Origin of the sequence: Nocardia rhizosphaerae, assembly GCF_042650365.1 — a bacterium.
In the GTDB taxonomy this organism is placed as follows: domain Bacteria; phylum Actinomycetota; class Actinomycetes; order Mycobacteriales; family Mycobacteriaceae; genus Nocardia; species Nocardia rhizosphaerae.
On sequence record NZ_JBHSBA010000015.1, the window covers coordinates 1045335 to 1102067 of the forward strand.

Consider the following 56733-nt stretch of genomic DNA (forward strand, 5'->3'; position numbering starts at 1 on the left):
GCATGCGGAATCGCGCGGTATCGGTCACTACGGCGTCGGCGTCTGGGGCGACTTCGATGCCGGTGGTCCCGCAAACCTGTTCGGCGAAACCGGGATTCGCCGCTTCCAGCTGTTCGGCGAGGGTCATCCGGGAGATCAGTGCCTGGCAGCCGAGACAGCACACCCGAGCGTAGGTACCGTGCAGGTCGATCACCCGCCGCGCGCCCGCCTTGGTGTGCAGCAGGTCCACGTTCTGGGTGATCACGCCGGAGACCACCCCGGCGTGCTCGAGCCGGGCCAGCGCGCGGTGGCCGGGGTTGGGGCGCGCGGCGTCCATCCGCCGCCAGCCGAGGTGGTTGCGGGCCCAATACCGCTGCCGGAACACGGCGTCGCCGACGAACTGCTGGTAGGTCATCGGGGTTCGCGCGGGCGAGGCGGGGCCGCGGTAGTCGGGGATGCCGCTGTCGGTGCTCAGCCCGGCGCCGGTGATCACCGCGATCCGGCGCCCGGCCAGCAGATCGGCCGCGCGCGCCACCGGGTCGTGGCGAGCATCCACCATGGATCCACTGTACGAGGGAGCCACCGGACGGTCCGGCGCGGGGCGAACACGCCGGTCGGAGTTGCGCGGCACCACCTGCCGACGACAAGATAGCTCATCCGCTCGGAGACCGACCACCAGGGGAAAACCGTTGTCCGACACCGACGAGCACGGCCGCGCCGCCCTCAATGCCGCCGTCGACGGCACCATCATCGCCGTCCGCCGGATGTTCTACGTCCTCGGTGACGAGGTCGACCGCAGCGAGGGCCCGATCGAGTTCACCTTCCATGACGGGACGACGCTGCTGCTCGACGCCGGTGTCGACGGTGCGGAACTCCGGATCGGCGCGGCGCCGTGGCGGGATCCCTTCGAACCGCTGGTCGACCCGGTGAACATCGAGTATGTCGCCGAGTCGGGCAAATACACCGCCTTCGACGTCACCGACGAACCGCCGTACGACCGGCTCACCGGTCGCCGGGTCGACGCGGTCTCGGTGCTCCCGCTGCCCGACGGCAGGCCGCGCGCGGCGACCCTGTATCTCGGCGACGGCATGGTGAAGGCCGAGTCGATGGCCGACGAACTGATCGTCACCCTGGCCACGGCCGGATAGCCGCTGGTCGGCACGGGCCACCGGCACGGGCGCCCACGCGCGGGCACACCGGAGAAGCCCGACCGGTATTCGTCACAGGACGAGTCGGGACACGGCATGTGGTTGCCGCCGGTGGCGCCGCGCTCGAGGCAGCATGGGGCGCGTCGGAGCCGGGTGTGGTGGAAGGTGGGTGTGATGGCCGGGCAGGTCAGGTGGCGGGCGGGATGGGGTGTGGCGGCCGGCCTGTTCGTGGCCGTCTTCGTGCTGGTTCCGGCGACTTTCGCGGTCCAGAACGCCTGGTCGGTACCGGTGCCGCGGACCATCGCGTTCGCCAGGATCGAACCGATCCAGACCTCGTACTGGCTCAGCTGGGCCCTTACCCTGGCCGCCGTGCTGACCCCTACCCTGCTGCTCGCGTGGGTACCCGCCGCTCGGTCGATCGCCCTCGGCTACCTGCTGAGCACCACCGCGACCGGGGCCGTGCTGTGCGCGACCACTGTCGGGTTGGCGTTCACCGGGCTGGATCCGGCGTAACGCGACTACTCCAGCTCACCCTCGGTCTCGAGATACACCTGACGCAGCTTGTCCAGCGTCTCCGGCTCCGGCTGCGCCCACAGCTTCCGCTCGGCCGCCTCGAGCAGCCGCTCGGCGATGCCGTGCAGCGCCCACGGGTTGGACTGCTCCATGAACTTGCGGTTCACGTCGTCGAACACGTAGCTCTCGGTGAGCTTCTCGTACATCCAGTCGGCGACCACATCGGTGGTGGCGTCGTAGCCGAACAGGTAGTCGACGGTGGCGGCCATCTCGAAGGCGCCCTTGTAGCCGTGGCGGCGCATCGCCTCGAGCCAGCGCGGGTTCACCACGCGGGCGCGGAACACGCGGGCGGTCTCCTCCGACAGGGTGCGGGTGCGCACGGCGTCGGGGCGGGTGGAGTCGCCGATGTAGGCCTCGGGGTTCTTGCCGGTCAGCGCGCGGACCGTGGCGACCATGCCACCGTGGTACTGGAAGTAGTCGTCGGAGTCGGCGATGTCGTGTTCCCTGGTGTCGGTGTTCTTGGCGGCCACCGCGATACGCCGGTAGGCGGAGCGCATGTCGTCGGCCGCGGGGGCACCGTCGAGGTCGCGGCCGTAGGCGTACCCGCCCCAGGTGGTGTACACCTGGGCGAGGTCGTCGTCGGTGCGCCAGCTCTTGGAATCGATGAGCTGCAGCAGCCCGGCGCCGTAGGTGCCCGGCTTGGAGCCGAAGATGCGGGTGGTGGCGCGGCGGGCGTCGCCGTGTTCGGCCAGATCCGACTGGCTGTGCGCGCGCACGTAATTGGACTCGGCGGGCTCGTCGAGGTCGGCGACCAGGCGGACCGCGTCGTCGAGCAGGGCCAGCACGTGGGGGAAGGCGTCGCGGAAGAAGCCGGAGATGCGGACTGTCACGTCGATGCGCGGACGCCCGAGCTCATCGAGCGAGACCACCTCCAACGAGGTGACCCGACGGCTGGCCTCGTCCCACACCGGGCGCACACCCAGCAGTGCCAGCACTTCGGCGATGTCGTCACCGGAGGTCCGCATGGCGGAGGTGCCCCACACCGACAGGCCCACCGACTTCGGGTACTCGCCGTGATCGGCCAGGTATCTCGCCAGCAGCGACTCCGCCATCGCCTGACCGGTCTCCCAGGCCAGCCGCGACGGCACCGCCTTCGGGTCGACGGAGTAGAAGTTGCGACCGGTGGGCAACACATTGATCAGCCCGCGCAGGGGTGATCCACTGGGGCCGGCGGGGACGAAGCCGCCGTTGAGGGCGTGCAGGACGCGAGCGATCTCCACGCTGGTCTCGCGCAGGCGCGGCACGACCTCGGTCGCGGCGAACCGCAGCACGGTGCGCACCGTTGCCAGGCGCTCGCTCACCACGACGCCACCCGCCGCCGAAGCGCCACCGGGGTCGGTGACGATCCCGCCGTCCGCCCCCTGGGACGAATCGTCCACTCCGCCGGCGAGAATCGCGGTGGCGAAGTCGTTCACCAGCTCGTCGACCGCGGCCACCGACCAGTTCTCGGCCTGCAACGCACCGAGCAGTTCGCGCGCGCGGGCTTCCACCACATCGACGCGCGCCCGTGCCTCGTCACCGGATTCGCTGAGCCCCAGCGCTTCCCGCAGACCGGGTACGTTCTGTTCGCCGCCCCACAGCTGGCGGGCGCGCAGCATGGCCAGCACCAGGTCCAGTTCCATCTCGCCTGTCGGCGCCTGGCCGAGGATGTGCAGCCCGTCTCGGATCTGCACATCCTTGATCTCGCACAGCCAGCCGTCGACGTGCAGCAGCATGTCGTCGAAGACGTCCTCGTCGGGCCGTTCGGCCAGCCCGAGATCGTGGTCCATCTTCGCCGCGCGCATGAGCGTCCAGATCTGCTGGCGGATGGCTGGCAGCTTGGCCGGGTCGAGGGCGGAGATATTGGCGTGCTCGTCCAGGAGCTGTTCGAGGCGGGAGATGTCGCCGTAGGTCTCCGCGCGCGCCATCGGCGGGATCAGGTGGTCGACCAGGGTGGCGTGGGCGCGGCGCTTGGCCTGGGTGCCCTCGCCGGGATCGTTGACCAGGAACGGGTAGATCAGCGGCAGGTCGCCGAGCGCGGCGTCGGTGCCGCAGGAGGCCGACATGCCGAGAGTCTTGCCGGGCAGCCACTCCAGGTTGCCGTGCTTGCCGAGATGCACCATGACGTCGGCGCCGAACCCGTCGGGGGCCGACAGCCAGCGGTAGGCCGCCAGGTAGTGGTGACTCGGCGGCAGATCGGGGTCGTGGTAGATGGCGACGGGGTTCTCGCCGAACCCGCGCGGCGGCTGCACCATCAGCACGACGTTGCCGAAACGCAGTGCGGCGATGACGATCTCGCCCGCCGGATCGGATGATCGGTCGACATACAGCTCGCCCGGCGGCGGACCCCACGCGTCGACAACCGCTTCGCGCAGGTCCTCCGGCAGCGACTCGAACCAGCGGGTGTAGGTGGTGGCGCCGATCCGGATCGGATTGCCTTCGAGCTGTTCGGCGCTGAGCCAGTCGGGATCCTGGCCGCCCGCCGCGATCAGCGCGTGGATGAGCGCGTCGCCGTCGGCGTCGTCGAGGCCGGGGATCTCGCCGGGTTCGCCGAGATCGTATCCGGCCGAGCGCAGTTCGGTGAGCAGCCGGATGGCGCTGGCCGGGGTGTCGAGGCCGACGGCGTTGCCGATGCGGGCGTGCTTGGTCGGGTAGGCCGACAGCATGATCGCCAGGCGCTTGTCCGCGGCCGGAATGTGCCGCAGCCGCGCGTGCCGCACGGCGATGCCCGCCACGCGGGCCGCGCGCTCCGGATCGGGCACATAGGTGGACAGGCCGTCGGCGTCGAATTCCTTGAACGAGAACGGCACCGTGATGATGCGGCCGTCGAACTCCGGCACCGCCACCTGGGTGGCGACATCGAGCGGGGACAGCCCGTCGTCGTTGGCCTCCCACTGGGCGCGACCACTGGTCAGGCACAGACCCTGCAGGATCGGCACGTCGAGGGCGGCGAGGGCGGCCACGTCCCAGGCCTCGTCGTCGCCGCCCGCCGCGGCGGTGGCCGGCTTGCTGCCGCCCGCGGCGAGCACGGTGACCACCAGGGCATCGGCCCGGCCGAGCAGCGCGAGCAGCTCGGGTTCGGCGGTGCGCAGCGAGGCGCAGTAGACGGGCAGCGCGCGGGCGCCCTTCGCCTCGATCGCGGTGCACAGCGCGTCGATGTAGTCGGTGTTGCCGGCCAGGTGCTGGGCCCGGTAATACACGACGGCGACGGTGGGGGCGTGCGGTTCGAGAATGCGCGCCGAGCGCTCGAGCTCACCCCAGGTCGGCAGTTCGACCGGCGGGGCGAATCCGTGGCCGGTGAGAAGGACCGTGTCCGAGAGGAAATGGTGCAGCTCGCGCAGGTTGCCCGCGCCACCGGCCGCGAGGTAGTTGTGCGCGTCGGCGGCGACACCGACCGGCACGGTGGAGCATTCCATCAGTTCGGCGTCGGGCGCGATCTCGCCGCCGAGGGCCACCATCGGCACCCCGCCGGCCCGCACCGCGTCCAGGCCGTCCTCCCAGGCGCGTTTGCCGCCGAGGATGCGCACGATCACCAGGTCGGCGCCGTCGAGCAGCTCCGGCAGATCCTCGACCAGCAACCGGGCCGGATTGCCCCACCGGTAGTCGGCGCCGCTCGCACGGGCGCTGAGCAGGTCGGTGTCGGAGGTGGACAGCAGCAGGATCACAGGGTGTGGCCTTCCTCGGGTGACGCGCCCATCGGGTCGTTGGTTGCTCGCCGGAGAGGGTCTGGCTGTTCACAGTGGCGCGACCGCACCGGAATTGCACCGGTTTCCTCGACGCCCGCCGAGCATCCCGATCGTACTGTCCACCTCCGGCCCGCAACTTTCCAGCCCACACCGGGTTACCGGCCGGTCGTGCGCCGTCGCGGATCGAGCAGCTCAGTGGGTCGGGCGACGAGTGGTGTCGCCAGCGGCGACCAGCTCGGTCACCTCGGCGACCGCGGTGCGGATCAGGGCGCCGTAGTCGTCGGCGGCGAGGGTACCCAGGGATTCGCCGGCCACGTCGAGGTGGCGGCGGGCAGCGGGGAACGAGCCGAGCCGGCGGAAGTTGTCGGCGAGGTTGAGGTGCAGCGAGGGGTAGAAGCCGGCAACCCGCAGGCTCGCGTCGTGGGCGTGCAACCGGGTGTCGGTGAGGACGTCGGCGGCATCGAGCGCGCGCAGGTCCCAGACGAGGGCCTCGGCCGGATCGTCGTAGGTGTCGGCGAGGTAGTGGGCGAGGGCGCAGCGGTGCAGCGGGTCACCCGCCGGTCCGAGCTCGGCCCACAGCGCGACCAGTGCGGTGCGCGCGGAATCGGTGTCACCCGAACGGAATTCGGTGACGGCGTCGGTGATGCGGGCCATCACGTGGTCGGTGGCGGAGCTGGTCATCGGTGTGCCTTTCGGGAGTGGTTCGTTCGAGGGGCTTCGACGGTCGCCCCGCTGCTACGGCCCCGATGTCGCGGTGGGTTCGGGGCGGCAGGGCATGGCCAGGGTGAGCAGGTCGCCGTCGTCGGCGGAGCGGAGGCGTGTCGGCTGATCGGGGGCGACGAGGTCGATCATCAGGTCGGGGCCGATCGCGGTGGCGACGGCGGGATACAGGGTCGTCACCGCGAAGTGCAATGCCATCGGCGGGCCGGTGACCGTGGCGGGTATGAGCCGGGCATCGCCTGCCGCGACCGTGCGTAGCTCGCCGACCGGGTCGGCGTGCAGTGCGACGGTCGGTGCGCCGGAGTGCTCGAGCGCGTCCAGGACGGCTGCCCGTGGCACGACGACCCTGGTGACGGCCGGGGGAATCACGGCGAGCATCGCGCGGACGTCGGGGAATCGCTCGGCCGAGCGGCGACACGACCGCACCCGCGCCATTCCGTCCACAGCGCCGACCCGGCCGGTCGGGGTATCGATCGGGCGCGGCTCACCATCGCCGGACGGGCGAATTCCGGTGTCCGGCGCCGCGTCGCCGGTGGGGGGCGTTGTCACAGGGGCGATCTCGAGTCCGGTCGCGATGGGGCGCAGGTCGACGAGGAAGCTGCGACGCAGCCAGGGAGTGCACGCGCGCAGCTCATCGGCATCGATGACGGCCGTCCACGCGGTGGTCGACGGCCGGGCCGGGCGCAGGGTCCGGATGGCGAGGCGGTAGCGGTCGGTGGCGGTGAGGATCAGATCCGGGGCGGCGGATTCGAGGTGAATGCTGTTGAGCACCGGCAGTTCCGGGTCCGGCACCGTGGCGGTGGCGACCTGGTCGAGTGCCGCCGCCAGCGCGGGGCCACTGATCCGCACGACCGCACCGGTATCCGATCGGTCATCGATTCCACGATCGCCCGCCTCGGTCACCGCCGACGCCGCACCGCCCGCCACAGCGGGCCCGCCGAGTCGCGCCGCATCCACCGCGCCCCTGCGAGCCGACGACGGTTGTCCGGCCTCGTCGGCGGTATCCGCGACCTCGACGGACCGGATGGCAGCCACCGGTCCAGCACGCAGCGCGTCCCGAGCCGCCGACAACCGCTGTCCCGGCATCGCGGCGGAGGCAGCGATCTCGGCGGACCGGACCTCGCCCACCGGTACGGATCCCAATGCGCCGCGAGCGGCGCAGGCGGCGGCCCTGAGGCCGTCGAGGTGACGGTCGAGGTCGGCGAGGTGGGTGTCGAGGAGGGCGGCGGCGCGGGCCGGGTCTGGTTCGGCCAGCACCGCGGCGACAGCGGGCAATGGCATGTCGGCCGCGCGCAGGCGCCGGATCAGCTGCGCGGTGGCGGTCTGGCCGGGGGCGTAGTAGCGGTAGCCGGTCTCGGCGTCGACGACGGCGGGGACGAGAACACCGGCGTCGGCGTAGAAGCGCAGCGCGCTGGCGCTGAGCCCGCAGGAGCGGGCGAACGCGCCGATGGTGAGCAGCTCGGATTCGGGCACCCGCTCATCCTCGGGGTTCGACCGGCTCGAAGGTCAAGTCAGTCGCGCTCGGTGCCTACGGCGACCATCTCCGGTGACCCGGTGCCGAGGTTGCGGTACACGTTGGCGACGACCAGCTGGCCGAGCGCGTTGTTTCCGACACCGCCGATGACGGCGCCGATCCCGGCCGGGATCAGGGTGCCGAACAGCAGCAGCGTGCGCTTGACCAGGTAGTTGACGATGAATCGCTTGGCCGGGGAGTCCGGCATACTCGCCAGGCCGGGGATGTGGTCGGTGACCACGGCCAGCCACTGCCCGGTCTTGTGCCCTGCGGTCTCGTCGAGCAGCGTGGTGCCCGCGCCGCCGAGCACGACCTTCGACACCAGCTGGGTCCGGCGCGGATCGTCGGCGTCGAGATCGTAGGCCGCGGCGGCTCCGACCGACAGTACGGACGAGGCCTCGAGGAACACGACGGTGTCGACGCCGGTGGCGGCGAGCCCGAGCAAGGTCCCGACACCGGGAACCGCGGCGGTGAGCCCGACCAGCGCCCCGCTGGTGGTGACGACCACCAGATACTGCCGTGACAGCCGCCGCAACGTGTCCACCGGCGCGTCGCCGGGATTCCGACCTTCGAGCCACCCCACATACCGGCCGACCACGTCGGTCTGCGCGAGCGCGACCCGGTCCAGTGCGGGCACGACCCGCTTGTCGACGAATTCACGCAGCATGCGACGGACCTCTCCGGTCGGTGGAGGCGGAACTGGCCAAACGACGCCACCCAGCCTAGGTGACCGGCACCTGGTTCGCCGGACCCGACATGGTCATCGATCCCTCACCGATGACCGAGGACATTGACGACGTGGCCGTCCGGATCGCGGACGAAGAAGCGGCGCACACCCCATTCCTCGTCCCGCAACGGGTGGACGATCTCGGCGCCGCTGTCGAGCACCGCGGCGTAGGCCGCGTCGACATCGTCGACCTCGACGCTCAGATCGGGAGTGACGGGTGCGGTCAGATCGGCGGCCATGAAGCTGACCTGCGCTCCCGGCGCCGACGGGGAGGCCAGCGTCATGATCCAGCCGTGGTTCATCACCTCCTCGAAACCGAGAAGTCCGTAGAACGCGCGATTGTCGTCCGAGGCCGCGGAACGCAGATTCGGGACGACACGACGAACGGCCACCAAGATCTCCTCCTCACGAGCGAGCACACCGAGCACCGACCCTACGCCCCGCCGGGTACCCGCGACGGGGTTCACCGCCGGGCCGATCGTTAGGCTGGACAGATCATGACCAGGCGTACTCCCGATTCGTGTCCCGGTGTGCTGCGGCTGCATCAGGCGGCCGACGGTCCGCTGGCGCGCATCCGGGTGCCGGGAGGGCGGCTGACACCGGCGCAGGTGCAGACACTGGCGGACGCGGCCCGCGACCTCGGCAACGGCGCGCTCGAACTCACCTCGCGCGGCAATATCCAGCTGCGGCAGGTGCGCGACGCCCAGGACCTCGCGGCCCGGCTCGACGCGGCGGGCCTGCTGCCGAGCCCGAGCCACGAGCGGGTACGCAATATCGTGGCCTCGCCGCTGTCGGGACGCGTCGGGGGTTGGGCCGATGTGCACGGTCTCGCGGCCGGTCTCGATACCGGGCTGCTGGCCGATTCCCGGCTGGCCGACTTGCCGGGGCGGGTGCTGTTCACCCTCGACGACGGGCGCGGCGACGTGAGCGTGCTGCGCGGCGACATCGGGATCCACGCCGTTGGCGCCGACGAGTTCGCGCTGCTGCTCGCCGGTACCGACACCGGGCTGCGGGTGTCGGCGGACGAGGCGGTCGAGGTCATGCTCGCGGCCGCACACGGCTTTCTCGACCTGCGCGGCACCGGCACCGACGGGCAGTGGCGGCTGCACGAGATACCGGGTGGCGCCGAGCGCGTCACCGAGATCCTCGACCGCTCGCCCACCGGTGCGCCACTGGAACTCGGTGCGGCACAAGGCATCCCGATCGGCTGGCTGGAACAGGACAACGGCCTCGTCAGCCTCGGTGCCGGTGTCCCGCTCGGGCTCCTGCCCGCCCGCACCGCCGAGTTCATCGCCGCGGTCGAACGGCCCGTCTTCGTCACCCCCTGGCGCAGTATCGTTCTCACCGACCTCGACGAGGGCCCCGCCGAGACCGTGGTGCGGGTCCTCGCCCCGATGGGCCTGATCTTCGACGCCGCCGCACCGTGGCTCGAGGTCACCGCGTGCGCGGGCAGACCCGGCTGCGCCAAGTCGCACACCGACGTGCGCGCCGATGTCGCCGCCGCCGTCGACACCGGGCGCGTGCTCCCCGGCGACGGCACCACCCCACCCACCGCCGCCGGCATCGGCAGTTCGCCCGAACACGATTCCGGGACCGGAGGCGAGGTCGACCCCACCGCAGTCACCGACCGGACTCCACCTGCCGAGAACTCGGTACCGGCCGAGGCGGTGACCGTGGCGGGCCGCCAGCACTGGTCGGGCTGCGAACGCCGCTGCGGTCGGCCGACCGGCCCGGTCACCGACGTGGTCGCCACCACCGAGGGCTACCTGGTCACCCCACCCGACCATCGCTGACCGGTCGCCGCCGGTGCGAACGACCCGCGCACCGGATGCGCGCGCGGCCCGATGTCCCCGGAGTCAGCGGATCGTGCCGCGGCACTGGCCATCGCCCTGGACGCGGACCGGGTCGGCCTGTTCGGTGAGATGTACGGCACCGACGCCAACCTCCGTGCGGGCCTGGTCGTGCGGTCCGTCATCGAACGGCGCTCCCCCGTGCTCGGCGGACGCGCGATCGGCAAGATCGTCTCCGACGCGTACCTCCTGCGTGACGGCGGCACCGAGTTCGAGTGAACCGCATCGGCATCCGCGTGTGTCCGCCTCGGTGGACACACACGGACGCCGGCCGTGTCCGGGCTAGGCCGCCGTCGTGTCGCGGCGGGTGTGCAGTTCCAGGACGCAACACTTCACACCGCCGCCGCCCTTGCGGAGCTCGGACATGTCGACCGGGACCGGGGTGAAACCACGAGCGCCGACGGCGGCGATCAGGTTCGTCGCGCCCCGGTCGAGGAAGACGTGGTGGCCGTCGCTGACGGCGTTGAGCCCGAAGCGCACGGCATCGTTCTCGTCGGCGCGAATCGCGTCCGGGTACAGCGCGGCGAGGGTGTCCCTCGCGGCCGGGGAGAAGGCGGGCGGGTAGTAGGCGACGGTGGTGTCGTCGAGGACCGTCAGCGCGGTGTCGAGGTGGTAGAAGCGCGGGTCGACCAGTTCGAGGGACACCACCGGCAGGTCGAAATACCGCTCGACCTCCGCGTGCGCCGACAGCGAACAGCGGAAGCCGGCACCGGCCAGGATCCGTGACCCGGCGAACGCGAAATCGCCCTCGCCCTCGTTGGTTTCGCTCGCCACGGCCAGCGAGCGGAGCTCCCTGGCCGCGAACCAGGCATGGAAGGCGGGCCCCTCGGCGGCGCGTTCGGGGTGGGCGAAGCGGGCCGAGAGGGCATGTCCGCCGATGACGATGCCGCTGTTGGCGGCGAACACCATGTCGGGCAGACCCGGCGCACCCGGCACCGTCTCCACCGTGTGTCCGTGCTCCTCCAGCACCGCGCGCAGGATCTCCCACTGGGCCAGCGCCCGCGCCCGGTCGACGGGAGCGGCCGGATCCATCCAGGGGTTGATCGCGTAGGCGACCTCGAAGTGGTCGGGCCTGCACATCACGTAACGGCGTGGGGTGGCGACCCGTGCATGCACCCCGGCGGCGAGCGGGGCGTTGGCACGGAGACGGGCTGCGGCGGTCATCTCGGACTCCCGGTGGCTGCGCGGGCGATCAGGTCTCACCGACGGTAAACGGACGCGCGTTGCACCGGGAACACCGATTCGTTGCGCGTTCCGGTGCCAGAATGGAGATTCGTTGCAGGAACGTCGAGAGGCACGCATGGACGACATCGATCGCCGCATCCTGGCCGAACTGCTCATCCACGCCCGCGCCTCGTTCGCCGACATCGGGACCGTCGTCGGCCTTTCGGCGCCCGCGGTGAAGCGGCGGGTGGACAAGATGGTGGCCAGCGGCCAGATCACCGGGTTCACCGCCCAGGTCAATCCCGCGGCGCTCGGCTGGATCACCGAGGCGTACGTGGAGGTCTACTACCGCGACAACATCTCCCCCGCCGAATTGCGCCGCACGCTGGAACCGATTCCGCAGATCGTCGGCGTGTGGACCATCGCGGGCGAGGCCGACGCGCTGGTCCACGTGATGGCCACCGATATGGCCGAGATCGAGGTGACGGTGGAGCGGATCAGGGAGAACGCGCGCGTCGGACGCACCCGCAGTTCGCTGGTGATGTCGCGCATCCTGGAACGGCCGCGCACCTGAACCACCCGCGGCGCCGGACGCCCCGCGACCGCGTTCTAGGGTTGACCGCATGTCCGACGTGCGTGCCAGCTACCTCACCGACGGGGCCGAGATCTATCGGCGCTCGTTCGCGACCATTCGCGCCGAAGCCGACCTGGCCGGATTCCCCGCCGATGTCGAGCGGGTGGCGGTGCGGATGATCCACGGCTGCGGACAGGTCGATCTGGCCGGCGATATCGCCTACTCCCCCGGTGTGGTCGCCGCCGCGCGGACCGCACTCCGCGCGGGCAAACCGATTCTGTGCGACGCGAACATGGTGGCCTCCGGCGTCACCCGCAAGCGCTTGCCCGCGGACAACCCGGTGTTGTGCAACCTCGCCGATCCGCGGGTACCCGAGCTGGCCGAACGCCTGGGCAACACCAGGTCGGTGGCGGCACTGGAACTGCTGCGCGATCGACTCGACGGTGCCGTCGTCGCCATCGGCAACGCGCCGACCGCGCTGTTCCACCTGCTCGACATGCTCGACGACGGCGCGCCGCGACCCGCCGCGATCATCGGCATCCCGGTCGGTTTCATCGGCGCTGCCGAGTCCAAGCAGGCGCTGATCGAGTACGGGGGGATCGAGTACCTGACCGTGCGGGGACGGCGCGGCGGCAGCGCGATCACCGCCTCGGCGCTGAACGCGATCGCGAGCGAACAGGAGTGAGTGAGATCAGCACTGGCAAACTGTGGGGCATCGGCCTCGGCCCCGGCGATCCCGAACTGGTGACGGTGAAGGCGGCCCGCCTCATCGCCGAGGCCGATGTGGTGGCTTTCCACAGCGCGCGGCACGGGCGCAGCATCTCGCGCGGCATCGCGGCACCGTATCTGCGGGCGGGCCAACTCGAGGAACACCTGGTGTATCCGGTGACCACCGAGACCACCGACCATCCCGGCGGCTACCAGGGCGCCATCGACGAGTTCTACGAGCAGGCCGCGGCCCGCCTCGCGACCCATCTGGCGGCCGGGCGCACAGTCGCCCTGCTCGCCGCGGGCGACCCCCTGTTCTACAGCTCCTACATGCACATGCACCGGCGCCTCGCCGACCGGTTCGAGGCCGAGATCGTCCCCGGTATCACCTCGGTGAGCGCGGCGTCCGCGGCGCTCGGCACGCCGCTGGTCGAAGGTGAACAGGTCCTCACCGTGCTGCCGGGCACGATGCCCGTCGACGAGCTCACCGCCCGGTTGCGCGACACCGACGCCGCCGCCATCATGAAGCTCGGCCGCACTTATCCCGGTGTGCGCCAAGCGCTCTCGGACTCCGGTCGGCTCGCCGACGCCTACTACGTGGAACGGGCGAGCAGCACAAGGCAACGGGTGCTCGCGGCCGCCGACGTCGACGAATCCGAGGTGCCCTACTTCGCCATCACCATCGTGCCGGGCCCGACCCCGACCACCCCGATCCGCATCGGACACGGTTCCGGCAGTGCCACGCCGACGGAAGAGAACACGACCGGACCGCGGGCAACGACCCCGGCGGTCGCGCAGACGGCGGATGAAATGCCGGGCGAGGTCGTCGTGGTCGGGCTCGGTCCCGGCGACACCGCGTGGACCACCCCGCAGGTCACCGCCGCACTGGCCGAGGCGACCGATCTGGTCGGCTACACCACCTATGTCGACCGCGTCCCCGAGCGGCTGGGTCAGCGCAGGCACGCCAGTGACAACAAGGTCGAGTCCGAGCGGGCCGCCATGGCCCTCGACCTGGCCAGACGCGGCGCGCGGGTGGCGGTGGTCTCCTCCGGCGATCCCGGCGTGTTCGCGATGGCCGCCGCGGTGCTCGAGGTCTCCGCGGAACCACAGTTCAAGGATGTCCCGGTGCGCGTGCTGCCCGGTATGACCGCCGCGAACGCCGTCGCCAGCCGGGTCGGCGCGCCGCTCGGACACGACTACGCGATGATCTCGCTGTCGGACCGGCTCAAGCCGTGGGACGTGGTCGCCCAGCGCCTGACGGCGGTGGCGGCAGCCGATATGGCGATCGCGATCTACAATCCGGCCTCCTCGCAACGACGCTGGCAGGTCGACGCGATGCGCGAGCTCCTGCTGGCACACCGCGCGCCGGAGACCCCGGTGGTGCTGGGCCGCGACGTCGGCGGCCCCACCGAATCGGTGCGGGTCACCAGCCTCGGCGAGCTCGACGCGAGCGAGGTCGACATGCGCACCCTGCTCATCATCGGCGCCTCCACCACCACCGCGTTCGACACCGCCGACGGGACCAGGGTGTTCACCTCCCGTCGCTACGGCGGCTAGCGAACACGCCGCGACCGTCGTTGCTTGGTGCCCCGGCGGCCCCGGGCGTATATTCCACTTAGGAAGATCGTTCGAAGGGAGCCGACCGTTGACCGACACCGTGACCCGACGACGCCCGCTGAACTCCACCGCGGCCTCGCTGCTGGGGTTCCTGCACGAAGGTCCGATGTCGGGCTGGGACCTGGCCACCCAGGCCCAGCATCGCATCGGCGACTTCTGGACCATCACCCAGAGCCAGGTGTATCGCGAGCTGTCCAGCATGGACACCGCGGGTCTGGTCACCAAGGGTGAGCGCGGTGCGCGGGAACGCACCCCCTATCGGATCACCGATACGGGGCGCGCGGCGTTCGCGGAGTGGATCGCCCGCGATCCCGGTGCCGAGACGATCCGGGTCCCACTGCTGCTCACACTGTCCTTCGGCGAGCACCTCGACCCCGCCCACCGGGACCGGATCATCGCCGCCAACAAGGACATCCACCAGACCCGCCTCGACCACTACCTCGACGAGGACCCGACCGCACTCGCCCCACACCAGCGCGCCACCCTCGAATTCGGTATCGCCTACGAGCGCGCGGTCCTGCAATGGTTCGACCGGCTACCCGGAATCTTCGCCGCGACGCCGAGCTAGTCCCGCCCCGGCGCCTGGCGGAGATGCCCGTCGCGACGCGGGCACCGAGCCTAGGGCACCCGCTGTCGCGCACGGGCCCGGAGCCAGTCGAGCGCGTCCGTGACCTCGCCGACCGTCTGCGCGCCCGGTGGCAGCGGCGGTCGGTCGATCATCACCACCGGCAGTCCGGCGGTGCGCGCGGCGAGGATCTTCGCCTCGGTCTGCGGCCCACCACTGTTCTTGGTGACCAGCACGTCGATCCGGTGCCGCGACATCAGTACCAGTTCGTCGTCGAAGGTGAACGGCCCGCGAGCCAGCAGGAGTTCGTAGCGCGGCGGCAGCGGACCCGTCGGTGCGTCGATCGAGCGGATGACGAATCGGTGCCCGGCGCAGTCCGCGAACGCGGCGACGCCCTGCCTGCCGATGGTCAGCAGCACCCGCTCACCGTGCGTGGCCAGCGCGGCCGCCGCCGCCACCGTATCGGGCACGCGCGTCCACCGGTCGCCGGGGCACCGCGCCCACTCGGGCCTGCGCAGATGCAGCGCGGGCAGGCCCAGATCGGCGGCTGCGGCCGCCGCGTGCGCGCTGACCTGCGCGGCGAACGGGTGGGTGGCGTCGACGACGGCGTCGATCGCGTTCTCGCGCAACCAGGTTCGGAGGCCCTCGACACCACCGAACCCACCGATGCGCACCGGACCGACGGGCAGCCGAGGATGGGTGACCCGGCCCGCGAGCGAGGACACGATGTCGAACCCTCGCTCGCCCGCCGCGATCCGGGCCAGCTCCCGCGCCTCGCCCGTGCCGCCGAGTATCAGGACTCTCAGGGCTGCCCACCGACATCGCACGGGCCCGCACCGAGCGGTGCCGGGCCACCGGGGTCGCGCCCGCCATGCGCCGCGGGTGTGGCGAATCTCGAGTATTTCATGTAACTCCCCGTCATGGACAACAACGAACCGGGGGATCACCCGGAACGGCCACGACCATACCCCTGGGTCACTCGCCATACACGTTCGGTTCGTGATGTCGGCCGGGTTGCCGAGCCTGCGACGACGGATCGGTCGTGATCTGCGCGTGATATTTCCGTGATCGCGCCGACCGGCGCCACAGCGTCAACCAGCGGGTTTTGCCGCGACCCATTGTGCGACCGGCAACTGGGGCCGCCATGCGGTGAACCCACCGAGCGGTTCACCCCGGTAGATCTGGAATTTCCGCAGTGCCCCGCCGTGCCGCCGAGCCCACTCCAGCAGCCGCGCTTCCGATTCGGCGGTGACGGCGTTGGCGACGAACCGTCCGCCCGGTCGCAGCCGGTCCCAGCACTGGTCGAAAACTCCGTCCTGGGTGAGTCCACCGCCGAGAAATATCGCGTCCGGCGCCGGCAATTCCATGTCGGCAAACTCCGAGCGCACTTCGCCACGGATCGTTATTCCCGGGACGCCGAGGGAAGTGGCATTGACGGCGATCTGCGCGCGGCGTTCGGGCAGACGTTCGAAGGTGACCGCGCGGCAGCGGGAATGCGTGCGGCACCATTCGATGGCGATGCTGCCCGATCCGCCGCCCACATCCCACAGCAGTTCGCCCGGCGCGGGGGCGAGCGCGGTCACGGTGAGTGCCCTGACCTCGGCCTTGGTGAGCTGGCCGTCGCCGGCGAAGGCGGTGTCGGCCAGGCCGGGCATGCGGGTGTCGCGGCGGGATCCGGCGGCCGCCACGCAGGTCACGGCGATGACATTGAGCGGATCGCCGGGCGGGTGTGACCAGTCGGCCGCGCTACCGGTGCGCCGGTTCTCGGTGGGACCACCGAGCTGTTCGAGGACCGTCAGCCGGGAGGGACCGAAACCGTGTTCGCTCAGCAGCCGCGCCAGCAGCGCTGGAGTGGTCTCGTCCTCGCTGAGGACCAGCAGGCGGTGGCCGTCGGCGAGCTCGGGCAGCACCGTCGGCAATGGCCGGGCAACCACACTCACCACCGGAGTCTGGGCCAATGGCCAGCCGAGCCGAGCGCAGGCCAGCGAGGCCGAGGACGGCTGCGGGAACACCCGGAGGGCGGCGGCGCCGAAGCGGCGGGCCAGAGTGGCGCCGATGCCGAAGAACATGGGGTCGCCGCTGGCGACGACACCGATGCGGTGGGCCGCGTACCGGGCGAACAGGGTGTCGAGCGCGGGTAGCAGCGGGCTCGGCCAGGCCACCCGCTCCGCGGCACCGGTGGCGAGCAAGGCCAGTTGACGCGGCGAGCCGAACACCACCTCGCACTCCCCGAGCGCCGTCCGCGCGGCCTGCCCGAGCCCGGACCAGCCGTCGGCCCCGATGCCGACGACGACGATCGGTGCCCCAGGCCGGGCCGTCACCGCGGCATCCGGCGCCACACCGCGCGCGGCACCAGCCGCATGACCACGAACATCAGTACCAGCCTGCCCGGCACCGCGACCCGAGTGGCGCCGTTGCGCAGGCCACGCACGACCGCGTCGGCGACCTGACCCGGCGTGCTCGACATCGGCGCCGGGTCCATGCCGGTGGTCATCCTGCCGATGACGAAACCCGGTCGCACGAGCAGCAGCTGCACACCGGTGCCGTGCAGCGCGTCCCCGAGACCGGAGGCGAACCCGTCGAGCCCGGCTTTCGCCGACCCGTAGACGTAGTTCGCGCGGCGCACCCGCACCCCGGCGATCGAACCGAACACCACGATCTGGCCGCTGCCCTGGGCGCGCAGCAGGTTCGCCACTGTCGTCAGCACGCTGACCTGCGCGACATAGTCGGTGTGGACGACGGCGACGGCGTGCGCCGGGTCCTGTTCGGCGCGGGCCTGATCACCGAGCACACCGAAGGCGAGCACGGCGGTGCCGATCCCACCGTGCTCGGCCGCGATCTTCTCCAGCAGCGGGGCATGGGCGGCGGTGTCGTCGGCGTCGAACTCCACCGTGTGCACGGCGGTGGCGCCTACCGCGCGGATCTGCTCGACCTCCGCGGTCAGCGCCTCGGCGCGGCGGGCAGCCAGCACCACCACCCGGCCCGGCGCCAGCCTGCGCGCGACCTCGAGCCCGATCTCGCTGCGCCCACCGAGGACAAGGACCGGTCCATCACCCGTCTGCGTACCCATGCGCCCAGTCTGTCATCCCGGCACGACACCAAAACGCCGTCCCCGGCACCGGACTCGACGACACCCGCGGCCACCGGTCACCTGGCCGATGAGTCTCCGGGGTGGGGCGCTAGCGTCGAGCCATGCCGACCACCACCGCCACCCTGTCCCCCGCCGCGCTGGCCTTCGTCACCGAGCGGCACCTCGCCACCCTGACCACCCTGCGCGCGAACGGAACACCGCACGTGGTGGCGGTGGGCTTCACCTGGGACGCCGACAGCGGGATCGCCAGGGTGATCACCGACGGTGCCTCGATGAAGGCCCGCAATGCCGCCAGGGGTGGATACGCGGCGGTCAGCCAGGTCGACGGTCCGCGCTGGCTCACCCTGGAGGGCCCGGCGACCGTGCTGACCGACCCCGACGACGTCGCCGAGGCCGTGCGCCGCTACACCGAGCGGTACCGGGTGCCGAGGGAGAACCCGACTCGCGTGGTGGTGGCGATCCAGGTGCGCCGCGTGTTGTCGTCGAGCACGCTGAAATAACCTGCGCCCGAACCACGCAGGGCGGGCGCCTACCCCACGCCCTGAAACAGCCTGTGCACGGACCGTTTACAGAACCGTCAGGCCGTGCGGGCGGTTGTTCATCGACTCGGCGCCGTCCTCGGTGACGACCACGATGTCCTCGATGCGGGCGCCCCACTCGCCACGGAAGTAGATGCCCGGTTCGATACTGAACGCCATGCCCGGCTCGAGCACCAGGTCGTTGCCCGCCACGATGTAGGGCTCCTCGTGCACCGACAGGCCGATGCCATGGCCGGTGCGGTGTATGAAGGCGTCGCCGAGGCCCGCCTCGGCGAGCACGGTGCGCGCGGCGGCGTCGACGGACTCCGCGGTCACCCCGGGCCGCACAGCGGCCACAGCGGCCGCCTGGGCGGCCTCGAGCAGGGCCACCCGCTCGAGGACCTGCTTGCCCGGGGTACCGACCACATAGGTGCGGGTGGAGTCGGAGAAGTAGCCGGGCTCGACGGGTCCGCCGATGTCGATGACGACCACGTCGTCGTTCTGGATCGTCCGATCGGAGACCTCATGGTGCGGGTCGGCGCCGTGCGGGCCACTGCCGACGATGACGAACGCCGCCGCGGTGTGGCCCTCCTCGACGATCGCGGCGGTGATGTCGGCGGCGACCTCGGCTTCGCTGCGCCCCGGGCGCAGGAACTCCCCCATCCGGGCGTGCACCCGGTCGATGGCCGCGCCCGCCCGGCGCAGCGCCGCGATCTCGGCGTCGTCCTTGATCATCCGCGATCGCCGCAGCACCGGTGTCGCCGAGGCGGGTAGACCGGTGGTCGACTGGGCCAGCGGGATCAGGTGCAGGGCGGGCATGGCCTCGGCCACGGCGATGCGGGAACCAGCGTGCAGCGTCGAGTGCACCAGCTGGTAGGGATCGACGCCGTCGACCCAGTCCAGCACCCGCAACCCGAGCTCACCGGCCGCCGACTCGGCCAGCGACGCCAGTTCGAGTTTCGGGATCACCACCGCCGGGGTTGCCCCGTCGGAGGTGATCACCAGGCACGTGAGCCGTTCGAAGGACTGGGCCCTCGAACCGATCAGATACTGCAGGTCAGGACCCGGCGTGATGAGCAGGGCGTCCAGATGCGCCGCGCGCATCGCCTCGACCGCCCGCTCCAGTCGCCTGCCGTAGACCTCCGCCGCGAACCGTGTCTCCGTCTGCGCGCTCATAGGGTGCGACGTTACCCGCCCCGCACCGACCGTCACAGTATCGGCAACCGGAGCGGAATCGGATCGTGCCACGGTCGGCGTCGTGACCAGGACGGCCCGGTCACGGGCACCGGGACCCGGCTTCGGGGCACAATCATCGGTGTGACCGTTGACCAGACCTCCCGTGGCCCCCTGCTGATCCTCGACGGCGCCAGCCTCTGGTTCCGCGCCTACTACGCGATCCCCGACAAACTGCGGGCGGCCGACGGACGCTCGGTGAACGCGCTGCGCGGCTTCACCGACATGGTGGCCTCGCTGATCACCAAGCACCGGCCGAGCAGGCTCGTCATCGGGCTCGATCTGGCCTGGCGGCCGCCGTTCCGGGTGGCGTTGGTGCCGTCTTACAAAGCGCACCGGCTCGACACCAGCAGCGGTGCGGCGCCCGGCGCCGAGGAAGTACCCGACACGCTCACCCCGCAGGTGGAGATGATCCTGGAGGTGCTTGCCGCGGCGGGCATCTGCACCGGCGGCGCCGAGGGGCTCGAGGCCGACGACGTGCTCGGCACGCTGGCCGGCCGGGAACGCACCGACCCGGTGGTGGTCGTCAGCGGTGACCGCGATCTGTTGCAGCTGGTCCGCGACGATCCGGCCCCGCCGGTGCGGGTGCTGTACGCCGGTCGTGGCCTGGCCAAGGCCGAACTGTTCGGTCCCGCCGAGGTGTCGGCGAAATACGGTGTGCCGGAACAGAACGCGGGCCCCGCCTACGCCGACATGGCGACCCTGCGCGGCGACGCCTCCGACGGCCTGCCCGGGGTGGCCGGGATCGGCGACAAGTCCGCCGCGCAGCTGATCTCGAAGTTCGGCTCGCTGGACGCGCTGATGCGCGCCGTCGACGATCCCGCATCCGACCTCGCCAAGGGATTGCGCGCGAAACTGGTTGCCGCGCAGGATTATCTCGAAGCCGCCGCACCGGTCGTGCGGGTCGTGCGCGATGCCGAGGTGATCATGTCGGGCCCCGATGTCCTGCCGGTCACTCCGGTCGATCCGGACCGGCTGCTCGCGCTGGCCACCGCCTACAACGCCGAGAGCCCGATCACCCGGTTGGTCACCGCGCTCACCGCGGTGCACACGGGCTGAGACGGCGCCGGGCCGCCCGCGCAGTGCGGACGGCCCGGAAACCGGAGCGCGACACCCTAGCTCGGGCGGCCGACCTCGTAGGTCCCGTCGTCCTTGGTGATCTTGATGGTCACCTTCTTGGCCTCACCGCTGACCTGCACGTCGCAGGTGAAGGTCGCGTCGACCTCCACCGCCTGACCCGACGGGCAGGACACGTCGGAGACGTCGGTGATGCCGTAGGACTCCTTCAGCACGCGCGAGACGCCGTCCTGCACCGCGGTGTTGTCGAGTTCGTCGGAGGAGAGCAGCACCATCAGCAGGGCCACGATCGCGCCGATGACGAGCACGACCGCCGCGATCAGCCCGATGATCAGGCCCTTGCCCTTACCCTTGGCGCCGGCGGGCTGCTGGGGCTGCTGGCCCCACTGCTGTTGCGGCTGCTGCCCCCACTGCTGCTGCGGCTGCTGCCCCCACTGCTGCTGGGCGCCTGCCTGGGCGTTCCAGTCCTGCGGCGGCGGCTGGGTCTGGCCCCACTGCTGCTGCGGCCCGGTCGGCTGCTGCGGCTGCTGCCCCCACTGCGGCTGCGGCGCGGGCTGCTGCGGCTGCTGTCCCCACTGCGGCGGCGGCTGCTGCGGGTTCTGGCCACCCCAGTGCTGGGTCGGCTGCGCCTGCTGCGGGTCGTGTGGCGGCTGGGCCGCCCCACCCCAGTGCTGCGTGGGGCCGGCGCCACCGGCCCCCTGCTGACCTCCCCAGTGCTGGGTGGGGTCGTTGCTTCCCTCCCCTGGGCCGTTCGGTCCGTACGGGCCGCTCATCCACTCGCCTCCACTCGCATCGTTGTACATACGGTAGCCCCCCGCGCCAGGCCAGCCGCTTTCGCACGACTCCGCCATCACGGTCGGTACGCCAGGAAATCAAATCACAGTCGAATCCTCTACGCGGCGTCCACTGCGACGACACCCCGCCGGACGGCCCGCACGGCCTTGGCCGCGGTGCCCGCGATCTCGGCGTCGTCGGCGGTGTTGTGGATCTGGTCGAGCAGATCGATGACCTGTCTGCACCACCGGACGAAATCGCCCGCCGACAGCGGAGCACCCTGATCGCCGCTTGCCAGCAACGCTTCGGCCAATGCGTCGCCGCGAGCCCACTTGTAGACGCCGGTGACGAATCCTAGGTCGGGTTCGCGGGTGGGCGGCAGCTTGTGCCGCGCCTCGTCGGCGCGCAACTGCGACCACACCTCGATGGTGGCGCCGACGGCCCTGCGGATCGGTTCGGTCGGACCGGACGCGGTGAGGAATCCACCCTCCGATCTGGATTCGTAGACCAGCGTCGACACCACGGCCGCGAGTTCGGCGGGCCCGAGTCCACGCCACAGCCCCTGCCGCAGCGCCTCGGCCACCACCAGGTCGCTCTCGGCGTAGATCCGGGCCAGCCGCCTGCCGTCGGCGGTGACCTCGCCGTGGGCGACGAACCCGCGTTCCTCCAGCAACCCGACGATCCGGTCGAAGGTGCGGGCCAGCGAATTAGTGGTTGCCGCAACCTTCTGGCGCATCGACTCGGTCTCGCGCGCCAGCCTGGCGTAGCGCTCGCCGGTGCGGCTGAGCTGCTCCCGGTCGGGCCGCGAATGTGCCGGATGCGCGCGCAGGCTGCGCCGCAGCGTCGACAGTTCGCGGTCTTCGCCCGCCCTGGTGTGGTCGTTGCGGCGGCGCCTGCCGGGTGCGGAGATGCCGGTGCTGCGCAGCGCGGAGGCCAGATCGCGGCGGATGCGCGCGGTCCGGTGGTCGACGCGGCGGGGCAGGCGCATGTGGCCGAGCGCCTCGGCGGGCACCGGGAAATCGGCGGCCGAGATCCGGCCCGCCCAGTGGTCCTCGGTGAGAACAAGCGGCCGCGGGTCGCCCGGGGTCTGGTCGGGTTCCAGGATCACCGCCAGGCCCGCCCGCCTGCCGGACGGGATGGCGACCACGTCGCCGCGGCGCAGCCCGATCAGCGCCTTCACCGCGGCACCGCGCCGGTCCGCCCTGCCCTGCTGCTGGATCTCACGTTCGCGCTGCTTGATCCGGTCGCGCAGCGACAGGTACTCCATGAACCCGCCCTCGGTGCCGCCGAGCTGACTCTCCAGTTTGCGCATCGCGCCCTGGTTGCGTTCGATGCCGCGCACCAGCCCGACCACCGAGCGGTCGGCCTGGAACTGGGCGAAGGACCGTTCGAGCAGACCACGCGCCTCTTCGGCGCCGAGCCGGTCGATCAGGTTGATCGACATGTTGTAGCCGGGCCGGAAGGAACTGCGCAGCGGATAGGTGCGGGTGGAGGCCAGGCCCGCCACCGCGCTGGTGTCGACCTCGGGCTGCCACAGCACCACCGCGTGACCCTCGACATCGATCCCGCGCCTGCCCGCGCGCCCGGTGAGCTGGGTGTACTCGCCCGGGGTCAGCTCGGCGTGCGACTCACCGTTGAACTTCACCAACCGTTCCAGCACCACCGTGCGCGCAGGCATGTTGATACCGAGCGCCAGGGTTTCGGTGGCGAAGACGGCCCGGACCAGGCCCTTGACGAACAGCTCCTCGACGGTGTGCCGGAACGCGGGCAGCATCCCGGCGTGATGGGCGGCCAGGCCGCGGTGCAGCGCCTCGCGCCACTCCCAGTAGCCGAGCACCTCGAGATCACCTTTGGGCAGGTCGCCGGTGTGCTTGTCGATGATGTCGTCGATCACCTCGGCCTCGCCCGGCCTGCTCAGGTCGAGCCGCCCCCGCAGGCACTGCGCCAGCGCGCCGTCGCAACCCGCCCGGCTGAAGATGAAGGTGATGGCGGGCAGCAGGCCTTCCTCGTCGAGGCGGGCCAGCACTTCCGGCCGGGGTAGCGGCCGGAAGTTGCCGCGGCCGCCGCGCCCGCGCGGACCGCCGTAGCCCTGCATCCGGTCGGCGGCCTCGCGCTGCCGGATGAACCGCACCAGATCCTCGTCGACGAGCACCTTCTGGTCGCTGGACTTGGTGTCGAACAGGTCGAACATCCGCTTGCCGACCATCACGTGCTGCCACAGCGGCACCGGCCGTGTCTCGTCGACGACGACGGCGGTGTCGCCGCGCACGGTCTCCATCCACGCGCCGAACTCCTCGGCGTTGGACACCGTCGCCGACAGGCTCACCAACAGCACGTCCGGCGACAGGTGCAGGATCACTTCCTCCCACACCGCGCCGCGGAACCGGTCGGCCAGGTAGTGCACCTCGTCCATCACCACATACGACAGCCCGCGCAGCGCGTCCGAGGACGCGTAGAGCATGTTGCGCAGCACCTCGGTGGTCATCACGACCACCGGCGCGTCGGGATTGATCGACTGGTCGCCGGTGAGCAGGCCGACACTGTCACGGCCGTGGCGGGCGGTCAGGTCGGCGAACTTCTGGTTCGACAGCGCCTTGATCGGTGTGGTGTAGAAGCACTTTCCGCCCGAGGCCAGCGCCAGGTGGACCGCGAACTCACCGACGATCGTCTTTCCCGCGCCGGTCGGGGCGCAGACGAGCACGCTGTGCCCGTCTTCCAGCGCCGCGCACGCAGTCTGCTGGAAGGGGTCGAGTTCGAAGGAGATTTCGCTGGCGAACTGCGCCAACTCGCTGGCCCGCGCGGGAGAATCGGTCACCCGTCAGAGCGTATCGGAGTAGTCCGACACCGGGCGGGTGGTTTTCTCCGGGTCGGCAACCGGCTCGGCGGGCCGCACCGGGTCCGGCGTCGGCAGCGGCGATGCCTCCTCGTCCGACAGCGCGCCCCAGCCCTCGGCGGCCGCCCGCCTGGCCCTGCGGGCATCGTTGAACCGGGCGAACTGCACCGCCAGTTCGAACAGCACCGTGAGCGCGAAGGCCAGCGCCAGCATCGAGAACGGGTCCTGCGGGGTGACCACCGCGGCGAAGCAGAACAGGGCGAAGATGATGCCGCGCCGCCACGCCTTGAGCTTGGCGTAGGGCAGCACGCCGACCAGGTTCAGCCCGATGATCACCAGCGGCGTCTCGAAGCTCACGCCGAAGATGATCAGCAGCTGGATGATGAAGCCGAAGTACTCCGTGCCGCTCAGCGCGGTGATCTGGACGTTGTCACCGATGGTCAGCAGGAACGACAACGCGTGCGAGACCACCACGTAGGCCAGCACCGCACCCGCGACGAACAGCGCACTGCCGGTCCCGACGAACCCCACCGCGTAGCGCCGCTCCTTGGCGTAGAGCCCTGGGGTGATGAACGCCCACAGCTGGTACAGCCAGAACGGTGCGGCCAGCACCACACCCGCGGTGAAACCGACCTTCAACCGCAGCATGAACTGCTCGAACGGACCGGTCGCGAGCAAGCGGCATGCGCCGTCGGGGCTCAGGCTGGCGCGCGCCGATTCCGGCAGCGCGCAGTAGGGACCGCGCAGGATCTCGCCGAGGCTCTCGATGCCGAGCAGGGTGTGCGCGTACCAGAAGAACCCGATCAGCGTGGTGACCGCGATCGCGGCCAGCGCGAGCAGCAGCCGCGTGCGCAGTTCCTGCAGGTGCTCGACCAACGACATGGTGCCGTCGGGATTCGTCCTGCGCTTGCTGCGCCGTGGATCGAACGGAATGCGCATGGTGGGTGGTGGCCTCTAACCCTCGGTCCGGCGGATGCTCGACGAAACAGCACTGTGCCCCGGAGCGGTCATCCGCGCTCCGGGGTCGCGGTCGAGCTCAGACCGACTTCTGGCCCTGCTGCGGTTCGGCGATCGGAGCCTGCGCCTGCGGGGCCGACGCGGGCAGCTGCTGCTGCGGCGCCGGGGTCGCGGGCGCAGCGGCAGGCGCGGCCGACTCCGACTGCATCTGCCCGACCTCGCTCTTGAAGATCCGCAGCGACCGGCCGAGACCGCGCGCCGCGTCCGGCAGCCGCTTCGCGCCGAAGAGCAGGACGAACAGCAACGCGATGATCAGCAGGTGCGTCCAGCTGAACGTGCCCATTATCAGTTACCTCCAAAGACTGTGGTGATTACCGATGCTACCTGTCCGCGGCCCGGTGTGACCCGCCACCCGAGGCGGTGTTCGCCACGCGTTCAACCGCGCGCGGTGGCGGCCGCCGCGCTCAGCTCGGCGAACAACCGGCTGCCGCTGAAGCGTCTGCTGTCCCCCGATTCGGCAGCACGGATCAGCTCGGTGAGCCTGCGGTTGACCGGTGTCGGCCGCCCGACCATTTCCCCGAGGCGCACGATTTCCCCGCACAACCACGCGATTTCGGTGCGCCTGCCCAGCGCGAGGTCGTCGGCCATGGACGAGCGGGCCAGCGGGTCGATGGCCAGCACCCGGCCGAACACCCGCCGGAAGACGGCATCGGGCACGCGCAGCAGATGCACCATCAGCTCCGGCGGGACCGGCGTGAGCTGGGCGGGCCGAATTCGCGCAGTGTTCATCACCGCGAGCGCCTCGGCCTGGGTGAGCGCCAGGCAGCGCCGGTAGTCACGCTCGGCCAGTTCCTCGCGCAGCGGCCGCCCCGACAGCGCGTTGATGGGGTTGTTCAGGTTGAGCAGTAGCTTGGCCCACTGCACCGGGCGCAGGTCGCGGTGGCGGCGCAGCGGCAGCCCGGCGGCGGCGAAGCGGTCGGCGAACCGGTCGACCACCGGGTCGTCCGCAATGGCGACGACACCGTCGCTGGCCCGGTGGAACTGCCCGTTGCCGCGGTGCACCACGTTGAACATGACCATCCCCGGCAGCGCGATGCTGGTGGGCAGGATCTCCCTGATCACGGTGTCGTTGCCGATACCGTTCTGCAGGCTCACCACCGGGGTGCCCGGACGCAGTCTGCCGACCACCGAGCGCGCCGCGGTTGCGGTGGCCGCCGATTTCACGGTGACAAGCACCAGGTCGGCCAGCTCCGGTTCGTCCGGTTCCAGCGTGAGCCCGAACCGGTCGGGCGGCACCTCGGTGCTCCCGCCGTCGAGATCGGTGAGCCGCAGGCCGTGCTCGGCGATGTCGTCGAGCACCCGCTGCCTGCCGACGAAGATCACTTCCATCCCCGCGGCGGCGAGGTGACCGCCGATGAAGACCCCGACGCTGCCCGCGCCGAGGACCAGTACTCGCTGGTTCACGCCGGTTCGGTCTCCCCTGACAAGCCGGCGGCCGCGTAGGCGGCCAGTGCCGCGTCGGCCCGCTCGCGCACCGCGGCCACCAGCTCCGGCGGGCCGAGCGCGCTGACGCCGGTGCCGAACCCGAGCAGCAGCCGCGCCATCCAGTCGGGAGTGGCGAAGCGCATGCCCGCCTCGATGCTGCCGTCGGGCCTCGACTCGATGCGGTGCATCGGGTACTGGTCGAGTACCCAGGCGTAGTCGGCGCGGATCCGCAGCCGGGCCAGCGGCACGTCGGGATCGTCGCCGAACAGGTCGAGGGCGGTGGCGTCGGCGGCGGCGTGGCTCGGGGGCCGGGCGGGCTCGGCGAGTTCGCCGGCGTCCTCGATCCGGTCGAACCGGAACAGCCGCACGCCTTCGGCCTGCCTGCACCAGGCCTGCAGGTAGCTGTTGTTGTCCACCAGCACGACCCGGATGGGGTCGACGATCCGTTCCGACACCTCGTCGCGGCTGGCCGAGTAGTAGACCAGGCGCACGGCGCGACCGTCGGCGAGTGCGGCGCGCACAGTCGCCACCACCGGCCGTTCGATCGGGACCTCCAGCGGTTTCGCGGTCGCCTCGCCGCCCGCGATGGCGGATTCGATCTTGGCGATGGCGGCGTGCGCGGCCGTCGGGTCGACCATGCCCGGCAGTTCCACGATCGAGCGCAGCGCCACCAGCAGGGCGGTGGCCTCGGTGGAGGTGAGTCGCAGCGGCCGATCGATCCCGGCGGAGAAGGTGACCTCGATGCTCTCCTCGGAGAACGACAGGTCGATCAGGTCGCCGGGCCCGTAGCCGGGCAGGCCGCACATCCACAGCTGGTTCAGGTCGTTCATCAGCTGTTTGGTGGTGACGCCGAGTTCGGCGGCGGCTTCGGCGGCGCTGATACCCGGGTGCGCGAGCAGGTACGGCACCATGTTCAGCAGGCGGGAAAGGCGCAGGGACAGACGCGAATTCACGATGTCACCTCCGTGTGGTCGAGTACCGACCGTAGCCGGTCCATCACATCGGCGCGCAGTTGTGGCGGATCCAGGACGAGCACATCGGGTCCGAGACCGGTGATCAGCCTGGCCACCCAGTCGCGCGAACGCACCGCCACCCGCAGGACCGAGCCGGGCCTGCCGCCGATCTCCCTCGTCTCGAGTTCGGTGCCGATCCGGCGTAGGTCGTGGCCGCGGCCCTCGGCGACCCACACCGTCGCCGTTCCGGTGACGGGAGCGGCGCCGGTGACCCGGTCGACGATGGCGCGCAGGTCGGCGTCGGCGGGCTTGCGGACGGCATTGTCCGGCCCGTACGCGGTGACCTCGCCGCCGATTCGCGACAGCCGGAAGGTGCGCACGGCGTCGCGTTCCCGGTCGTGGCCGACCAGGTACCAGCGACCGTGCCGGGTGACCACACCCCATGGCTCCACATCGCGAGTGACGTAGGGGTCGGTGACGGCGCTGTGGTGCCCGAACCGTACCGCCCGCCCCGCATCGATCGCGGCGAGCAATTCGCGCAGCACCGGTTCGGCGCCGCGGGTCCGCGCGGGGACGGCGGGCACCGACACCCCCACGTTCTCGGTCTCGACGGTGACCCCGGCAGCGCGCAACTTCAGCAACGCGCCCTCGGCGGCGCTGGCCAGCTCCGGCGAGGCCCACATCTGCACGGCGACGGCGACCGCGGCGGCCTCTTCGCTGGACAGGTCGATATCGGGCAGTTCGTAGGCGTCCCGGTTGATCCGGTAGCCCTCCAGGGTGGAGAACCGGCCGACCGGGCCCACCTCGAGCGGGATGCCGAGATCGCGGAGCTCGTTCTTGTCGCGCTCGAACATCCGGCTGAACGCCTCGTCGGTCGCGGATTCCTCGTAACCGGCCACGCTGGCACGGATGCGCTCCGCGCTCAGGAACTGCCGGGTCGACAGCAGCGCGATGACCAGATTCATCAGCCGCTCGACCTTGGATATCGCCACCCGATAGAGGGTAATGGTCCCGGCAGGCTCGCGGCGCGTCGGCGCACGGTTGGGCGAGGAGGACGACACACCGCACCGGGACCCATCACCCACCGGCCCGCCGTGCGCCGAGCGACGCCACCACGACCGCGTGGCCGACGATCAGGCTGCCCCGCCGAAACGAGCGCGCAGTTCCCGCTTGAGTACCTTGTGGGTGGGGCCGAGCGGCAGTTCGCTGACGAACTCGACCCGGCGCGGGTACTTGTACTTGGCGACCTGCTGCTTGCCGAACTCGACGACCTCCGCCGCGGTCAGCTCGCCGTCGGGCACCACGACGGCCAGAATCTCCTCGCCGTAGTGCTCGTCGGGCACCCCGATCACCGCGACCTGCGCGATCCGTGGATGCCGCAGCAGCGCGCCCTCCACCTCGGTGGGGTACACGTTGAACCCACCGCGCAGGATCATCTCCTTGACCCGGTCGACGATGCGGATCCGGCCGGTCCCGTCCCTGGTGCCGAGGTCGCCGGTGCGGAACCAACCGTCGACGACGGCCGCGGCGGTGGCCTCGGGTCTGCCGGTGTAGCCGCTGAACACGTTGTGCCCGCGCACCACCACCTCGCCGGTCGCACCGACCGCAAGCAGCTCGATCCGGTCGGCGATGTCGGGATCGGCGATCTCGACGTCGACACCCCACACCGGATGCCCGACCGAGCCTGCCTCGGCGCCGTACGCAGGCTGGTTGACCGCGGCGGTCGGCGAGGTCTCCGACAGCCCGTAGCCCTCCAGGATCGGTGCGCCGAACACGCGCTCGAAGTCCGCGAGCACGGTGGCGGGCAGCGCGGCCCCGCCGCTGATGCAGAACCGCAGGTCGGGCAGCGCCCGTGCGTCCGCCGCTGCGGCGATCAGCGCGTGATACATCGTCGGCACCCCGTGGAAGAGGTCGACCCGATGCTCGGTCATGAGCGAGATCGCCGCGGCCGCGTCGAATCTCGGCATCAGCACCAGGGTGCCGCCGATGCGCCAGTGCGAGTTCATCGACACCGTCTGCCCGAACACATGGAACAGCGGCAACGCGCCGAGAGCGATGTCGTCGCGGTGGATCTCATTCGCGTCGAAGGTGTTCACGGTCGCGCACATGACCATGTTGAGGTGGCTCAGTTCGGCGCCCTTGGGGGTACCGGTGGTGCCACTGGTGTAGAAGACCACCGCCGTGTCCATGGGGCTGCGCGATACGAACGCCGGAATCGCCTCGCCGACCAGCTCCGTCGGCGCCACCATGTCGATACCCGCGGCGGCGGCCGCGGCCGCGCCGGTCTCGGCGAGCATCCGATGACAGATCAGCAGCGTCGCGTTGCTGTCGCGCAGCACGTATTCCATCTCCGGCGCGGTCAGCAGCAGGTGCACCGGCACCACCGTGGCGCCGGCGGCCAGGATGGCGAAGTAGGCGCGCGGGAAGTCGGCGGTGTTGGGACACAGCAGCGCCACCCGATCGCCGGGACGGACACCGCGGGCGATGAGCGCGCCCGCCTGCGCGCGAGCCTGGTGCCACAGGTCGGCGAAGGTGATCCTGAGTTCGCCCTCGATCAGGGCGAGGTGCTCGGGCCGGCGGCGGGCGGGTTCGGCGAGGATGCTCGCCAGGGAGAGAGTGGCATTCACGGTAGTCCTCGAAGGGTTCGACCGCGGTGGCGAAGTGCCGCGGCGGGCGCCGTGACCGGTGCGGTCACGGCGTCCTCAGCGGTGGAGCTGGACGGCGAGGCCCTGCCCGACCCCGACGCACAGGGTGGCGACGGCATGCCGGGCGTCGCGATCGGCCAGTTCGAGAGCCGCGGTGAGCGCGAGCCGCGCACCGCTGGCTCCGAGTGGATGACCGAGGGCGATCGCGCCGCCGTTCGGATTGACGTGCTCGGCGTCGTCGGGCAGGCCGAGCCCGCGCAGCACGGCGAGCGCCTGCGCGGCGAAGGCCTCGTTGAGTTCGACGACATCGATGTCGCCGATGCCGAGACCCGTTCGGGCCAGCAGCTTCTCGACCGCGGGCACCGGGCCGACGCCCATCGTTCGCGGCGCCACCCCGGCCGAGGTCACCGCGCCGACCCTGGCCAACGGGGTGAGTCCGTACCGCCGTACGACGGCGGCGGAGGCCAGCAGCACGACGGCCGCGCCGTCGTTGATGCCCGAGGAATTGCCCGCCGTGATCGACCCGCCGGGCACCACGGGGCGCAGCGCGGCCAGTGTCTCGGCGGTGGTCTCGCGCGGGTGCTCGTCCCGGTCGACGACGACCGGCTCCGCCCGGCGCCGAGGTACCGGCACCGGGGTGATCTCGCGCGCCTGCCTGCCGCGCGCGATCGCGGTGGCGGCCCGCTGCTGGGAACGGAGCGCGAAGGCGTCCTGGTCGGCGCGCGCGATGCCGTACTCCGCGGCCACGTGCTGGGCGGTCTCCGGCATCGAATCGGTCCCATAGCGTTCCCGCATTCGCGGGTTCACCAGCCGCCAGCCCAGCGTGGTGTCGGCCAGCTCGGCCGAACGATCCCACGCCGCTGCGGCTTTCGGGACGACGTAGGGCGCACGGGTCATCGACTCGACGCCACCGGCCAGCACCAGCTCCGCGTCACCGGCCTTGATCGCCCGCGCCCCGTAGGCGACCGCGTCCAGGCCGGAGGCGCACAGCCGGTTGACCGTCACCCCCGGCACCGTCACCGGCAGCCCGGCCAGCAGCGCCGCCATCCTGGCGACATTGCGGTTGTCCTCACCCGCCTGGTTCGCGCAGCCGAACACCACGTCGTCGACGGCGCCGAAATCCACGGCCGGATGCCGTTCGGTCAGCGCGGTGATCACGTGCGCGGCAAGGTCGTCGGGCCGCACCGCGGCAAGGGCGCCGCCGTAGCGGCCGAACGGCGTGCGCACGCCGTCGACCAGGAACACCTCGCTCATCTACAGCCCCATGTCCTTGGCGATGATGGTCTTCATGACCTCGCTGGTGCCGCCGTAGATCCGGTTGACCCGATTGTCGGCGTACAGCCGCGCCACCGGGTACTCGGTGATGTAGCCGTAGCCGCCGTGCAGTTGCAGACAGCGGTCGATCACGCGGGAGGCGACCTCGGTGCAGAACAGCTTGGCCGAGGCGGCGTCGGCGGGGGTCAGTTCCCCGGCGTCGAGCGCCTCGAGGGCCCGGTCGACCACGGCCTCGGCGGCGTCGACTTCGGCCCTGCAGGCGGCCAGCTCGAACTTGGTGTTCTGGAACGCCGCGACCGGCTGCCCGAAAACGGTGCGGCCCCTGGTGTATTCGAGCGCGAACCGGATAGCGGCCTTGGCCTGGGCGTAGGCGCCCACCGCGATGGACAGCCGCTCCTGCGGCAGGTTGCGCCCCAGATAGCTGAACCCCTTGTGCTCCGCACCGAGCAGATCGGCGACCGGCACCCGCACATCGGTGAACGACAGTTCCGCGGTGTCGGACACCTTCAGGCCCAGCTTGTCCAGTTTGCGGCCGACCGCGTACCCCTCGGATTTCGTGTCGACGACGAACAGTGAGATGCCGTGCCTGCGATCGTTCGCGGTGGGCGCGGCGGTTCTGGCGCAGACGATCACCCGGTCGGCATGCACACCACCGGTGATGAAGGTCTTGGCGCCGTTGAGCAGGTAGTGGGTGCCGTCCGCGGACAGGGTCGCGGTGGTCCGCATGCCCGCCAGGTCCGATCCGGTGCCCGGCTCGGTCATGGCGATGGCGAACATCGACTCACCGGTGACGAAGCCGGGGAACCACCGCTGCTTCTGCTCGTCGGTGGCCAGGCTCTTCAGATACGGCAGGCACAGGCCGACGTGCACGCCCGACCCACCGAGCAGCACGCCGGCGCGGGCGGCCTCCTCCATGAGCAGGGCCTGGAACTTGAACGAGTCGATCCCCGCTCCACCGTATTCCTCGGGGACCTCGATCCCGAAGACGCCGAGTTCGGCCAGCTTCAGGTAGAACTCGCGCGGCACGATCCCGGCCTGATACCACTGTTCGTAGACCGGGACCACCTGCGATTCGATGAAGGCCCTGATGGTCTTGCGGAAGGCTTCGTGTTCTTCGTTGTAGACGGTGCGCTGCACTGGTCGAACTCCGGATCTCTCGATTACAGACGGCGGCCGCCGTCGACGTACAGGGTCTGGCCGGTGACGAATCCGGCCTGGTCGGACGCGAGGAAGGCCACCACGTTCGCGATGTCCGCCGGGGCGCCGACCCGCCGCAGCGGGGTCACCGCGGCCGTCTTGTCCTGCAGTTCCCGAGCGCTCACGCCGACGCGGGCGGCGGTGGCCGCGGTCATCTCGGTGGCGATGAAGCCGGGGGCGACCGCGTTGACGCGGATGCCGAACGGCCCGAGTTCCATGGCCAGCGTGCGGGTGAGCCCCTGGATGCCCGCCTTGGCCGCGGCGTAGTTGGCCTGACCGCGATTGCCGAGCGCCGACACGCTCGAGGTGTTGACGATCGCGCCGCCGCCGTTGTCGACCATGTGTTTCTGGGCGGCCCTGCTGCACAGGAAGGCTCCGCGCAGGTGCACCGACATGACGGTGTCCCAGTCGTCGACCGACATCTTGAACAGCAGGTTGTCGCGCAGGACGCCCGCGTTGTTCACCAGGACGTCGAGCGAGCCGAGATCGCCCACGGTGCGGGCGACGGCGGCGGCGACCGAATCCTCGTCGGCCACATCGCAACCGATTCCGATCGCCAGGCCGCCCGCGGCGTTGATCTTGCCCGCGGTGAGTACGGCCGCGTCGGCGTCGAGATCGACGACGGCGACGGCGCAACCGTCGGCGGCCAGCCGGGCGGCGGTGGCGGCGCCGATTCCCCTCGCGGCTCCGGTGACGAAGGCGGTGCGGTGGGTCATGAGTCGGACTCCCTTGTCAAGCGATGGCGTTCACGCCGGTGAGGGCGCGGCCGATGAGCAGTTTCTGGATCTGGGTGGTGCCCTCGTAGAGGGTGAGCACCCGCGCGTCGCGCAGATACTTGGCGACCGGGTACTCGTCGATGTAGCCGTAGCCACCGAACACCTGGATCGCGTTGTTCGCGGCCTTCACCGCGGCCTCGGAGGCGAACAGCTTCGCCATCGACGCGGCGGTGCCGAACGACTCGCCGCGATCCACGAGGTCGGCGGCACGCCAGGCCAGCAGCCGCGCCGCCTCGGTCTCCACCGCGATATCGGCGAGCAGTTCCTGCACCAGCTGATAGCCGGCGATCGGCTTGCCGAACTGTTCGCGTTCCCCCGCGTACCGGACGGCTGCCTCCAGACACGCCCGCGCCACCCCGACACAGCCGGCAGCGACCCCCATCCGGCCCTTGTCGAGCGCGGCCATCGCGATACGGAAGCCCTGCCCCTCCGCGCCGAGGCGGTGTGTGTCGGGCACGCGCACCTTGTCGAGGACGAGTTCGGCGGTGGCCTGGCCGCGCAGGCCGAGCTTGCCCTTGATCTCGGTCCGGCCGAAGCCGGGGGTATCGGTGGGCACCAGGAAGGCGGTGACTCCCTTGGGGCCGGGTCCGCCGGTGCGCGCGAAGACCAGCGCGACATCGGCCCAGGTGCCGTTGGTGATGAAGATCTTGGTGCCGTCGATGACCCAGTCCGCGCCGTCGCGGGTGGCACGGGTGATCAGGTTCGCGGCGTCGGAGCCGGTGCCGGGCTCGGTGAGCGCGAAGCAGCCGAGCTGTTCGCCCGCACACAACCCCGGCAGGAACCGTCGCTTCTGCTCCTCGGTGCCGTAGCTCGCGATCGACTTGCCGACCAGGCCGAGCGAGACCGACACGATGCCGCGCACGGCGCTGTCGCCCCGGCCCAGCTCTTCGAGCAGCACACAGTAGGCCAGGGCGTCACCGCCGGACCCGCCGTAGTCCTCCTCGATCCCGATGCCGAGGAACCCGAGTGCGCCGAGCTTGCCGACGATCGCCGGGTCCACCGACTCGTCCCGGTCCCACTGCGTGGCGAACGGAACGACTTCCTTGTCCACCCAGGTACGGGCGAGTTCGCGCAGATCGCTGTGCGCTGGTGTGAGTTGCAGATCCACGGACCACTCCTGAACCGAACGTCGTTAGTTTTACGTCCGCACAGTATCCTAACGGTGTTCGGTTAATCAAGGGCCGTTTCGGCGATCGGTGATAGCGTTCGACATCCCGGCATCGGACCGGAGCACAGACAGGAGGGACAGATGGCCAGGCCGCGCGTGCCACTGTTGAGCCGAGAGCGCATCCGCGACGCCGCGCTGACCCTGATCGACCGGGACGGGCTCGCCGAACTCTCCATGCGCAAACTGGCCGCCGAACTCGGCGTACAGGCCGCCTCCCTCTACGGCCACTACCCGAACAAGGACGACCTGTTCGACGACCTCGCCACCGGCATCATGAGCCACGTCGACACCTCGGCGTTCGACACCGAGCCATGGGACCTGGCCCTGGCCGCCTGGGCCCGCAGCTACCGCTCGGCGCTGGTCGCGCACCCCAATTTCGTGCCCTACCTCGCCGCGGGCCCCGGCCGCCGCGCCGAGAACCTGCGCGCCGCCGACGCCGTGCACGGCGGCCTGGTCGGCGCAGGCTGGCCACCGCGCTACGCCACCATGATCGGCGCCGCGACCCGATACCTGGTGATGGGGTCGACGGTCGGCTCGTTCGCCGGCGGTTTCGCCGACGACGTGCAGGTCTACCGCGACCGCTACCCGCACCTGAACCAGGCGCATCTGCTGCGTGCGGTCGCCGACGAGATCGACGACGACAGCTTCGAGCTGGCCCTCACCGCGTTCATCGCCGGGCTCGGCGCCATCTACGCGACGGTCACCGGCTGAACCCGGACGCGACGACGGGACCGGCGGCGCCTACGCCATCGCTCCCACGCGCCCGCCGGTCCCGTCGCGAATCCCCCCGTCCGAGGGGTATCGCCTACATCGAGGCGATGAGCCGATCGACCCGCTCGTCGACCGACCGGAACGGATCCTTGCACAACACCGTGCGCTGCGCTTGATCGTTCAACTTCAAATGCACCCAGTCCACCGTGAAATCGCGACCGGCCTCCTGGGCGGCGGTGATGAAGTCGCCGCGCAGCTTGGCCCGCGTGGTCTGCGGCGGGGTGTTCACCGCCGCGTCGACCGCCTCGTCCTCGGTGATCCGCTTGGCCAAGCCCTTGCGCTGCAGCAGGTCGAACACCCCGCGGCCACGCTTGATGTCGTGGTAGGCCAGGTCGAGCTGGGCGATCTTCGGATCGGACAGCTCCATGCTGTAGCGGTCCTGGTAGCGCTGGAAGAGCTTGCGCTTGATCACCCAGTCGATCTCGGTGTCGACCTTGGCGAAGTCCTGCGCCTCGACCGCGTCCAGGGTGCGGCCCCACAGGTCGACCACCGCGTCGACCTGCGGATCCCGGTCGCGGTTGCGCAGGTGCTCGACCGCGCGGGCGTAGTACTCGCGCTGGATCTCGAGCGCGCTGGCCTGCCTGCCGCCTGCCAGCCGCACGGGCCTGCGGCCGGTCAGGTCGTGGCTCACCTCGCGGATCGCGCGGATCGGGTTGTCGAGGGCGAAATCGCGGAACGAGACGCCGGCCTCGATCATTTCCAGCACCAGCGACGCCGTGCCCACCTTGAGCATGGTGGTCGGCTCGGCCATGTTGGAGTCGCCGACGATCACGTGCAGGCGCCGGTACTTCTCGGCGTCGGCGTGCGGCTCGTCGCGGGTGTTGATGATCGGGCGCGAGCGGGTGGTCGCCGAGGAGACGCCCTCCCAGATGTGCTCGGCGCGCTGGGACAGGCAGAACGTGGCCGCCTTCGGCGTCTGCAGCACCTTGCCCGCGCCACAGATGAGCTGCCGGGTCACCAGGAACGGCAGCAGCACATCGGAGATCCGGGAGAACTCGCCCGCCCGCACCACGAGGAAGTTCTCGTGGCAGCCGTAGGAGTTGCCCGCGGAGTCGGTGTTGTTCTTGAACAGGTAGATGTCACCGCCGATGCCCTCCTCGGCCAGGCGCTGCTCGGCGTCGATCAGCAACTCCTCCAGGACCCGCTCACCGGCGCGGTCGTGGGTGACCAGCTGCACCAGGCTGTCGCATTCGGCCGTGGCGTACTCGGGATGCGATCCGACGTCGAGGTACAACCTGGCACCGTTGCGAAGGAAGACATTGGAGCTACGGCCCCAGGAAACCACCCGGCGGAACAGGTACCGGGCCACCTCGTCGGGGGACAGCCGACGGTGACCGTGGAAGGTGCACGTCACACCGAACTCGGTCTCGATCCCCATGATTCGTCGCTGCACACTATCGACACTACAGCCATGGCCAGTGCCTGCGCGGCGCTGTGGACATCCCATTCGCATACGTGTTCACAACGATTCGGACAGCGAACGATCCGGCGCACACGACGAGGTCAGGCCCGCGAAACGTAGATGTTCGCGGGCCCGACCATGATCGCGACGGCGGTACTACTCCCCCGCGCCGTCCTCGGGTTCGGGCAGGCTCGCCTCGGTCACCGCCTTGCCGGTGGTGCCGGCCAGCGCCTGCTCCAGCGGGGAGCCCTGCAACCTGCGGAACGCCCGCCGCGGCCTGGCCTGCTCCAGGGTGGCCACCTCGAGCGAGGCCACGCCGAGGACCCGCTTGTCCTTGTCGGACTCGGGCTGCCCGGCCTGCAGCGCCCCGATCGCCACCTTCAGCGCGTCGTCCAGGCTCAGGCCCGGCTGATAGGCCGCCTTGAGCGCGGTGACGATCGGTTCGGTGGTGCCGCCCATGACCACGAACTCGCGTTCGTCGACGATGGACCCGTCGAAGGTGATCCGGTACAGCACCGAGGTCGGCTCCTGTTCCGGGTACCCGACCTCGGCCACGCACAGCTCCACCTCGTAGGGCTTGAGCTGATCGGTGAAGATCGAGCCGAGGCTCTGGGCATACAAGTTGGCCAGGCTGCGGCCGGTGACATCGCGCCGGTCGTACTGGTAGCCCTTGAGGTCGGCCTGCAGGATGCCGCCCCGGCGCAGCGCCTCGAACTCGTTGTACTTTCCGACCGCGGCGAACCCGATGCGGTCGTACAGCTCGCTGATCTTGTGCAGGGTCGCCGACGGGTTCTCGGCGACGAACAGCACACCCTTGTCGTAGACCAGCACGATCACACTGCGGCCCCGACCGATGCCCTTGCGGGCGAGCTCGGTCTTGTCCCGCATGATCTGCTCGGCAGAGGCGTAGTACGGCAGTGTCATGCGCCCGCACCCCCGTTCTGCGCGGCCTCGCGGTCGGCCACGATCGCTGTGGTGATCGCACCGAGCCGCTCCTCGGTGACCTCTGCCGCGCCCTCGGCATCGACGAGGACCACGGTCGGGTAGATCCCGCGCAGCGCGTCCGGCCCGCCGGTGGCGGTGTCGTCGTCGGCGGCGTCGACCAGCGATTCCACTGCGATCCGCAGCGCCTGTTCCTGGTCGAGCCCGTGCCGGTAGGTCTTCTTCAGCGAGGACTTGGCGAACATCGAGCCGGACCCGACCGCGGTGTAACCGAACCGCTCCTCACTGCGCGAACCGACCACGTCGAACGACACGATCCGCCCGGCTTTGTCCTGGTCGGTGACCTGGTCGTCGAAGCCGACCAGCAACGGCACCACGGCCAGCCCCTGCATCGCGGCCGGCAGGTTCTCCCGCACCATCTTCGACAGCTTGTTGGCCTTGCCGTCGAAGGTGAGCGAGACCCCTTCGATCTTCTCGTAGTACTCCAGTTCCACCGCGAACAACCGCACCATCTCCACCGCCAACCCGGCCGTGCCCGCGATCCCGGCGGCGGAGAAGGTGTCGGTGATGTACACCTTCTCCATATCGCGCGAGGCCACCAGGTTGCCCTGGGTGGCCCGGCGATCGCCGGCGATCAGCACGCCACCGCGATAGCTGACCGCGACGATCGTGGTGCCGTGCGGTGCGAAATCCGCGCCGGCAGGCACATCGCTCACGCCGAATCTGTTGGCGGGCAACAGATCGGGCGCGTGCATTCGGAGATGTTCGGTGAACGAGGAGAGAGCCTGCGCCGCGTGGAGGCGCAACGGATCACCTGAGGTCACTGGCCGCCCTTCTGCACATAGGCCCGCACGAAGTCCTCGGCGTTCTCCTCGAGCACGTCATCGATCTCGTCGAGGAGGTCGTCGGTCTCCTCCGCCAGCTTCTCGCGGCGTTCCTGCCCTGCCGCGTCGACACCGTCGGGACCCTCGTCCTCGTCGCCACCCCCGGCGCGCTTGGTCTGCTCTTGTGCCATGGCCGCCGACCTCCTCTTCCTCATCACGAAGTTCGTGCTCGTCCCTCAACACTACCGAGCGGATCCGACAACGTGGTCTATTAGCGATCGGATTGTCGCCCGGTCGTGCCAGTGATCGGCCTCAATGAGTGAGCTGATCGACCAGTTCGGCGGCCGATTCCGCCGCGTCGAGCAGCTTGCCGACGTGCGCTTTCGTGCCGCGGCGCGGTTCCAGGGTGGGGATTCGGACCAGCGAATCGCCACCCAGATCGAAGATCACCGAATCCCAACTGGCGGCGGCGATATCGGCACCGAAGCGGCGCAGGCACTCGCCGCGGAAATACGCACGGGTGTCGATGGGCGGATTGGTCATCGCGTCGAGCACATCTTGCTCGCTGACCAGCCGCTTCATCGAACCGCGGGCGACGAGGCGGTTGTAGAGCCCCTTGTCCAGGCGCACATCCGAGTACTGCAGATCCATCAGGTGCAGCTTGGGCGCGGCCCAGCCGAGGCCCTCGCGGCTGCGCATGCCCTCGAGCAGGCGCAGTTTGGCGGGCCAGTCGAGCAGGTTCGCGCACTCCATCGGGTCGCGCTCGAGCAGGTCGAGCACCATCGCCCAGTTGTCGACGATGTCGCGCACCCGCGGATCGTCGTTGCCCTCGCGGTCGACGAACTTGGCGACCCGCTCGTGGTAGAGCCGTTGCAGCGCAAGGCCGGTGAGCTCGCGGCCGTCGGCGAGCGCGACGGTGGCGCGCAGCGACGGATCGTGACTGATCTGGTGCACCGCGGTCACCGGCCGGGCCAGCTGGAACTCCGAGAGGTCCTCGCCCGCCTCGATCAGGTCGAGCACCAGCGCGGTGGTACCGACCTTGAGGTAGGTCGACATCTCGGCCAGGTTGGCGTCGCCGATGATCACGTGCAGGCGACGGTACTTGTCGGCGTCGGCGTGCGGCTCGTCGCGGGTGTTGATGATGCCGCGCTTGAGCGTGGTCTCCAGACCGACCTCGACCTCGATGTAGTCGGCGCGCTGGGACAGCTGGAAACCGGCATGGTCGCCGGACTGGCCGATACCGACCCGGCCGGACCCGCAGATCACCTGCCTGGACACGAAGAACGGGGTCAGCCCGGCGATGATGTGGCTGAACGGGGTGTCGCGGTTCATCAGATAGTTCTCGTGGGTGCCGTAGGAAGCGCCCTTGCCGTCGACGTTGTTCTTGTACAGCTGCAGGCGCGGTGCGCCCGGCACGCTGGAGGCGTGCCTGGCGGCGGCCTCCATCACCCGCTCGCCCGCCTTGTCCCAGATAACGGCGTCGAGCGGGTCGACGACCTCGGGTGCGGAGTACTCCGGGTGGGCGTGATCGACGTAGAGCCGGGCGCCGTTGGTGAGGATCATGTTCGCCGCGCCGACCTCGTCGGCGTCGATCACCGGGGCCGGACCGCTCATCCGGCTCAGATCGAAACCGCGCGCGTCTCGCAGCGGCGATTCCACCTCGTAGTCCCAGCGGGTCCGCTTGGCCCGCGGCACTCCCTCCGCCGCCGCGTAGGCGAGCACGGCCTGCGTGGAGGTCAGGATCGGGTTGGCCGTCGGCTCCGTGGGGGTCGAGATGCCGTACTCGACCTCGATTCCGATGATGCGCTGCATGCCGTCGAGCCTAGGCGACGCGCCGGGCGCGCATCGTCATCTCACCGCAGCGGCCCACCCTCAGCCCGCGTCGGCACCGTGACGTGGTCCCCCGGGAGGGGGACCACGGGGTCGTTCTCGCGGGCGATCCGGCGGGCGGGCAGCGGCCGCGATACTCGCTGCATGAGCGAATCGGTTCAGGTGTTGCCCGGTACGGTCGAGGAGCGGCCCGGCCGGGTGGTCGCCCTCGATGTCCTGCGCGGGATCGCGATCGTCGGCACGCTCGGCACCAATGTCTGGATCTTCACCAACCCCGCAGGCCTGGTCGGCTACGCCCAGGATCTCGGTGGCGCGGCCGAGAACGGCTGGATGTGGACCGAACGAGTGCTGCAACAGCTGGCCCAGGGCAAGTTCCTCGGGCTGCTCACGGTGATGTTCGGCATCGGTCTGGCCATCCAGCAGGCATCGGCCCACCGCGGTGGGCGCCGCTGGCCGGGCAGGTACCCGGTGCGGGCCGGGCTGCTGTTCCTCGACGGCCTGCTGAACTTCCTGCTGATCGCCGAGTTCGACGTACTGATGGGGTACGCGGTGACCGGACTCGTCGTGGCCTATCTGCTGGCGACGAGCGAACGCGCGCAACGCCGCTGGCTGATCACGGCGGCCGCGATCCACCTGACGATGATGACGCTGATCGCCGCCGCGCTGGCCTTCGCCCCGGCACAGGAACGGTCATCGGCACCGCTTGACCCGAATCCCTATGCCGACGGCTCCTTCTGGGATCTGGTGCTGTTCCGGCTCGACCACGTGCTGACCTTCCGGCTGGAGACGATCCTGGTTTTCCCGATGTCGGTGGCACTGTTCCTGCTCGGCGCACGGCTCTACCACGCCGGGGTGTTCCGGCCCGAGGGCGCGCGCCTGCGCAGGCGGCTCATGGTGCTCGGGTTCGGGATCGCCGCACCGCTCGACCTCGTGATCGGAGTGTTCGGCGGCGGAGATCTGGTCCTGCTCACCCGCTACGGCATCGCGCCGTTCGTCGCGCTCGGCATCCTGGCCGCGGTCGCGGAGTTCTACCAGCGCGGGCAGCGGACCGGCTTGCTGGGCGCACGCCTCGGCGAGGTCGGCCGGATGGCGCTGAGCTGCTACATCCTGCAGAATCTGATCGCCGGAATCCTTTGCTACGGCTGGGGTTTCGGGTTGGCGACCCGGATACCCGCCGCGGCGCTCGTCCCGTTCACGATCGGCGTCTTCGCGCTGGTGGTCGCCCTGATCGCGCTGTTCGCCCACCTGTGGCTGCGCTGGTTCGAGCGCGGGCCGGTGGAGTGGCTGTGGCAGCGAACCTACCGGCTGCTCGCCCGGACGGACTGAGTCAGCCGAAGCGCTGTTCCGGTGGCGGTGCGGCATCCGGCGCGACGAGCAGGTCGGCGACGAGCGAATCCCGTTGCAGCGGAACCCCGAGGCTGCGCGCGTTGCCCTCGAACAGCGACAGCACCGATTCGGTGAGAATGCCCTGCACCTGCTCGGTGCTGAGCTCGGGTTCGGCGTCGGCGCGCCAGCTGGCGACCACTCCGTCGACGAGACCGACCATCCCGAACGCCATGGGCCGCGCCCGCGCGGAGTCGATGCCGAAGCGGGCCAGGCTGGCGGCGAACATGTCGGCCAGCTGCCCGCCCACCTCGCGACCCGCCCCGGCCAGGGTGGCATCGCTGCCTTCGGGAGCGGCGTCGCCGAGAAAGCGGTGCAGGTTGGGGTGGCGGTCGATCCAGCCGAGATAGGTGCCGATCGCGCCGCGGACGGCTTCTTTCAGGGTGCCGTCGGGACGCAACGCGGGCAGCAGTTCGGCCAGCAGCAGTTCCAGGATGCGTTTGCGCGCCAGCGCGTCCAGCTCGGCCCGCCCGCCCACGTGCCGGTACACCACCGGGCGTGGCAGCGCCAGATGCTCGGCGATGAGCTGCACCGAGATCTCGACCCCGTGCTCTTCGATCACCTCGACCGCGGCGTCGATCATCTCCGCGCGGCGTTTGGCCTTGTGGCCCTGCCAGCGCGTGGCGCGCCCGTCCCCGACGGGTTGCTCGGCCTGGGCGGATGGGGCAGTCACAGTGCCCACGATACGCGTCACCCGATTGCCCGTGACCTGATGTCCCACCAACCACACTCCACCGCACCGACACCTTCGTGCCGACATCGTACGACCCCCACCCCCCACCGCCGACCGGGACGGTCCGCACGCAGGAGGCAGTGCCCTGCCAGGGCGGCCGGGGCGCGGCGGAGGGGTTAGTCTCGGCCGGTGTCTGCGAATCCGGAGTCGGAATTGCTCGCCGTGTACGACGCCGCGGGGACGGTGCTCGGGTCCGCTGAGCGGGGCACCGTGTACCGGGACGGGCTCTGGCATGCCAGCGCCGGGGTGCTGGTGCGCTCCGGCGACGGCGGCCGGGTCTATGTGCATCGGCGCACCGACAGCAAACTCGTCTTCGCCGGGATGCACGACTGTCTGGCGGGCGGTGTCGTCGACGCGGGCGAGGACCCCGCCGACACCGCGGTCCGCGAGCTGCGCGAGGAACTCGGTGTCGAACTCGACGGCGTGGCGCCGATGCTGCGCGCCACCGTGTCCTGGGACGGCAGCTGGGCCGGAAAACCGTTGCGCTGCCATCTGTTCGGCTACGAGATCCGCTACGACGGGCCGATCCGGCACCAGCCGTCCGAGATCGCGGACGGCTGGTGGTGGACCGATGCGCGGCTGCGCGCCCACCTCGCCGATCCGGCCTGGCCGTTCGTGCCCGACACCAGGCAGCTCGTCGACAGTCTGCTCGGCGCCGCGGATCAGTAGACGATCACCTGCCAGGTCTGCATGCTGAACGGCAGGTCACAGGCGGTTTCGGAGTGGAAGCCCCCGAACGCCGGCTGACCGTAGCGCTCATAGCTGCTGAACCAGTTCCACCAGGCCCAGCAGGTGACCCGCACCTGATGCCACACCGGGTCACCGCACTGGGAGAACGCGCCGGTGCCCGCGATGGGGTTCACCGAACAGTGCCCTGGCGGCGTCGCCTGCGCGGGCGCGGCGAGCAGGGTCGATGCACCGAGGAGACCCGCGGCGGCGACCCCGACAGTGATCTTGCGAAGCGATTTCATGACTACCTCCCACTGCGTGGCGTTCGGCGCTGTCCACCCCGCGCCGGATCCACGCTCGGTTCGATATTCGCCGCGGGACACCGTGTCCCGCCGATGTGAGCTACATCATGAAGATCGCCGCCGCCGTTACGCCCGTGCCCGAATAGTTATCCGCGGGCAATCGGTGGATCAGCCCAGATCACGCAACGCCGCATCGTCGCGTGCCACGACCGCGCCACCGTCGGCGGTGAGCACGATGGGCCGCTGGATGAGCTTGGGATGCTCGGCCAGCGCCGCCAGCCACCGGTCGATATCGGCCTCGGTGCGACCCCAGCTCGCCATGCCGAGATCCTTGGCGATCTGCTCACCGGTGCGGGTGATGTCCCACGGCTTGGCATCGAGCCTGGCCAGGACCGCGCGCAGTTCCTCGACGGTCGGCGGGTCGTCGAGGTAGCGGCGCACCGTGTACTCGACGCCGGCGGCGTCCAGGTGCGCGGTGGCGTTGCGGCTCTTCGTGCAGCGCGGGTTGTGCCAGATCTCGGTGTGCCCTGTGGTCATCTCCGCATCGTGGCAGCAGGGCGGCGTGGTCGTCCAGCTCACCCCGCGCCGACCCGCGCGGAGGAACGCCGCGGGTGTCGCCGCCCCGGCGGCGGGGCGCACCCCGCCGCCGAGTTCCCCGGTCCGTACCCGTGCCGCGGCCACGACTGGCAGGATGCGCGGTACATCGTCCGGCAGCACCCCAGTTCCGAGGAGACACCGTCCAGGTGAACAGTCACACGCAGGACCGCTCCATCGCCACCATCGCCCGCTCCGCCCTCGGCCTCGGTGCCGTCGTCGCCGCACTGGTCGCCCTCGCCCCCGGTGCGGGCGCCCAGCCCGCCGAGCAGGCCGCGGGCTGCGTCCCCGCCGCGCCGGGAGCGCCCAACGGCAAGCAATGGCCCGTCGAACCCGCGCTCACCATCGACCCGGCCGCCGCGTACACCGCGAGCCTGGAAACCACCTGCGGTACCGTCTCGATCGCGCTGGACGCCGCCGCGGCACCGCGCACGGTCAACTCGTTCGCCTTCCTCGCCGCCGAGGGCTACTTCGACCACACCCCCTGCCACCGCCTCACCACCGACGGTATCTACGTCCTGCAGTGCGGCGATCCCACCGGCACCGGAACCGGCGGCCCCGGTTACCGTTTCGACGACGAGAACCTCGCGGGCGCGGTCTATCCGGCGGGTACGGTCGCGATGGCCAATGCCGGGCCAGGCACCAACGGCAGCCAGTTCTTCCTCGTGCACGCCGACACCGCGCTGCCGCCGAACTACACCCCGTTCGGCCGGGTCACCGCGGGGATGGACGTGCTGTCGGCCGTCGCCGCCGCAGGCGTACTCGGCGGTGGTCCCGACGGCAAGCCGGTGGCCGAGGTCGTGCTCGACACCGTCACCACCACACAGGGCTGAAACGACCGAGGGCCGCGGCTCCCGGTGGGAGCGGCGGCCCTCGACGTGCGGTGCGGCGATCAGCCCGCGCTGATCGAGCTGAACAGGTTCGCGATCGTCTGCAAGATCACTTCGGTCAGGAATTCGGCAGCCGAACCGGCCATGGTGCACACTCCTCGTTTCAGGTCCCCATCAGGGGTGACGAACATCTGAAGCATGACCTATTCACTCCGTGTGGCGCAGCGTTTTCGGAAAAATTCTCGTATCCCGCGGACAACGAAGGCCGCGCTCCCGGCGGAACGCGGCCTTCGCCCGAGCGATGCTCTTACAGGTACTGACCGGTGTTGGACTCGGTGTCGATCGCCCGGCTTGCCGAGGCGTTCTTTCCGGTCACCAGGGTTCGGATGTAGACGATCCGCTCGCCCTTCTTGCCCGAGATCCTGGCCCAGTCGTCCGGGTTGGTGGTGTTGGGCAGGTCCTCGTTCTCGGCGAACTCGTCGACGATGGAGTCGAAGAGGTGCTGGATCCGCAGACCCGGATTTCCGGTGTCGAGCACGGACTTGATCGCGTACTTCTTGGCCCGGTCGACGATGTTCTGGATCATCGCACCGGAGTTGAAGTCCTTGAAGTACAGCACTTCCTTGTCACCGTTGGCGTAGGTGACCTCCAGGAACCGGTTGTCGTCGCTCTCGGCGTACATCCGCTCGACGACCTTCTCGATCATCGCCTCCACGCACGCGGCCTTGTCGCCGTCGAACTCGCGCACATCGCTCTCGTGCAGCGGCAGCGTTTCGGTGAGGTACTTCGAGAAGATGTCCTGCGCCGATTCGGCGTCCGGCCGCTCGATCTTGATCTTCACATCGAGGCGGCCGGGCCGCAGGATGGCGGGGTCGATCATGTCCTCGCGGTTGGAGGCGCCGATCACGATGACGTTCTCCAGCCCCTCGACACCGTCGATCTCCGAAAGCAGCTGCGGCACAACGGTGGTCTCCACGTCGGAGGAGACACCCGAACCTCGGGTGCGGAAGATCGAGTCCATCTCGTCGAAGAACACGATCACCGGGGTGCCCTCGGAGGCCTTCTCGCGGGCCCGCTGGAAGATGATCCTGATGTGGCGCTCGGTCTCGCCGACGAACTTGTTGAGCAGCTCGGGGCCCTTGATGTTGAGGAAGAAGGACTTGGCCTCCTTGGCGTCCTCACCGCGGGCCTCGGCGATCTTCTTGGCCAGCGAGTTGGCGACGGCCTTGGCGATCAGCGTCTTACCGCAGCCGGGCGGACCGTAGAGCAGCACACCCTTGGGCGGGCGCAGCGCGTACTCGCGGAACAGATCCTTGTGCAGGAACGGCAGTTCCACCGCGTCACGGATCTGCTCGATCTGGCGGCCGAGACCACCGATGTCGGTGTAGTCGACATCGGGAACCTCTTCCAGCACAAGGTCTTCGACCTCGGCCTTGGGAATGCGTTCGAAGGCGAAGCCGGCCTTGGTGTCGACCAGCAGCGAATCACCAGGCCGCAGTTTGCGGATCGGCGAATCCGGATCGTCGAGGTCGTCGCACTCGGCGACCTTGGCCAGCGGACCGGACAGCCAGACCACGCGCTCCTCGTCGGCGTGGCCGACCACAAGGGCGCGGCGGCCGTCGTCGAGAATCTCGCGCAGCGTGCCGATTTCACCGATGGCGTCGAAGGTGCCCGCCTCGACCACGGTGAGCGCCTCGTTCAGGCGCACGGTCTGGCCGTACTCGAGCGTCGCGGCGTCGATGTTGGGTGAGCAGGTCAGGCGCATCTTGCGACCGGAGGTGAAGACGTCGACCGTCTGATCCTCGTAGGCGTGGATGACGATGCCGTAGCCGCTGGGCGGCTGACCGAGGCGATCGACTTCCTCCCGCAGGGCGATCAGTTGCTGGCGCGCTTCCTTGAGCGTGTCCATCAGCTTGCCGTTGCGAATGGTCAGCGAATCGATACGCGCTTCCAATTCGCGTGTGCGATCCGGCGAGTCGGCGAGTTGCCTGCGAAGAGCAGCCGCCTCGGCGCGTACCGCCTCGAGCTCTCGCCAGGCCGCCGAATCCGAATTCTCGTTGGGGCTCATGATGCTGCTCCTCCCAGTCCCGGTCTTTCAACGCTACCGGGCGCGGTCCGTTCTCGCTTTCCGACATGGTTTCGTCGTGATCACATCTTGTACGGCGATCGGCGCAATCCTAGGCCGTGTTAGGCTCCCCTAACACCCCGACCCGGGGCACTCGGCGAGCGCGCTCGCCATCGAGCCGAAAGGTTGCTGAGCATGCTCCTTCCTCCCCGCACGATCCGTGTCACCGTCGCTACCGCCGCCGCGGCGCTCGCCGTTACCGTCGGACTGACCGGTTGCGGCGGCTCCGACGATTCCTCGACGAACGCCATCAGCAGCAGTACCAGTATCGCCGCCGCTCCGTCCAGCATTTCGGCAACTCCGGCTCCGTCCGGTGACAACACCGGCGCCCCCACCGCCGATTCCCTGAAGGCGACGCTCGTGCAGTTCGCCGATCCGGCGCTGTCGACCGACGACAAGTCGAAGCTGATCGTCAACGGCGAGGCGCGCGAACCCAATATCGACCAGATGAACGGCATGCTCGCCGGCTACACCCTCACCTTCGTCGTCGACAACGTCGTGACCAGCGGTGATACCGCCACCGCCGATGTCACCATCACCTCGCCGCACGGCACCGCGCCCGCGTTCCCGGTCACCTGGGAGAACGTGGACGGTACCTGGCTGCTCTCCGACGCCAGCGGCTGCCTGCTGCTCGGCTTCGCGCAGGCGCCCTGCACGCCCGCCTGAGCCCCGACGTCCGCGCGGCTGAGCAGTTTCCCACCCATCCGGTGCCGTAGATCCGCGGTGGGCACGGTGAGCGGGGTCTGCGATGGTCTCGGGCATGAGTGTGATTCCTGGCGTCGCCGCGGTCGTCGCGGGCACCCCGGCCGACCGTGATCGGGTGCTGGATCTGCTGCGGCTGTCGTCGCTGGTCGTGGTGGTGTTCGGCCACTGCCTGATGCTGACGGTGACGGTCTCGCAGGGGCAGGTCCGGTTCGGCAACGTGCTCGCCGACCTGCCCCTTCTGCAACCGCTCACCTGGGCACTGCAGGTCCTGCCGCTGTTCTTCTTCGCAGGCGCGGCCGCCGGAGCGCGCGGGCTCGGCCCAGGAACTGCGTGGGGCCCGTGGCTGTTCCGCCGGACCCAGCGGCTGGTCCGGCCACTGCTGCCCTTCCTCGCCGTGTCCGCCGTATCGGTCGCGGTGGCCGGTCGGCTGCTCGGGCCGGGCTGGGATCATCCGCTCGCGGTGACCAGCGTGCAACTGCTCTGGTTTCTCGGCACCTACCTGGCTGTCCTCGCCTGCGTACCGCCGCTGGCCGCGGTCGTCACCGATGTTCGCCGGATGTTTGCGGTCGTGCTGGCCATCGTGGCGACGACGGCGCTCGTCGACGTGGTGCGGCTCTCCGGTGGCCCGGCCGAGCTCGGTTATCTGAATCTCACGGTCTGGCTCATCCCGGCAGTACTCGGCATCGGATATCTGCGCGGGCTGCTCGCGCGCGGGACCGCCGCGGTCCTCGGCTGCGCGGCGCTGCTCGGAGACGTGCTGCTGGTCCGGTTCGGCCCCTACGAGGCGAGCCTGGTGACGGTGCCGGGACAGCGGCTGTCGAATCTCGCGCCGCCGTCGCTGCTGCTGGCCGGGCACGCGATCGTGCTGTGCTGCGCCGCCGTCGCCGCGACGCCCTGGCTGCGCCGCGTCGCCGCGCGGCCGCGGATCTGGTGGGTGATCGTCCTCGGCAACACCGGCGCGATGACGCTGTACCTGTGGCACATGCCTGCTCTGCTCGCGGTGATCGTGGCCGGGCAGCTGGCCGGGTTCGGACGTTCCGGCCCCGCCCACCCCGGATTCCTGGCGCAGACCGCGGTGCAACTGGGAACGACCCTGGCGCTGACCGCCGTCTTGTTCCTGGCGCTGCGCGGGCTGGAGAACACCCCGCTGCACTGGTGGGACGGGCCGGTGGCGCCGGTCACCGGCAGCCGCTCGGCGTTGACGACGGCCACGGTCGCCGCAGCCGGGCTCGCGATCCTGCAGGCCACCCGCTGGGGCCTGACCCCCGACGGGTGGACCTGGTTCGGCACCGCAGCGGCGTTGCTGGTGGCGGCGCGGCTGCTCACCCGGCATCGACCGGAGAAGGCCCGCGCCACAGCGTGAACGGGTGGATCAGCCCTTGGACGGGCGACGCTGCGGCTTGGGCGTGACGGTGCCCTCGGCGAGCCTGCGCGCGCTCACCAGGAAGGCCGTGTGCCCCTGCATCCGATGCTCGGGGCGCACGGCGAGGCCGACGACGTGCCAGCCGCGCACCATCGACTCCCAGGAGCGCGGTTCGGTCCAGCACTCCTGTTCGCGCAGCGCCTCGACCACCTTCGACAGCTGCGTCACCGTCGCCACGTAGACGATCAGCACGCCGCCGGGCACGAGCGCCTTCGAGACGGCGGGCAGCGCGTCCCAGGGGGCCAGCATGTCCAGCACCACACGATCGACCTGCGGTCCGTCGTACCCGGCGACATCGGCGACGGTCAGCGACCAGTTGGCCGGCCGCTCACCGAAGAAGGTCTCCACATTGCGCACGGCGTGTTCGGCGTGGTCGTCGCGGATCTCGTAGGAGATCACCTCGCCGCTGGGCCCGACCGCGCGCAGCAGCGAGCAGGTGAGCGCGCCGGAACCGGCACCGGCCTCGAGCACCTTGGCACCGGGGAAGACGTCCCCCTCGTGCACGATCTGGGCGGCGTCCTTGGGGTAGATGACGGCCGCGCCGCGTGGCATCGACAGCACGTAGTCGACCAGCAGCGGCCGCAGCGCCAAATAGGGGGTGCCGTTGGTAGAAGTGACCACACTGCCCTCGGCGGTGCCGATCAGCTCGTCGTGCTTGATGCCGCCGCGATGGGTGTGGAATTCCTTCCCTTCCTCCAGCACGACCGTGTAGAGGCGCCCCTTGGCATCGGTCAGCTGCACCCGGTCCCCGATGGCGAATGGACCGGTCCGTCTGGCCGTCATGGATCTCCGTTCTTCGAATGGACATCACAGCCTGCCAGGTGGACCGCACCCGGCACGGCACCGGGGTGACCGGCGTCGGCTACCGCGCGGCGACGAGCACCCGATACTGCTCGCGGGCGTCGCGATGTGCCGCATCCTGGTATTTCGCCCACGTACCGTCCAGCGGTCACCACACCGACCCAGGAATTGGCGTGGTCGGCGCCATCGGTCACACAGCCAGCGCCGGGCACGTCGTCCGGCGCGGGGGCGGACGTCTTGTGCCAGGCACTGGCGATCGCCGTCACGGTGGCGGAGGCGAGTTCGGCGCCGCGGCGGCGTCCTTCGCGCGGTAGACGGTGCTGCCCTTGATCGCCATGGCGCTCACCCCGAGCCGCGGGTACATGGTCACCGCAGCGGGCTGATCTTCGGCGAACAGCAGCGCGGCATGCTGCCGGTAGGCACCGCGGCCGCTGCCGTTGTCACCGACCGACAGGTCGTAGACGCCGTCGGGGTCGTAGGGCAACCGCGCCAGCTCGGCGGTGGGTGTCGGATCGAACGTATCCAGCAGTGGCCGTTGCTGTTCCAGCGCCCGCAAGCTGATCGTCGCGAGGTCGTCGGCCGAGCCGTCCGCACCTTTCCCGGCAGAGTGAGCGGCGCGGATCGAATCCAGGCGATCGGTGTCGGTGCCTGCCGATACCCTGCGAAGTATGTCAGTGCCTGCGCCCGCATCCTTCGCCGCCGACGAGCCGGTCGGGCGGTCGCGTCCGGCGCTGTCGCCGTCGCGGGCAAGCGATTTCAAACAGTGCCCACTGAAGTACCGGTTCCGGGCGATCGATCGGATTCCCGAGCCGCCGACACGGGCGGCGGTGCGCGGGACGCTCGTGCACGCGGTGTTCGAGGATCTGTTCACCCTTCCCGCCGAGCAGCGGCAGGCCGGGCGCGCGGCCGACCTGGTTCCCGGCGCGTGGGAGCGGGTACGCGCGGACCGCGACGGGCTCGACGAACTGGTGGCCGCCGGTGGCCCGGAAGCGCTGTTCGAGGAGGTACGCCGACTGGTCGCGAGCTACTACGAGCTCGAGGATCCGACCAGGTTCGAACCGCACGCGCTGGAGGAGCGCGTCGAGGTCGAGCTGGACGGCGCGGTCCCGCTGCGCGGTTTCGTCGATCGCATCGATATCGCGCCCAACGGCCTGCTCCGGGTGGTCGACTACAAGACCGGCCGTTCCCCCGGCCCGCTGCACGAGGCACAGGCGCTGTTCCAGCTCAAGTTCTACGCGCTGATGATCCTGCGCACCCGCGACATCGTGCCCGCGCAGCTGCGGCTGATCTATCTGGCAGACAAGGCACTGCTCACCTACACCCCCGAGCGCGCGGAGCTGGAACGCTTCGCCCGTATTCTCACCGCGCTGTGGGAGGCCATCCTGGTGGCGGGCCGCACCGGGAACTTCCCGGCCAACCGCAACCCGATGTGCCGATACTGCGAATTCCAGCACCTGTGCCCGGAATTCGGCGGCACACCGCCGCCGTATCCGGGCTGGCCGCACGGCGAACCGGCACCGACCGAACTCGGCATCCCCGGCGTGCGCGCCGCCGAGGACGTTTGAGCCCCGTTCGGCCCCGGCACCGCAGCGTCGACGACCGCTGCCCGTCGAGACGTGGGCACCCGCGGCATCCTGCGGCGAACTCTATTGCTGCCGAACGACTCCCACGGCATCGACACTGCGGTCTCGTGGCGGCGAGTCCCGGCAACCGGACCTCTCCGCCGCGAGCGTGACTCGAGTACACTCATGTTCGAGAAAGGGCAGCGTGTGCGGGCGGGGAGGTTCGGGGAATGCCACCTGGCGACGGCCGTGACCGCCTGCACGACGAGATCGCCGCGTACTACGCCGGATTCGGCCAACCCGCGGCACTACTCGACGCGTTCCGGCACGCGGCCGTGCTGGTGCCGCTGACCGCAGAGGATCGCGTAGTGGTCCTGCCGCACGGCGGCATCGACTGGTTGTGCGTGTTCACCAGCATCGCGGAATACGCGCGATTCGCGGCGATGCGCGACCTGCTCGACGACGATCCGGATCGCGACCGGGAGCACCGCTACCACTGGATCTTCGGGCGGCGGTTGCGTGAGTACCTCGACACCCGCACCGAGCCGGCGGGGATAGCGATCGACATCGTCGGTACCGCGCCGATGGCGTTTCCCCCGGATCTCACCGAGCACGCGACCGACGCCACGGGGATGCCATGACCACTCTGAAAGTCGACCAGACGGTGCTGCGGCAGGCCGCGACCGGGATCGAGGGCACCATCGGCGCGCTGTCGGAGCTGGGGATCGGCGAAACCGGCAACATGGGCAGGGGATTCGCGCTGCTCACCCTGTCCACGCTGGAGGCGGGCAAGCATACGGTGCAGAAGTCGTTCGAGGACTTCACCGAGCGGTGGTCGTGGGGTGTACGCGCACTGGTCCAGGCGGGCAACGCGATCGCGCTGACCCTCGGCTTGGCGGCGGGCCGCTACGACGAGATGGAAACCAAGGCCGAGAACACGCTCAAGACGATGTGGACCCACATGGCGGGCAATCCGCATCTGTCCAGCGACGAGATCGCCGAGCGCTCCTGGGGACAGACGTTCGCCGATAATTCGTTCAACCACATCCGCAATGCGGATTACAGCCCGCAGTCGTTCGTCGACGCCAACAACCACCTCCGCGACAACCTGCGGGTGGTCGAGCAGGTAGGGCCGCAAGCGCTGGCGAATGTGAGTCCGCTGTCCGGTGTGGTCACCGGCACCACGCCCGGCTGGGACACCGGAGCCGCCCAACAGGCCGCCGAACTCATGCAGCAGCAAGGGAACCGGTAGTCCGTGGGGCTGGGGGAACTCTTCGACAAGGTCGGCAACGCGGTCGAGAAGGGCGTCGAAAGCCTCGCCGAAGGCGCTGGTCAGGTCATCGATGACGGCCTCGATCTCGTCGGCGACGGGGCGCGCCGGATCGGGTTGGACGGGATCGGTAACGCGCTCGACGATCTCGGCGACACCATCGCCTCCGCGACCGGCGGCGATGTCGAGGAGAAAGAACTCGGGCAGACCGACGACCCCAAGGAGCTCGTCCTCGGCGAACCGTCCGAGATCGGTTCCACCGCGCAGACGTTGACCACGATGGCCGAGGCAGTGGAGTCGACCGGTCAGGCGCTGCAGAAGATCGATGCCGCCGAGTGGTCCGGCAAGGGCGCCGACGCCTTCAACACCGTCTACGACAAGCAGCCCAAGCTCTGGTTCGACGGCGCCGACGCCATGACCGCCGCCGCCGACGCCATGACGGCCTGGCAGAACGAGGTGAAGGCCGCACAGGACAAGGCGCAGACCGCCATCGACCGGTGGCAGGCGGCCGACGCCGAGGAACGGCGGATGACGTCGTGGTGGAACGGGCTCACCGCCGAGCAGCAGGCACAGACCCCGCTGGTCGACACCTGGACGTCGAAGCGGAACGAGGCAAGGGAGATCCTGCGGGCGGCGCGGATTCAGCGCGACAACGGGGCCTCGATCGCGGTCGGCGCGGTGTCGGCGGCCACCGACAAAGCCCCGAAGGAACCGCCGTTCAGCCAACGGTGGATCGCCCACCTGTCCGATCTCGGTGGCGTGCTCGAGCACGGGGCGTTGAACTTCTTCGCCGGCGCGTTCACCGCGACCACCGGGATCGTGCAGTTCGCGCGCCAGCTCAACCCGACCGACATCTACAACATCACCCATCCTGCCGAATACGTCGAAGGACTTTCCGATCTCGGCACCGGCCTGGTCGTCGCGGTGGCCGACCCGGGGGCGGCGGTCACCGCGATCCTGGAGGACGCGCGGACCAATCCGTTCGAGTTCGCCGGTTCGCTCGCGCCGGACGTCATCCTCACGGCCGCCACCGGCGGAGGCGGCAGTGTGAAGCCCGTGATCTCGGCCCTCAGGCGAGTCGCCGACACCGGCAGGCGGCTGCCCGGCCGTCCCGATGCCGATCCCGCTCCGCACACCCGGAATCCGACACGACAGCCCGCCGCGCCCGAGCCGAACCGGCAGGCGGAGCCACCGGGGCAGCGCACACCGGACCGCGCGGAGCCACGGGCCGGGCTGCCGAACTCGCAGGACGGCCGTCCACCGGGCACCGGTCACCCGGTGGACGGGGCACCCCAGCGTGAAACACCACGGACCGAGGACACCACCGGCGGGCCGTCGGCGATGTCGGAGCGCACCGAGCCCAGCGCGCCCGACCCCGCACCGCGCACCGAACGCGACAGCGAACCCGCGCCCGCGGGCGCCGACCCCGCACTCACCCGCGACCCCGAACCCGCGCGCCCCGAACCCGCCCCAGCCCCGGAACGCAGCCCCGATCCAGAGCCCCCGGAATCCCGCACCGACCCGCGCCCGGAAGCGGCCACCACGCCCGCCAGGGAAACCGGCCCGCCGCACCACACGGAGCAGGGCGACACCCCCACCCACCGCACCGACTCCACGCCATCGCAACGCACCGAGCCGACACCGACCCGCCACGCCGACGCCCCCACCGAGCACACGTCTGCGCAAACCACCGACGACGCACCGGTTCAGCGCACGGACCCGGCACCGGCGCACCAGCACGACACACCGTCGCAGCGCACCGAGTCCACCCCACCCCGCGAGACCGACCCGGCACCGGTCCAGCGCACGGACCCCACCCTGACGCATCAGGCAGACGCGTCCGCCCAACGCGCGGAACCGAGCCATCGCAACGACACGCCCATCCAGCGCGACGATCCGGTAGCGACACCGACGCGGCATCCGGAGCCGGGAACGACTCAGCCGCATTCCCCCGCGCCGACCCCGGCGATGGATCGGACCTCGACCACCCCCGACTCGCACCCTCCCGGCACCCGTCCGGCCGAACCGGCCGCCCGGACTGCGACCCCCGCCCCGACGTGGCTCCCTGCCACGCACCCGGACGGGGGTTCGGCGCCCCGCCAGCCGGATGCGGCACCCGCACGCGCGCAGGCGACGACCTCTCCCCCACCCTCCCGCCCGGACGCGTCATCCGCACGCCCGCAACCGGATCCACCGCCTGCAGCACCGCGGACGGCGCCGGACACCCCGCGCGCCGCACCGGCGCCCGACGCCACCGGCCGCCCCGTCGCGCCTGCACCGGCGACAGCGGCCGCGCGCCCCGACGTCGCGACCAGGAACCCCGACACCCGCACCGAGCACACCCCCGCCCCGGACCGACCGCTCGACCGTGACCCGAGCCCGCCACGAGACACCGACACCGCCCGCCCGGACACCCCGACCGACCGCGAGCACGGGCCGGACACCCGCACCGAACGCGATCCCGATGCCACCGAAGACACCGCCCCCGACCGCGATCCCGGGACCGCCGAGGAACCGGACTCCGACGCCCCCACCGCGAAAGACCGGGCGGAGGCCGACACCGACGCGCACGACACCGCCCGCCGCTGCGGCGCCGAGCACAACCGCACCCCCGATCAGAAGACATGCTCCCGCGACCCCGTCGATATCGGCACCGGTGAGTTCCTGCTGCCGGAAACCGATCTCGAACTACGCGGGGTCCTGCCGTTGGTGCTGCGCCGGTCCCACCACTCCGACTTCCGGTTCGGTCGCTGGTTCGGCCGGTCGTGGTCGTCGACTCTCGATACCCGCGTCGTCGTGTCGGACGAGGGCGTCACCTTCCTCGGTGAGGACGGGCTCATGCTCGCCTACCCGCATCCGGAGGTGGGCGATCCGGTGCGGCCGAGTACCGACGGACAGGCGTGGACGCTGACCCGCACGCGGACCGGTGGCTACCGGGTATGGGACCAGCGCCGCGAACTGATCTGGCATTTCGCCCCCGAGCCCGCCGTCGGTGGTCTCGACGCCGAGCTCGGCAACTACGCGGTGTCGGCCGTCACCGACCGCCACCACAACCGGATCCGCTTCCACTACGACGAGACCGGCGCGCCGGTCGAGATCTCGCACTCGGGCGGCTACCGCGTCTTGGTCGACACCGAGCACGGCCGCGTCACCGGTATCGGCCTCGTCGACGACGACAGCGGTACGGCCGTGGCACCGGTGGCCGAATTCACCTACACCGCAGGCCGACTGACCACCGTCACCAATGCCGTGGCGGCCACAACGGCCTACACCTACGACGCCGACGACCGGATGACCTCGTGGACCGACTCCCGCGGCAACCGGATGGTCAACACCTACGACGCCGACGGGCGCGTGGTGCGCCAGCGCGGGACCGCGGGCATCCTGAACTGCGACTACGCCTATGTCCAGTTCCCCGGTGGGGCGGGCAGACTCACCGCGGTCACCGACTCGCTCGGTGCCGTCACCAGCCACGGTTTCGACCGGGAACTGCAGTTGCGCGACCTGATCACCCCCGACGGCGCCCACCGGCACACCGACTACAACGCCGACCGCAAACCACTGACCGTCACCGGCCCCGACCCGGCGACGACCACCACCTACCGCTACAACGCCGCCGGCGATCCCGCGGAGATCGTCCGGCCCGATGGCGTCCTCCTGGAGTACGAGTACACCTGGCGCAACCGGCCGAGCGTGATCATCACCGCGGACGGGTCGGTGCACCGCCGCGAATGGTCGGCCAACGGCGATCTCACGGCCGCCGTCGGCCCCGCCGGGTCGCG

Annotated in this window: 55 protein-coding genes and 1 riboswitch (2 of these 56 running past the window's edge); of the genes, 20 read left to right on the forward strand and 35 right to left on the reverse strand. The window is 70.4% G+C overall.

What is annotated here, in order from left to right; all coding sequences use genetic code 11:
- Nucleotides 1-538, reverse strand: the 5' portion of a protein-coding gene (locus tag ACFOW8_RS27065; protein WP_378554369.1) for an NAD-dependent protein deacetylase. It extends 311 nt beyond the left edge of the window; the window shows 538 of its 849 coding nt (coding positions 1-538); it begins with the start codon at nt 536-538; the stop codon falls past the left edge of the window.
- Nucleotides 539-668: 130 nt separating this feature from the next.
- Between ACFOW8_RS27065 and ACFOW8_RS27070 the strand changes: the two genes are divergently transcribed.
- Together ACFOW8_RS27070 and ACFOW8_RS27075 are read left to right on the forward strand one after the other, a co-directional pair.
- Complete coding sequence (locus tag ACFOW8_RS27070) at nt 669-1127, forward strand: hypothetical protein (RefSeq protein ID WP_378554370.1); 459 nt, start codon at nt 669-671, stop codon at nt 1125-1127.
- Nucleotides 1128-1301: 174 nt separating this feature from the next.
- Complete coding sequence (locus tag ACFOW8_RS27075; RefSeq protein WP_378554371.1) at nt 1302-1640, forward strand: hypothetical protein; 339 nt, start codon at nt 1302-1304, stop codon at nt 1638-1640.
- 5 nt (nt 1641-1645) lie between these two features.
- On the opposite strand, the gene cobN is transcribed toward ACFOW8_RS27075, so the two are convergent.
- The 5 genes from cobN to ACFOW8_RS27100 all read right to left on the reverse strand — a co-directional run bounded on the left by cobN (nt 1646) and on the right by ACFOW8_RS27100 (nt 8717).
- Complete coding sequence (gene cobN / locus ACFOW8_RS27080; RefSeq protein WP_378554372.1) at nt 1646-5344, reverse strand: cobaltochelatase subunit CobN; 3699 nt, start codon at nt 5342-5344, stop codon at nt 1646-1648.
- Between the two features lie 35 nt (nt 5345-5379).
- Nucleotides 5380-5479, reverse strand: a riboswitch (cobalamin riboswitch).
- 78 nt (nt 5480-5557) lie between these two features.
- Nucleotides 5558-6046: a hypothetical protein gene (locus ACFOW8_RS27085; protein WP_378554373.1), complete on the reverse strand. Its 489-nt coding sequence runs from the start codon at nt 6044-6046 to the stop codon at nt 5558-5560.
- Nucleotides 6047-6100: 54 nt separating this feature from the next.
- Nucleotides 6101-7558, reverse strand: a complete 1458-nt coding sequence (locus tag ACFOW8_RS27090) for a DNA polymerase III subunit beta family protein (RefSeq protein WP_378554374.1) — start codon at nt 7556-7558, stop codon at nt 6101-6103.
- A gap of 38 nt (nt 7559-7596) precedes the next feature.
- Nucleotides 7597-8265, reverse strand: a complete 669-nt coding sequence (locus tag ACFOW8_RS27095; protein WP_378554375.1) for a hypothetical protein — start codon at nt 8263-8265, stop codon at nt 7597-7599.
- A 104-nt stretch (nt 8266-8369) separates the two neighbouring features.
- A complete protein-coding gene (locus ACFOW8_RS27100) occupies nt 8370-8717 on the reverse strand; it encodes a VOC family protein (RefSeq protein ID WP_378554376.1) in 348 nt (115 codons plus the stop codon).
- Nucleotides 8718-8822: 105 nt separating this feature from the next.
- Here ACFOW8_RS27100 and cobG point away from each other — a divergent pair, with 105 nt between their 5' ends.
- Nucleotides 8823-10118: a precorrin-3B synthase gene (gene cobG / locus ACFOW8_RS27105; RefSeq protein WP_378554377.1), complete on the forward strand. Its 1296-nt coding sequence runs from the start codon at nt 8823-8825 to the stop codon at nt 10116-10118.
- A 51-nt stretch (nt 10119-10169) separates the two neighbouring features.
- Complete coding sequence (locus ACFOW8_RS27110) at nt 10170-10394, forward strand: hypothetical protein (RefSeq protein WP_378554378.1); 225 nt, start codon at nt 10170-10172, stop codon at nt 10392-10394.
- A gap of 63 nt (nt 10395-10457) precedes the next feature.
- On the opposite strand, the gene ddaH is transcribed toward ACFOW8_RS27110, so the two are convergent.
- Nucleotides 10458-11339 carry a dimethylargininase gene (gene ddaH, locus ACFOW8_RS27115; protein WP_378554379.1) on the reverse strand — a complete coding sequence of 294 codons (882 nt, stop codon included), beginning with the start codon at nt 11337-11339 and terminating at the stop codon, nt 10458-10460.
- 136 nt (nt 11340-11475) lie between these two features.
- On the opposite strand from ddaH, the gene ACFOW8_RS27120 reads away from it, so the two are divergent.
- The 4 genes from ACFOW8_RS27120 to ACFOW8_RS27135 all read left to right on the forward strand — a co-directional run bounded on the left by ACFOW8_RS27120 (nt 11476) and on the right by ACFOW8_RS27135 (nt 14806).
- Nucleotides 11476-11913, forward strand: a complete 438-nt coding sequence (locus ACFOW8_RS27120; RefSeq protein ID WP_378554694.1) for an Lrp/AsnC family transcriptional regulator — start codon at nt 11476-11478, stop codon at nt 11911-11913.
- A 49-nt stretch (nt 11914-11962) separates the two neighbouring features.
- Nucleotides 11963-12598, forward strand: coding sequence for a precorrin-8X methylmutase (locus ACFOW8_RS27125; RefSeq protein WP_378554380.1), 636 nt, complete (start codon nt 11963-11965; stop codon nt 12596-12598).
- Between the two features lie 5 nt (nt 12599-12603).
- Nucleotides 12604-14178, forward strand: coding sequence for a precorrin-3B C(17)-methyltransferase (gene cobJ, locus ACFOW8_RS27130; protein WP_378554695.1), 1575 nt, complete (start codon nt 12604-12606; stop codon nt 14176-14178).
- Nucleotides 14179-14266: 88 nt separating this feature from the next.
- Nucleotides 14267-14806, forward strand: coding sequence for a PadR family transcriptional regulator (locus ACFOW8_RS27135; protein ID WP_378554381.1), 540 nt, complete (start codon nt 14267-14269; stop codon nt 14804-14806).
- Between the two features lie 50 nt (nt 14807-14856).
- Here ACFOW8_RS27135 and ACFOW8_RS27140 read toward each other — a convergent pair whose 3' ends face one another.
- The 3 genes from ACFOW8_RS27140 to ACFOW8_RS27150 form a co-directional block, all read right to left on the reverse strand.
- Nucleotides 14857-15609, reverse strand: a complete 753-nt coding sequence (locus ACFOW8_RS27140) for a cobalt-precorrin-6A reductase (protein ID WP_378554696.1) — start codon at nt 15607-15609, stop codon at nt 14857-14859.
- A 285-nt stretch (nt 15610-15894) separates the two neighbouring features.
- The gene (gene cbiE / locus ACFOW8_RS27145; RefSeq protein ID WP_378554382.1) at nt 15895-17142 is read right to left on the reverse strand and encodes a precorrin-6y C5,15-methyltransferase (decarboxylating) subunit CbiE; all 1248 of its coding nucleotides are present in this window, start codon (nt 17140-17142) and stop codon (nt 15895-15897) included.
- Nucleotides 17121-17873, reverse strand: a complete 753-nt coding sequence (locus tag ACFOW8_RS27150) for an SDR family NAD(P)-dependent oxidoreductase (RefSeq protein WP_378554383.1) — start codon at nt 17871-17873, stop codon at nt 17121-17123. Before ACFOW8_RS27150 ends, cbiE begins: the two co-directional genes overlap by 22 nt.
- Nucleotides 17874-17995: 122 nt before the next feature.
- Between ACFOW8_RS27150 and ACFOW8_RS27155 the strand changes: the two genes are divergently transcribed.
- Nucleotides 17996-18394, forward strand: a complete 399-nt coding sequence (locus tag ACFOW8_RS27155; RefSeq protein ID WP_378554384.1) for a PPOX class F420-dependent oxidoreductase — start codon at nt 17996-17998, stop codon at nt 18392-18394.
- A 66-nt stretch (nt 18395-18460) separates the two neighbouring features.
- Here ACFOW8_RS27155 and ACFOW8_RS27160 read toward each other — a convergent pair whose 3' ends face one another.
- Nucleotides 18461-19588, reverse strand: a complete 1128-nt coding sequence (locus ACFOW8_RS27160) for a M24 family metallopeptidase (protein ID WP_378554385.1) — start codon at nt 19586-19588, stop codon at nt 18461-18463.
- Nucleotides 19589-19729: 141 nt separating this feature from the next.
- On the opposite strand from ACFOW8_RS27160, the gene ACFOW8_RS27165 reads away from it, so the two are divergent.
- Nucleotides 19730-20704 carry a 5'-3' exonuclease gene (locus ACFOW8_RS27165; protein WP_378554386.1) on the forward strand — a complete coding sequence of 325 codons (975 nt, stop codon included), beginning with the start codon at nt 19730-19732 and terminating at the stop codon, nt 20702-20704.
- 56 nt (nt 20705-20760) lie between these two features.
- Here the strand turns inward: ACFOW8_RS27165 and ACFOW8_RS27170 are convergent, their stop codons facing one another.
- The 12 genes from ACFOW8_RS27170 to ACFOW8_RS27225 all read right to left on the reverse strand — a co-directional run bounded on the left by ACFOW8_RS27170 (nt 20761) and on the right by ACFOW8_RS27225 (nt 34725).
- Nucleotides 20761-21495, reverse strand: a complete 735-nt coding sequence (locus ACFOW8_RS27170) for a DUF4333 domain-containing protein (RefSeq protein ID WP_378554387.1) — start codon at nt 21493-21495, stop codon at nt 20761-20763.
- A 119-nt stretch (nt 21496-21614) separates the two neighbouring features.
- Nucleotides 21615-24311, reverse strand: a complete 2697-nt coding sequence (locus tag ACFOW8_RS27175) for a DEAD/DEAH box helicase (RefSeq protein ID WP_378554388.1) — start codon at nt 24309-24311, stop codon at nt 21615-21617.
- Between the two features lie 3 nt (nt 24312-24314).
- A complete protein-coding gene (gene tatC / locus ACFOW8_RS27180) occupies nt 24315-25268 on the reverse strand; it encodes a twin-arginine translocase subunit TatC (protein WP_378554389.1) in 954 nt (317 codons plus the stop codon).
- 97 nt (nt 25269-25365) lie between these two features.
- Nucleotides 25366-25629, reverse strand: a complete 264-nt coding sequence (tatA, locus tag ACFOW8_RS27185) for a Sec-independent protein translocase subunit TatA (protein ID WP_378554390.1) — start codon at nt 25627-25629, stop codon at nt 25366-25368.
- A gap of 92 nt (nt 25630-25721) precedes the next feature.
- A complete protein-coding gene (locus ACFOW8_RS27190; RefSeq protein WP_378554391.1) occupies nt 25722-26750 on the reverse strand; it encodes a 2-dehydropantoate 2-reductase in 1029 nt (342 codons plus the stop codon).
- Complete coding sequence (locus ACFOW8_RS27195) at nt 26747-27724, reverse strand: helix-turn-helix transcriptional regulator (protein WP_378554392.1); 978 nt, start codon at nt 27722-27724, stop codon at nt 26747-26749. Before ACFOW8_RS27195 ends, ACFOW8_RS27190 begins: the two co-directional genes overlap by 4 nt.
- The gene (locus ACFOW8_RS27200; RefSeq protein ID WP_378554393.1) at nt 27721-28716 is read right to left on the reverse strand and encodes a helix-turn-helix transcriptional regulator; all 996 of its coding nucleotides are present in this window, start codon (nt 28714-28716) and stop codon (nt 27721-27723) included. Before ACFOW8_RS27200 ends, ACFOW8_RS27195 begins: the two co-directional genes overlap by 4 nt.
- 141 nt (nt 28717-28857) lie before the next feature.
- Nucleotides 28858-30351 carry a long-chain-fatty-acid--CoA ligase gene (locus ACFOW8_RS27205; RefSeq protein ID WP_378554394.1) on the reverse strand — a complete coding sequence of 498 codons (1494 nt, stop codon included), beginning with the start codon at nt 30349-30351 and terminating at the stop codon, nt 28858-28860.
- Between the two features lie 75 nt (nt 30352-30426).
- Nucleotides 30427-31623: a 3-oxoadipyl-CoA thiolase gene (gene pcaF / locus ACFOW8_RS27210; RefSeq protein ID WP_378554395.1), complete on the reverse strand. Its 1197-nt coding sequence runs from the start codon at nt 31621-31623 to the stop codon at nt 30427-30429.
- Nucleotides 31624-32781 (reverse strand): acyl-CoA dehydrogenase family protein, encoded by a 1158-nt coding sequence (locus tag ACFOW8_RS27215; protein ID WP_378554397.1) that lies wholly within the window; start codon nt 32779-32781, stop codon nt 31624-31626. It lies immediately after the preceding gene.
- 23 nt (nt 32782-32804) lie between these two features.
- Nucleotides 32805-33557, reverse strand: a complete 753-nt coding sequence (gene fabG, locus ACFOW8_RS27220) for a 3-oxoacyl-ACP reductase FabG (RefSeq protein WP_378554398.1) — start codon at nt 33555-33557, stop codon at nt 32805-32807.
- Between the two features lie 16 nt (nt 33558-33573).
- Entirely contained in the window at nt 33574-34725 is a 1152-nt protein-coding gene (locus tag ACFOW8_RS27225) for an acyl-CoA dehydrogenase family protein (protein ID WP_378554399.1), read from the reverse strand.
- Nucleotides 34726-34866: 141 nt separating this feature from the next.
- Between ACFOW8_RS27225 and ACFOW8_RS27230 the strand changes: the two genes are divergently transcribed.
- Entirely contained in the window at nt 34867-35496 is a 630-nt protein-coding gene (locus ACFOW8_RS27230) for a TetR/AcrR family transcriptional regulator (RefSeq protein ID WP_378554400.1), read from the forward strand.
- 94 nt (nt 35497-35590) lie between these two features.
- On the opposite strand, the gene pafA is transcribed toward ACFOW8_RS27230, so the two are convergent.
- The 5 genes from pafA to dop all read right to left on the reverse strand — a co-directional run bounded on the left by pafA (nt 35591) and on the right by dop (nt 40536).
- Complete coding sequence (pafA, locus tag ACFOW8_RS27235) at nt 35591-36949, reverse strand: Pup--protein ligase (RefSeq protein ID WP_378554401.1); 1359 nt, start codon at nt 36947-36949, stop codon at nt 35591-35593.
- A gap of 165 nt (nt 36950-37114) precedes the next feature.
- The gene (prcA, locus tag ACFOW8_RS27240) at nt 37115-37882 is read right to left on the reverse strand and encodes a proteasome subunit alpha (protein ID WP_378554402.1); all 768 of its coding nucleotides are present in this window, start codon (nt 37880-37882) and stop codon (nt 37115-37117) included.
- Nucleotides 37879-38655: a proteasome subunit beta gene (gene prcB, locus ACFOW8_RS27245; protein ID WP_378554403.1), complete on the reverse strand. Its 777-nt coding sequence runs from the start codon at nt 38653-38655 to the stop codon at nt 37879-37881. Before prcB ends, prcA begins: the two co-directional genes overlap by 4 nt.
- Nucleotides 38656-38720: 65 nt before the next feature.
- A complete protein-coding gene (locus tag ACFOW8_RS27250; protein ID WP_014986166.1) occupies nt 38721-38915 on the reverse strand; it encodes a ubiquitin-like protein Pup in 195 nt (64 codons plus the stop codon).
- 121 nt (nt 38916-39036) lie between these two features.
- Complete coding sequence (gene dop / locus ACFOW8_RS27255; RefSeq protein WP_378554404.1) at nt 39037-40536, reverse strand: depupylase/deamidase Dop; 1500 nt, start codon at nt 40534-40536, stop codon at nt 39037-39039.
- Between the two features lie 162 nt (nt 40537-40698).
- On the opposite strand from dop, the gene ACFOW8_RS27260 reads away from it, so the two are divergent.
- Nucleotides 40699-41880: a DUF418 domain-containing protein gene (locus ACFOW8_RS27260; RefSeq protein WP_378554406.1), complete on the forward strand. Its 1182-nt coding sequence runs from the start codon at nt 40699-40701 to the stop codon at nt 41878-41880.
- 1 nt (nt 41881) lies between these two features.
- On the opposite strand, the gene ACFOW8_RS27265 is transcribed toward ACFOW8_RS27260, so the two are convergent.
- Nucleotides 41882-42610, reverse strand: coding sequence for a TetR/AcrR family transcriptional regulator (locus ACFOW8_RS27265; protein WP_378554407.1), 729 nt, complete (start codon nt 42608-42610; stop codon nt 41882-41884).
- 189 nt (nt 42611-42799) lie between these two features.
- Here ACFOW8_RS27265 and ACFOW8_RS27270 point away from each other — a divergent pair, with 189 nt between their 5' ends.
- Nucleotides 42800-43339, forward strand: a complete 540-nt coding sequence (locus ACFOW8_RS27270) for an NUDIX hydrolase (protein WP_378554408.1) — start codon at nt 42800-42802, stop codon at nt 43337-43339.
- Here ACFOW8_RS27270 and ACFOW8_RS27275 read toward each other — a convergent pair.
- Nucleotides 43333-43641 carry a hypothetical protein gene (locus ACFOW8_RS27275; RefSeq protein ID WP_378554409.1) on the reverse strand — a complete coding sequence of 103 codons (309 nt, stop codon included), beginning with the start codon at nt 43639-43641 and terminating at the stop codon, nt 43333-43335. The genes ACFOW8_RS27270 and ACFOW8_RS27275 overlap by 7 nt on opposite strands.
- A 168-nt stretch (nt 43642-43809) precedes the next feature.
- Nucleotides 43810-44178: an arsenate reductase family protein gene (locus tag ACFOW8_RS27280; protein WP_378554697.1), complete on the reverse strand. Its 369-nt coding sequence runs from the start codon at nt 44176-44178 to the stop codon at nt 43810-43812.
- A 206-nt stretch (nt 44179-44384) separates the two neighbouring features.
- On the opposite strand from ACFOW8_RS27280, the gene ACFOW8_RS27285 reads away from it, so the two are divergent.
- Nucleotides 44385-45068 (forward strand): peptidylprolyl isomerase, encoded by a 684-nt coding sequence (locus tag ACFOW8_RS27285; protein WP_378554411.1) that lies wholly within the window; start codon nt 44385-44387, stop codon nt 45066-45068.
- Between the two features lie 59 nt (nt 45069-45127).
- Here the strand turns inward: ACFOW8_RS27285 and ACFOW8_RS27290 are convergent, their stop codons facing one another.
- Together ACFOW8_RS27290 and arc are read right to left on the reverse strand one after the other, a co-directional pair.
- Complete coding sequence (locus tag ACFOW8_RS27290) at nt 45128-45265, reverse strand: hypothetical protein (protein WP_378554412.1); 138 nt, start codon at nt 45263-45265, stop codon at nt 45128-45130.
- Nucleotides 45266-45372: 107 nt separating this feature from the next.
- Complete coding sequence (gene arc, locus ACFOW8_RS27295) at nt 45373-47133, reverse strand: proteasome ATPase (protein WP_378554413.1); 1761 nt, start codon at nt 47131-47133, stop codon at nt 45373-45375.
- Nucleotides 47134-47325: 192 nt separating this feature from the next.
- Between arc and ACFOW8_RS27300 the strand changes: the two genes are divergently transcribed.
- Nucleotides 47326-47856 carry a hypothetical protein gene (locus ACFOW8_RS27300; RefSeq protein ID WP_378554414.1) on the forward strand — a complete coding sequence of 177 codons (531 nt, stop codon included), beginning with the start codon at nt 47326-47328 and terminating at the stop codon, nt 47854-47856.
- A 94-nt stretch (nt 47857-47950) separates the two neighbouring features.
- Entirely contained in the window at nt 47951-49258 is a 1308-nt protein-coding gene (locus ACFOW8_RS27305) for an acyltransferase family protein (protein ID WP_378554415.1), read from the forward strand.
- A gap of 9 nt (nt 49259-49267) precedes the next feature.
- Here the strand turns inward: ACFOW8_RS27305 and ACFOW8_RS27310 are convergent, their stop codons facing one another.
- Both ACFOW8_RS27310 and ACFOW8_RS27315 read right to left on the reverse strand, forming a co-directional pair.
- Nucleotides 49268-50101: a tRNA (adenine-N1)-methyltransferase gene (locus ACFOW8_RS27310; RefSeq protein WP_378554416.1), complete on the reverse strand. Its 834-nt coding sequence runs from the start codon at nt 50099-50101 to the stop codon at nt 49268-49270.
- 280 nt (nt 50102-50381) lie between these two features.
- A complete protein-coding gene (locus ACFOW8_RS27315; protein WP_378554417.1) occupies nt 50382-50675 on the reverse strand; it encodes a DUF7373 family lipoprotein in 294 nt (97 codons plus the stop codon).
- A 112-nt stretch (nt 50676-50787) separates the two neighbouring features.
- On the opposite strand from ACFOW8_RS27315, the gene ACFOW8_RS27320 reads away from it, so the two are divergent.
- From ACFOW8_RS27320 to ACFOW8_RS27335, 4 genes are all read left to right on the forward strand, one after another.
- Entirely contained in the window at nt 50788-51684 is an 897-nt protein-coding gene (locus ACFOW8_RS27320) for a RecB family exonuclease (protein ID WP_378554418.1), read from the forward strand.
- Nucleotides 51685-51911: 227 nt separating this feature from the next.
- Entirely contained in the window at nt 51912-52322 is a 411-nt protein-coding gene (locus ACFOW8_RS27325; protein ID WP_378554419.1) for an SseB family protein, read from the forward strand.
- Nucleotides 52319-52933: a hypothetical protein gene (locus ACFOW8_RS27330; protein ID WP_378554420.1), complete on the forward strand. Its 615-nt coding sequence runs from the start codon at nt 52319-52321 to the stop codon at nt 52931-52933. The genes ACFOW8_RS27325 and ACFOW8_RS27330 overlap by 4 nt, the downstream gene beginning before the upstream one ends.
- 3 nt (nt 52934-52936) lie before the next feature.
- Nucleotides 52937-56733, forward strand: the 5' portion of a protein-coding gene (locus ACFOW8_RS27335; protein WP_378554421.1) for a putative T7SS-secreted protein. The gene runs 2683 nt beyond the window's last position; only the first 3797 of its 6480 coding nucleotides appear in the window; the start codon lies at nt 52937-52939; the stop codon falls past the right edge of the window.

Coding starts and splice junctions, on each gene's coding strand:
- ACFOW8_RS27075 (WP_378554371.1), top strand. CDS start 1,302: ATGGCCGGGCAGGTCAGGTGGCGGGCGGGATGGGGTGTGGCGGCCGGC.
- ACFOW8_RS27085 (WP_378554373.1), bottom strand. CDS start 6,046: ATGACCAGCTCCGCCACCGACCACGTGATGGCCCGCATCACCGACGCC.
- ACFOW8_RS27095 (WP_378554375.1), bottom strand. CDS start 8,265: ATGCTGCGTGAATTCGTCGACAAGCGGGTCGTGCCCGCACTGGACCGG.
- cobG (WP_378554377.1), top strand. CDS start 8,823: ATGACCAGGCGTACTCCCGATTCGTGTCCCGGTGTGCTGCGGCTGCAT.
- ACFOW8_RS27110 (WP_378554378.1), top strand. CDS start 10,170: ATGTCCCCGGAGTCAGCGGATCGTGCCGCGGCACTGGCCATCGCCCTG.
- ddaH (WP_378554379.1), bottom strand. CDS start 11,339: ATGACCGCCGCAGCCCGTCTCCGTGCCAACGCCCCGCTCGCCGCCGGG.
- ACFOW8_RS27120 (WP_378554694.1), top strand. CDS start 11,476: ATGGACGACATCGATCGCCGCATCCTGGCCGAACTGCTCATCCACGCC.
- ACFOW8_RS27125 (WP_378554380.1), top strand. CDS start 11,963: ATGTCCGACGTGCGTGCCAGCTACCTCACCGACGGGGCCGAGATCTAT.
- ACFOW8_RS27150 (WP_378554383.1), bottom strand. CDS start 17,873: ATGGGTACGCAGACGGGTGATGGACCGGTCCTTGTCCTCGGTGGGCGC.
- ACFOW8_RS27155 (WP_378554384.1), top strand. CDS start 17,996: ATGCCGACCACCACCGCCACCCTGTCCCCCGCCGCGCTGGCCTTCGTC.
- ACFOW8_RS27160 (WP_378554385.1), bottom strand. CDS start 19,588: ATGAGCGCGCAGACGGAGACACGGTTCGCGGCGGAGGTCTACGGCAGG.
- ACFOW8_RS27170 (WP_378554387.1), bottom strand. CDS start 21,495: ATGAGCGGCCCGTACGGACCGAACGGCCCAGGGGAGGGAAGCAACGAC.
- tatC (WP_378554389.1), bottom strand. CDS start 25,268: ATGCGCATTCCGTTCGATCCACGGCGCAGCAAGCGCAGGACGAATCCC.
- tatA (WP_378554390.1), bottom strand. CDS start 25,629: ATGGGCACGTTCAGCTGGACGCACCTGCTGATCATCGCGTTGCTGTTC.
- pcaF (WP_378554395.1), bottom strand. CDS start 31,623: ATGAGCGAGGTGTTCCTGGTCGACGGCGTGCGCACGCCGTTCGGCCGC.
- fabG (WP_378554398.1), bottom strand. CDS start 33,557: ATGACCCACCGCACCGCCTTCGTCACCGGAGCCGCGAGGGGAATCGGC.
- ACFOW8_RS27230 (WP_378554400.1), top strand. CDS start 34,867: ATGGCCAGGCCGCGCGTGCCACTGTTGAGCCGAGAGCGCATCCGCGAC.
- prcA (WP_378554402.1), bottom strand. CDS start 37,882: ATGACACTGCCGTACTACGCCTCTGCCGAGCAGATCATGCGGGACAAG.
- prcB (WP_378554403.1), bottom strand. CDS start 38,655: ATGCACGCGCCCGATCTGTTGCCCGCCAACAGATTCGGCGTGAGCGAT.
- ACFOW8_RS27250 (WP_014986166.1), bottom strand. CDS start 38,915: ATGGCACAAGAGCAGACCAAGCGCGCCGGGGGTGGCGACGAGGACGAG.
- dop (WP_378554404.1), bottom strand. CDS start 40,536: ATGCAGCGCATCATCGGAATCGAGGTCGAGTACGGCATCTCGACCCCC.
- ACFOW8_RS27260 (WP_378554406.1), top strand. CDS start 40,699: ATGAGCGAATCGGTTCAGGTGTTGCCCGGTACGGTCGAGGAGCGGCCC.
- ACFOW8_RS27275 (WP_378554409.1), bottom strand. CDS start 43,641: ATGAAATCGCTTCGCAAGATCACTGTCGGGGTCGCCGCCGCGGGTCTC.
- ACFOW8_RS27280 (WP_378554697.1), bottom strand. CDS start 44,178: ATGACCACAGGGCACACCGAGATCTGGCACAACCCGCGCTGCACGAAG.
- ACFOW8_RS27290 (WP_378554412.1), bottom strand. CDS start 45,265: ATGCTTCAGATGTTCGTCACCCCTGATGGGGACCTGAAACGAGGAGTG.
- arc (WP_378554413.1), bottom strand. CDS start 47,133: ATGAGCCCCAACGAGAATTCGGATTCGGCGGCCTGGCGAGAGCTCGAG.
- ACFOW8_RS27300 (WP_378554414.1), top strand. CDS start 47,326: ATGCTCCTTCCTCCCCGCACGATCCGTGTCACCGTCGCTACCGCCGCC.
- ACFOW8_RS27305 (WP_378554415.1), top strand. CDS start 47,951: ATGAGTGTGATTCCTGGCGTCGCCGCGGTCGTCGCGGGCACCCCGGCC.
- ACFOW8_RS27310 (WP_378554416.1), bottom strand. CDS start 50,101: ATGACGGCCAGACGGACCGGTCCATTCGCCATCGGGGACCGGGTGCAG.
- ACFOW8_RS27320 (WP_378554418.1), top strand. CDS start 50,788: ATGTCAGTGCCTGCGCCCGCATCCTTCGCCGCCGACGAGCCGGTCGGG.
- ACFOW8_RS27325 (WP_378554419.1), top strand. CDS start 51,912: ATGCCACCTGGCGACGGCCGTGACCGCCTGCACGACGAGATCGCCGCG.
- ACFOW8_RS27330 (WP_378554420.1), top strand. CDS start 52,319: ATGACCACTCTGAAAGTCGACCAGACGGTGCTGCGGCAGGCCGCGACC.